63 protein-coding genes and 1 other annotated feature (2 of these 64 cut by a window edge) are annotated in these 54,171 nt (G+C 66.6%); of the genes, 38 read left to right on the forward strand and 25 right to left on the reverse strand.

The features are described from left to right. The 6 genes in view from GWK50_RS15155 to GWK50_RS15180 are tightly spaced (at most 58 nt apart) and all read left to right on the forward strand, a layout consistent with a single transcriptional unit that may run on beyond the window. Positions 1-680 carry the 3' portion of a lysophospholipid acyltransferase family protein gene (locus GWK50_RS15155; RefSeq protein WP_162017199.1) on the forward strand. Its footprint begins 49 nt before the window's first position, so the window shows 680 of its 729 coding nt (coding positions 50-729); the start codon falls outside the window, past its left edge; its stop codon occupies positions 678-680. A 4-nt stretch (positions 681-684) separates the two neighbouring features. Further along, the gene (locus GWK50_RS15160; RefSeq protein WP_162017200.1) at positions 685-1,680 is read left to right on the forward strand and encodes a phosphatidate cytidylyltransferase; all 996 of its coding nucleotides are present in this window, start codon (positions 685-687) and stop codon (positions 1,678-1,680) included. Between the two features lie 58 nt (positions 1,681-1,738). Then, a complete protein-coding gene (gene ruvC / locus GWK50_RS15165) occupies positions 1,739-2,287 on the forward strand; it encodes a crossover junction endodeoxyribonuclease RuvC (protein ID WP_162017201.1) in 549 nt (182 codons plus the stop codon). 18 nt (positions 2,288-2,305) lie between these two features. Further along, the gene (locus tag GWK50_RS15170; protein WP_162017202.1) at positions 2,306-2,764 is read left to right on the forward strand and encodes a hypothetical protein; all 459 of its coding nucleotides are present in this window, start codon (positions 2,306-2,308) and stop codon (positions 2,762-2,764) included. 2 nt (positions 2,765-2,766) lie between these two features. Further along, positions 2,767-4,590, forward strand: coding sequence for an SPASM domain-containing protein (locus tag GWK50_RS15175; RefSeq protein WP_197905023.1), 1,824 nt, complete (start codon positions 2,767-2,769; stop codon positions 4,588-4,590). Continuing rightward, complete coding sequence (locus tag GWK50_RS15180) at positions 4,587-5,006, forward strand: hypothetical protein (RefSeq protein WP_162017203.1); 420 nt, start codon at positions 4,587-4,589, stop codon at positions 5,004-5,006. Before GWK50_RS15175 ends, GWK50_RS15180 begins: the two co-directional genes overlap by 4 nt. Positions 5,007-5,185: 179 nt before the next feature. Here GWK50_RS15180 and GWK50_RS15185 read toward each other — a convergent pair whose 3' ends face one another. Then, positions 5,186-5,665 carry a hypothetical protein gene (locus GWK50_RS15185; RefSeq protein WP_162017204.1) on the reverse strand — a complete coding sequence of 160 codons (480 nt, stop codon included), beginning with the start codon at positions 5,663-5,665 and terminating at the stop codon, positions 5,186-5,188. A 143-nt stretch (positions 5,666-5,808) separates the two neighbouring features. On the opposite strand from GWK50_RS15185, the gene GWK50_RS15190 reads away from it, so the two are divergent. Beyond that, positions 5,809-7,043, forward strand: a protein-coding gene (locus GWK50_RS15190; protein WP_162014894.1) for an IS3 family transposase whose coding sequence is annotated in 2 segments (ribosomal slippage) — positions 5,809-6,097 and positions 6,097-7,043 — 1,236 coding nt in all. Because the reading frame shifts where the segments join, the coding sequence is not laid out codon by codon here. Continuing rightward, positions 6,087-6,203 (forward strand) — a sequence feature (AL1L pseudoknot). Its footprint overlaps the gene before it by 117 nt. On the opposite strand, the gene GWK50_RS15195 is transcribed toward GWK50_RS15190, so the two are convergent. From GWK50_RS15195 to GWK50_RS15205, 3 genes are all read right to left on the reverse strand, one after another. Then, a complete protein-coding gene (locus tag GWK50_RS15195) occupies positions 7,035-7,370 on the reverse strand; it encodes an RHS repeat-associated core domain-containing protein (protein WP_162017205.1) in 336 nt (111 codons plus the stop codon). The genes GWK50_RS15190 and GWK50_RS15195 overlap by 9 nt on opposite strands. A gap of 257 nt (positions 7,371-7,627) precedes the next feature. Further along, complete coding sequence (locus tag GWK50_RS15200; protein ID WP_162017206.1) at positions 7,628-8,761, reverse strand: acyltransferase; 1,134 nt, start codon at positions 8,759-8,761, stop codon at positions 7,628-7,630. An 80-nt stretch (positions 8,762-8,841) separates the two neighbouring features. Beyond that, on the reverse strand, positions 8,842-9,288 hold the full coding sequence (locus GWK50_RS15205; protein WP_162017207.1) for a type II secretion system protein N: 447 nt from the start codon (positions 9,286-9,288) through the stop codon (positions 8,842-8,844). A gap of 65 nt (positions 9,289-9,353) precedes the next feature. Between GWK50_RS15205 and gspG the strand changes: the two genes are divergently transcribed. The 14 genes from gspG to panD all read left to right on the forward strand — a co-directional run bounded on the left by gspG (position 9,354) and on the right by panD (position 22,224). Beyond that, on the forward strand, positions 9,354-9,794 hold the full coding sequence (gspG, locus tag GWK50_RS15210; RefSeq protein WP_162017208.1) for a type II secretion system major pseudopilin GspG: 441 nt from the start codon (positions 9,354-9,356) through the stop codon (positions 9,792-9,794). Further along, complete coding sequence (locus tag GWK50_RS15215; protein ID WP_162017209.1) at positions 9,769-10,230, forward strand: prepilin-type N-terminal cleavage/methylation domain-containing protein; 462 nt, start codon at positions 9,769-9,771, stop codon at positions 10,228-10,230. The genes gspG and GWK50_RS15215 overlap by 26 nt, the downstream gene beginning before the upstream one ends. Next, complete coding sequence (gene gspI, locus GWK50_RS15220; protein WP_162017210.1) at positions 10,227-10,604, forward strand: type II secretion system minor pseudopilin GspI; 378 nt, start codon at positions 10,227-10,229, stop codon at positions 10,602-10,604. Before GWK50_RS15215 ends, gspI begins: the two co-directional genes overlap by 4 nt. 181 nt (positions 10,605-10,785) lie before the next feature. Continuing rightward, positions 10,786-11,448, forward strand: a complete 663-nt coding sequence (locus GWK50_RS15225; RefSeq protein WP_242455395.1) for a prepilin-type N-terminal cleavage/methylation domain-containing protein — start codon at positions 10,786-10,788, stop codon at positions 11,446-11,448. After that, positions 11,445-12,404: a type II secretion system minor pseudopilin GspK gene (gene gspK / locus GWK50_RS15230; RefSeq protein ID WP_162017212.1), complete on the forward strand. Its 960-nt coding sequence runs from the start codon at positions 11,445-11,447 to the stop codon at positions 12,402-12,404. The genes GWK50_RS15225 and gspK overlap by 4 nt, the downstream gene beginning before the upstream one ends. A gap of 47 nt (positions 12,405-12,451) precedes the next feature. Next, positions 12,452-13,666, forward strand: coding sequence for a type II secretion system protein GspL (gene gspL, locus GWK50_RS15235; RefSeq protein WP_162017213.1), 1,215 nt, complete (start codon positions 12,452-12,454; stop codon positions 13,664-13,666). 8 nt (positions 13,667-13,674) lie between these two features. Then, entirely contained in the window at positions 13,675-14,202 is a 528-nt protein-coding gene (gspM, locus tag GWK50_RS15240; RefSeq protein WP_162017214.1) for a type II secretion system protein GspM, read from the forward strand. Between the two features lie 29 nt (positions 14,203-14,231). Then, positions 14,232-15,041, forward strand: coding sequence for a type II secretion system protein N (gene gspN, locus GWK50_RS15245; protein ID WP_162017215.1), 810 nt, complete (start codon positions 14,232-14,234; stop codon positions 15,039-15,041). Positions 15,042-15,392: 351 nt separating this feature from the next. After that, the gene (gene gspD / locus GWK50_RS15250) at positions 15,393-17,609 is read left to right on the forward strand and encodes a type II secretion system secretin GspD (protein ID WP_162017216.1); all 2,217 of its coding nucleotides are present in this window, start codon (positions 15,393-15,395) and stop codon (positions 17,607-17,609) included. 2 nt (positions 17,610-17,611) lie between these two features. Next, on the forward strand, positions 17,612-19,000 hold the full coding sequence (locus GWK50_RS15255) for an ATPase, T2SS/T4P/T4SS family (RefSeq protein WP_162017217.1): 1,389 nt from the start codon (positions 17,612-17,614) through the stop codon (positions 18,998-19,000). Positions 19,001-19,060: 60 nt separating this feature from the next. Next, positions 19,061-19,270: a DUF3460 family protein gene (locus GWK50_RS15260; protein ID WP_162017218.1), complete on the forward strand. Its 210-nt coding sequence runs from the start codon at positions 19,061-19,063 to the stop codon at positions 19,268-19,270. Positions 19,271-19,397: 127 nt separating this feature from the next. Then, positions 19,398-20,195: a ScpA family protein gene (locus tag GWK50_RS15265; RefSeq protein WP_242455488.1), complete on the forward strand. Its 798-nt coding sequence runs from the start codon at positions 19,398-19,400 to the stop codon at positions 20,193-20,195. A gap of 56 nt (positions 20,196-20,251) precedes the next feature. Next, entirely contained in the window at positions 20,252-21,832 is a 1,581-nt protein-coding gene (gene nadB, locus GWK50_RS15270) for an L-aspartate oxidase (protein ID WP_162017220.1), read from the forward strand. Positions 21,833-21,843: 11 nt separating this feature from the next. Further along, complete coding sequence (gene panD / locus GWK50_RS15275; protein ID WP_162017221.1) at positions 21,844-22,224, forward strand: aspartate 1-decarboxylase; 381 nt, start codon at positions 21,844-21,846, stop codon at positions 22,222-22,224. A 20-nt stretch (positions 22,225-22,244) separates the two neighbouring features. Here the strand turns inward: panD and GWK50_RS15280 are convergent, their stop codons facing one another. Then, a complete protein-coding gene (locus tag GWK50_RS15280; protein WP_162017222.1) occupies positions 22,245-22,751 on the reverse strand; it encodes a DUF3427 domain-containing protein in 507 nt (168 codons plus the stop codon). Positions 22,752-22,948: 197 nt separating this feature from the next. Here GWK50_RS15280 and GWK50_RS15285 point away from each other — a divergent pair, with 197 nt between their 5' ends. The 4 genes from GWK50_RS15285 to GWK50_RS15300 all read left to right on the forward strand — a co-directional run bounded on the left by GWK50_RS15285 (position 22,949) and on the right by GWK50_RS15300 (position 26,689). After that, positions 22,949-23,923 carry a DNA cytosine methyltransferase gene (locus GWK50_RS15285; protein ID WP_197905024.1) on the forward strand — a complete coding sequence of 325 codons (975 nt, stop codon included), beginning with the start codon at positions 22,949-22,951 and terminating at the stop codon, positions 23,921-23,923. 99 nt (positions 23,924-24,022) lie between these two features. Beyond that, a complete protein-coding gene (locus GWK50_RS15290; protein ID WP_162017224.1) occupies positions 24,023-25,066 on the forward strand; it encodes a restriction endonuclease in 1,044 nt (347 codons plus the stop codon). A 91-nt stretch (positions 25,067-25,157) separates the two neighbouring features. Then, entirely contained in the window at positions 25,158-26,264 is a 1,107-nt protein-coding gene (locus tag GWK50_RS15295; protein WP_162015180.1) for an IS5 family transposase, read from the forward strand. A gap of 116 nt (positions 26,265-26,380) precedes the next feature. After that, complete coding sequence (locus GWK50_RS15300; protein ID WP_162018141.1) at positions 26,381-26,689, forward strand: very short patch repair endonuclease; 309 nt, start codon at positions 26,381-26,383, stop codon at positions 26,687-26,689. 122 nt (positions 26,690-26,811) lie between these two features. Here GWK50_RS15300 and GWK50_RS15305 read toward each other — a convergent pair whose 3' ends face one another. The 4 genes from GWK50_RS15305 to nadC form a co-directional block, all read right to left on the reverse strand. Further along, a complete protein-coding gene (locus GWK50_RS15305; RefSeq protein WP_162017225.1) occupies positions 26,812-27,063 on the reverse strand; it encodes a hypothetical protein in 252 nt (83 codons plus the stop codon). A gap of 92 nt (positions 27,064-27,155) precedes the next feature. After that, positions 27,156-28,928, reverse strand: coding sequence for a chorismate-binding protein (locus GWK50_RS15310; RefSeq protein WP_162017226.1), 1,773 nt, complete (start codon positions 28,926-28,928; stop codon positions 27,156-27,158). 53 nt (positions 28,929-28,981) lie between these two features. After that, the gene (nadA, locus tag GWK50_RS15315; RefSeq protein WP_162017227.1) at positions 28,982-30,100 is read right to left on the reverse strand and encodes a quinolinate synthase NadA; all 1,119 of its coding nucleotides are present in this window, start codon (positions 30,098-30,100) and stop codon (positions 28,982-28,984) included. After that, positions 30,097-30,960 carry a carboxylating nicotinate-nucleotide diphosphorylase gene (gene nadC / locus GWK50_RS15320; protein ID WP_197905025.1) on the reverse strand — a complete coding sequence of 288 codons (864 nt, stop codon included), beginning with the start codon at positions 30,958-30,960 and terminating at the stop codon, positions 30,097-30,099. The genes nadA and nadC overlap by 4 nt, the downstream gene beginning before the upstream one ends. Positions 30,961-31,092: 132 nt before the next feature. Between nadC and panB the strand changes: the two genes are divergently transcribed. From panB to GWK50_RS15340, 4 genes are all read left to right on the forward strand, one after another. Then, the gene (gene panB / locus GWK50_RS15325) at positions 31,093-31,986 is read left to right on the forward strand and encodes a 3-methyl-2-oxobutanoate hydroxymethyltransferase (protein WP_162017229.1); all 894 of its coding nucleotides are present in this window, start codon (positions 31,093-31,095) and stop codon (positions 31,984-31,986) included. A gap of 18 nt (positions 31,987-32,004) precedes the next feature. Next, the gene (gene panC, locus GWK50_RS15330) at positions 32,005-32,853 is read left to right on the forward strand and encodes a pantoate--beta-alanine ligase (RefSeq protein ID WP_162017230.1); all 849 of its coding nucleotides are present in this window, start codon (positions 32,005-32,007) and stop codon (positions 32,851-32,853) included. Between the two features lie 19 nt (positions 32,854-32,872). Beyond that, positions 32,873-33,478: a hypothetical protein gene (locus tag GWK50_RS15335; protein ID WP_162017231.1), complete on the forward strand. Its 606-nt coding sequence runs from the start codon at positions 32,873-32,875 to the stop codon at positions 33,476-33,478. A gap of 86 nt (positions 33,479-33,564) precedes the next feature. Then, positions 33,565-34,122: a pseudouridine synthase gene (locus tag GWK50_RS15340; RefSeq protein ID WP_242455397.1), complete on the forward strand. Its 558-nt coding sequence runs from the start codon at positions 33,565-33,567 to the stop codon at positions 34,120-34,122. Between the two features lie 164 nt (positions 34,123-34,286). Here the strand turns inward: GWK50_RS15340 and GWK50_RS15345 are convergent, their stop codons facing one another. The 4 genes from GWK50_RS15345 to GWK50_RS15360 form a co-directional block, all read right to left on the reverse strand. After that, positions 34,287-35,294 (reverse strand): NAD(P)H-dependent glycerol-3-phosphate dehydrogenase, encoded by a 1,008-nt coding sequence (locus GWK50_RS15345; RefSeq protein WP_162017233.1) that lies wholly within the window; start codon positions 35,292-35,294, stop codon positions 34,287-34,289. A 50-nt stretch (positions 35,295-35,344) separates the two neighbouring features. Beyond that, complete coding sequence (gene secB, locus GWK50_RS15350) at positions 35,345-35,812, reverse strand: protein-export chaperone SecB (protein ID WP_162017234.1); 468 nt, start codon at positions 35,810-35,812, stop codon at positions 35,345-35,347. 95 nt (positions 35,813-35,907) lie between these two features. Next, positions 35,908-36,168, reverse strand: coding sequence for a glutaredoxin 3 (gene grxC, locus GWK50_RS15355; protein WP_162017235.1), 261 nt, complete (start codon positions 36,166-36,168; stop codon positions 35,908-35,910). A gap of 27 nt (positions 36,169-36,195) precedes the next feature. Beyond that, a complete protein-coding gene (locus GWK50_RS15360; protein ID WP_162017236.1) occupies positions 36,196-36,603 on the reverse strand; it encodes a rhodanese-like domain-containing protein in 408 nt (135 codons plus the stop codon). 71 nt (positions 36,604-36,674) lie between these two features. On the opposite strand from GWK50_RS15360, the gene gpmA reads away from it, so the two are divergent. The 5 genes from gpmA to GWK50_RS15385 all read left to right on the forward strand — a co-directional run bounded on the left by gpmA (position 36,675) and on the right by GWK50_RS15385 (position 41,717). Beyond that, positions 36,675-37,418, forward strand: a complete 744-nt coding sequence (gene gpmA, locus GWK50_RS15365) for a 2,3-diphosphoglycerate-dependent phosphoglycerate mutase (RefSeq protein ID WP_162017237.1) — start codon at positions 36,675-36,677, stop codon at positions 37,416-37,418. Between the two features lie 105 nt (positions 37,419-37,523). Further along, a complete protein-coding gene (locus GWK50_RS15370) occupies positions 37,524-38,960 on the forward strand; it encodes a S41 family peptidase (protein WP_162017238.1) in 1,437 nt (478 codons plus the stop codon). 65 nt (positions 38,961-39,025) lie between these two features. After that, a complete protein-coding gene (locus GWK50_RS15375; protein ID WP_162017239.1) occupies positions 39,026-39,793 on the forward strand; it encodes a HesA/MoeB/ThiF family protein in 768 nt (255 codons plus the stop codon). 90 nt (positions 39,794-39,883) lie between these two features. Further along, positions 39,884-40,270, forward strand: coding sequence for a response regulator (locus tag GWK50_RS15380; protein WP_162017240.1), 387 nt, complete (start codon positions 39,884-39,886; stop codon positions 40,268-40,270). A 223-nt stretch (positions 40,271-40,493) separates the two neighbouring features. After that, complete coding sequence (locus tag GWK50_RS15385) at positions 40,494-41,717, forward strand: IS110 family transposase (protein WP_162014914.1); 1,224 nt, start codon at positions 40,494-40,496, stop codon at positions 41,715-41,717. A gap of 192 nt (positions 41,718-41,909) precedes the next feature. Here the strand turns inward: GWK50_RS15385 and GWK50_RS15390 are convergent, their stop codons facing one another. Continuing rightward, positions 41,910-42,542 (reverse strand): response regulator transcription factor, encoded by a 633-nt coding sequence (locus GWK50_RS15390; protein ID WP_162017241.1) that lies wholly within the window; start codon positions 42,540-42,542, stop codon positions 41,910-41,912. A gap of 68 nt (positions 42,543-42,610) precedes the next feature. Between GWK50_RS15390 and GWK50_RS15395 the strand changes: the two genes are divergently transcribed. Further along, positions 42,611-43,975: a CHASE3 domain-containing protein gene (locus GWK50_RS15395; RefSeq protein ID WP_162017242.1), complete on the forward strand. Its 1,365-nt coding sequence runs from the start codon at positions 42,611-42,613 to the stop codon at positions 43,973-43,975. Positions 43,976-43,984: 9 nt separating this feature from the next. Further along, positions 43,985-45,064 carry a putative zinc-binding metallopeptidase gene (locus tag GWK50_RS15400; RefSeq protein ID WP_162017243.1) on the forward strand — a complete coding sequence of 360 codons (1,080 nt, stop codon included), beginning with the start codon at positions 43,985-43,987 and terminating at the stop codon, positions 45,062-45,064. A 1-nt stretch (position 45,065) separates the two neighbouring features. Here the strand turns inward: GWK50_RS15400 and coaD are convergent, their stop codons facing one another. Together coaD and GWK50_RS15410 are read right to left on the reverse strand one after the other, a co-directional pair. Further along, on the reverse strand, positions 45,066-45,566 hold the full coding sequence (gene coaD, locus GWK50_RS15405; protein ID WP_162017244.1) for a pantetheine-phosphate adenylyltransferase: 501 nt from the start codon (positions 45,564-45,566) through the stop codon (positions 45,066-45,068). 143 nt (positions 45,567-45,709) lie between these two features. After that, complete coding sequence (locus GWK50_RS15410) at positions 45,710-46,279, reverse strand: alpha/beta hydrolase (protein ID WP_242455398.1); 570 nt, start codon at positions 46,277-46,279, stop codon at positions 45,710-45,712. Between the two features lie 155 nt (positions 46,280-46,434). On the opposite strand from GWK50_RS15410, the gene GWK50_RS15415 reads away from it, so the two are divergent. Together GWK50_RS15415 and GWK50_RS15420 are read left to right on the forward strand one after the other, a co-directional pair. Further along, positions 46,435-46,599: a hypothetical protein gene (locus tag GWK50_RS15415; RefSeq protein WP_162017245.1), complete on the forward strand. Its 165-nt coding sequence runs from the start codon at positions 46,435-46,437 to the stop codon at positions 46,597-46,599. 67 nt (positions 46,600-46,666) lie between these two features. Further along, positions 46,667-47,029: a PepSY domain-containing protein gene (locus GWK50_RS15420; RefSeq protein ID WP_162017246.1), complete on the forward strand. Its 363-nt coding sequence runs from the start codon at positions 46,667-46,669 to the stop codon at positions 47,027-47,029. Between the two features lie 13 nt (positions 47,030-47,042). On the opposite strand, the gene GWK50_RS15425 is transcribed toward GWK50_RS15420, so the two are convergent. The 9 genes from GWK50_RS15425 to rsmD form a co-directional block, all read right to left on the reverse strand. Continuing rightward, the gene (locus GWK50_RS15425; RefSeq protein ID WP_162017247.1) at positions 47,043-48,416 is read right to left on the reverse strand and encodes an LLM class flavin-dependent oxidoreductase; all 1,374 of its coding nucleotides are present in this window, start codon (positions 48,414-48,416) and stop codon (positions 47,043-47,045) included. 36 nt (positions 48,417-48,452) lie between these two features. Then, a complete protein-coding gene (locus GWK50_RS15430) occupies positions 48,453-48,668 on the reverse strand; it encodes a molybdopterin-binding protein (protein ID WP_094437412.1) in 216 nt (71 codons plus the stop codon). Positions 48,669-48,716: 48 nt separating this feature from the next. Beyond that, the gene (locus tag GWK50_RS15435; protein ID WP_197905069.1) at positions 48,717-49,493 is read right to left on the reverse strand and encodes an ATP-binding cassette domain-containing protein; all 777 of its coding nucleotides are present in this window, start codon (positions 49,491-49,493) and stop codon (positions 48,717-48,719) included. A 112-nt stretch (positions 49,494-49,605) separates the two neighbouring features. Further along, positions 49,606-50,460 (reverse strand): aliphatic sulfonate ABC transporter permease SsuC, encoded by an 855-nt coding sequence (gene ssuC / locus GWK50_RS15440; protein ID WP_162017249.1) that lies wholly within the window; start codon positions 50,458-50,460, stop codon positions 49,606-49,608. Between the two features lie 14 nt (positions 50,461-50,474). Then, positions 50,475-50,615 carry a hypothetical protein gene (locus GWK50_RS19660; protein ID WP_197905026.1) on the reverse strand — a complete coding sequence of 47 codons (141 nt, stop codon included), beginning with the start codon at positions 50,613-50,615 and terminating at the stop codon, positions 50,475-50,477. A 21-nt stretch (positions 50,616-50,636) separates the two neighbouring features. Then, positions 50,637-51,602, reverse strand: coding sequence for a sulfonate ABC transporter substrate-binding protein (locus tag GWK50_RS15445; RefSeq protein WP_162017250.1), 966 nt, complete (start codon positions 51,600-51,602; stop codon positions 50,637-50,639). A 119-nt stretch (positions 51,603-51,721) separates the two neighbouring features. Next, positions 51,722-52,312, reverse strand: coding sequence for an NADPH-dependent FMN reductase (gene ssuE, locus GWK50_RS15450; RefSeq protein WP_162017251.1), 591 nt, complete (start codon positions 52,310-52,312; stop codon positions 51,722-51,724). Between the two features lie 70 nt (positions 52,313-52,382). Continuing rightward, a complete protein-coding gene (locus tag GWK50_RS15455) occupies positions 52,383-53,396 on the reverse strand; it encodes a sulfate ABC transporter substrate-binding protein (RefSeq protein WP_162017252.1) in 1,014 nt (337 codons plus the stop codon). A 183-nt stretch (positions 53,397-53,579) separates the two neighbouring features. Beyond that, positions 53,580-54,171, reverse strand: the 3' portion of a protein-coding gene (gene rsmD, locus GWK50_RS15460) for a 16S rRNA (guanine(966)-N(2))-methyltransferase RsmD (RefSeq protein WP_162017253.1). 83 nt of this gene lie beyond the right edge of the window; the window shows 592 of its 675 coding nt (coding positions 84-675); the start codon falls outside the window, past its right edge; it ends in the stop codon at positions 53,580-53,582.

The raw sequence follows: 54,171 nt of genomic DNA on the forward strand, positions 1-54,171 counted from the left end.
TCACCGGCTCGCAGGCACGCTGGTACGGTTGCCCGCCCAAGGCGGAGCAGCGCATCTACTTTGCCAACCACCAGAGCCATGCTGACCTGGTGATGATCTGGGCCGCACTGCCCGAGGAGCTGCGCAGCATCACCCGCCCCATCGCCGCGCGCGACTACTGGACGAAATCGCCTTTTCGGCAATGGATCACCACCGCCGTGTTCAACGCCATTTACGTGGAGCGCCAGGCGGCCACGCCGCCCACGGCCCCGGCCGCTGCGGTCGTTGCCGACAGCGCCCAGCCCGGCGGACTCGACCCGGCCAGCGAAGCACCACCCCCGCCCAGCCCCGAGGCCCTGCGCGCCGCGCTGCCCGAGGGCGACCCGCTCGCGCCGCTGGTGCGCGCGCTGGAAAGCGGCGACTCGATCATCATCTTCCCCGAGGGCACGCGCGGCCATGGCGATGACCCGCAGCCCTTCAAGTCGGGCCTGTTCCGGCTGGCGCAGATGTTCCCCCAGGTGGTGCTGGTGCCGGCCTGGATCAACAACGTACAGCGCGTCATCCCCAAGGGCGAAGTGGTGCCGGTGCCCATCCTGTGCTCGGTGACCTTCGGCGCGCCCATCCAGCTGGAGCCCGGCGAGGAACGCCGCCCGTTCCTCGATCGCGCGCGCCGCGCCGTCATGGCCTTGAGGGAGGTGTGACGCGATGAATTCCTTTCTGCGCAGCCTCTCCACCACGCAGCAGATCGGTGCGCTGTTCCTGGTGGTCTTTGGTGTGCTCTCGCTCGTCACCATCTGGGCTTTTGTGCGCGGCCTGCGCGAAACGCCTGCGGGGGATGCCGACGCCGCCGCCGCACGCAAGGCCAAGGGGCGGCGCCTGCGCGGGCTTTTGCAGACTTCCTGGGCCATGGCCACGGTGTTCTGGGTCGGCTGGGTGCTGGGCGACACGGCAGCCACGGTATTGTTCGCGCTGGTGGCGTTTTTTGCGCTGCGCGAGTTCATCACGCTCTCGCCCACGCGGCGCGGCGACCACCGCAGCCTGGTACTGGCCTTCTTCGCCGTGCTGCCGCTGCAGTTCGTGCTGGTGGGCACGCGCCAGTACGACCTGTTCACGGTGTTCATCCCCGTCTACGTCTTCCTGGCGCTACCGGTCGTGAGCGCGCTGGCCAACGATCCCGAGCGCTTCCTCGAGCGCAGCGCCAAGCTGCAGTGGGGCATCATGGTCTGCGTCTACGGCATGAGCCACGTGCCCGCGCTGCTGCTGCTGGATTTTCCGGGGCGCGAGGGCCGGGGCGCCTTCCTGGTCTTCTGGCTGGTGTTGAGCGTGCAGACCTGCATGGTGGTGCAGCACCTGCTGGGGCGGCGCTTCCCGCACACGCCCGTGGCGCCCGCCGTGAGCCAGAGCTTTCAGTGGGCCAGTTGGCTGGCGGGCATCGCGGTCGGCGCCCTGGTGGGCGGCCTGCTCTCGTTCATCACGCCCTTCAAGCCCGGCCAGGGCCTGGGCCTGGGCCTGCTCGCCTGCTCGGCGGGCAGCCTGGGGCACCTGGTGATGAAGGCCCTCAAGCGCGACCGCGGCGTCACGAGCTGGGGCATGCAGGGCCAGGCCGTCACGGGCGCGGGCGGCCTGCTCGACCGCGTGGACGCGCTGTGCTTTGCCGCGCCGGTGTTCTTCCATTCCGTGCGCTGGTATTTTGGTTTATGAACAAATTGGCCTCTAGCGCCCGCACTTCAAGCGCAAGCAGCTATCAAATTAATAGCGAATGAGAATCCTTGGCATTGACCCCGGCCTGCAGACCACCGGCTTCGGCGTGCTCGACGTGGAAGGCCACAAGCTGCGCTACGTGGCCAGTGGCACCATACGCACCACGCAACTGGCGCTGGGCGACCTGCCCGGGCGGCTCAAGCTGCTGTTCGACGGCATCGGCGAAGTCGTCGCGCGCTACGAGCCCGACGTGGCCACGGTGGAAATCGTGTTCGTCAACGTCAACCCCCAGTCCACGCTGCTGCTGGGCCAGGCGCGCGGCGCCTGCGTCACGGCGCTGGTGGCGCGCAACCTGCCCGTGGCCGAGTACACCGCCCTGCAGATGAAGAAGGCCGTGGTCGGCCACGGCCGCGCGGCCAAGAGCCAGGTGCAGGAGATGGTGCGCCGCCTGCTTGACCTGCCCGGCCTGCCCGGCACCGACGCCGCCGACGCGCTGGGCCTGGCCATCACCCATGCGCACGCGGGCGCAGCCATGGCCAGGGTGGCGCAGGTCACCGACTTGCAGCGGCGCCAGCATGCGATGTACAAGGGCGGGCGAAGCTACTGACTCTTGCCCTGCATCCACATGCCTACGTCGTTTGCGCTCTTCAAATACCCCCACGGGGGCCGCCCGCTGATCGGCCCGGTGCGGCGCGGGGTGATGTATGGCGGTGCGGTGCTGGCACTGCTGGCCACGGTGCTGGCCTTCCCTGTGGGTGCGGTGCTTTGGCTGGTTCCGGTGGTGGCGCGGCTGTCGGCGGCGCGCTACCTGCAGATCGGGCCGCGCTACCTGCTGTGTGGCGACACGATTGTTTATTTTGGCAACGTGCAGCGCATGGTGCTCGCCAGAAGCGAGGGGCGCCTGTCCCTGTACGGCGCCGACAAGGGCAAGCCGCTGGTCATCGAGCGCAGCAAGTTTCCCACCAACGCGCGCAAGCCCGACAAGATCGCCAAGAACAAGGACACCAAGTTCGAGAAGGTCTCGGCACGCATCATCGAGGGCGTGCTCAAGGCCGCGCCCGGCACGCCGCTGGAGGAGGCCTGAGCATGGACGCAGCCGCTCACACGCGCACCTTCGAGCGCTCCATCCACCTGCTCTATGTGCCCACGCTGTGCTGCAACCTGAGCTGCAGCTACTGCTACCTGGGCAAGCAGACCAGTGAGGCCGCGCTCAAGCGCGACGCCGAACGCGCCGTGCATACGCTGCGCCATACGCTCGATGCGTTGCGCGCGGCCGGCGTGCTGGCGTTCAACGTGTCGCTGCACGGCGGCGAGGTGACCACGCTGCCGCCCGAGGTGCTCGACACCTTGTTCAGCACCATCCGCGCGCACTACCGCGAGCATTTCGACGCACTGAACGCCTTGGGGCACCGCAAGTCGGCGCCGCATATCAAGACCAACCTGTTCAAGTTTGCGCCGCTCTACGCACTGTTCGACCGGCACAAGGTGTCCATCAGCGCCAGCATCGACCTGCCGCTGGCCCTGCACGAGCGCCACCGCACCACGCGCGGCGGCACCGGCTGGCTGCCGCGCACGCTGGAGAACATCCGCCTGCTGGCACGCTACCCGCACGCCAAGAAGATCTCCGCCACGCTCAGCAGCGAGCATTTGCAGGACATGCAGGCGCTGGTGGACGACATCTGGTTCATCCACCGCGAGCTGGGCTTCGACATGAACCAGTTCAACCTGATGTTCGCCTTCGGCTCCGAGCTCAACCGCGCTGCCAAGGGCGAGGCCGTGCTCACCCCGACCACGCCCGAGCAGCAGCAGCGGCTGTACGACACGCTGCACGCTGCCTTCCTGGGCACCGAATTGGAGGAAGGCCTGCGCCGCCATTGGTTCGACGAGTTCACGCCCGGCTACTGCACCAACGCCGCCAACTGCGGCGAGCGCTTCTACCTGCTGCAGAGCGACGGCTCGGTGTACTCCTGCGTGCGCGGCCAGGGCATTCCGGAATTCCGCTACGGCAACGTGTTCGAGCAGCCCATCCTCGACATCCTGGACAACGGTGCGCGCAAAATCCGCGCGGTGCACCAGGCGCACGGCTTTGACAGCGCCTGCCAGGGCTGCGGCCACCTGTCCACCTGCCACACCGGCTGCCCGGTAGTGAAGCACCAGAACCACAGCGGCCGCTCCTACACCTGCGGCCTGCAAAAGCGCATCTACGCCGACGCCCCGCTCACCTACCCCGCCGACCCGCCCGACGTACAGCAGGATTACGCGCAGCAGTACCAGCTCGCCACGCACCCCGGCCTGGCCTTCGCGCAGCCCGCAGCCCGCCCCACCACGCGCCGCCTGGTGCTGCCCAACGACCTGGGCGATGAGAAAAACACCCTGCCCGCCCTCATCGAGGCCGACCCGGTGCTGCAGGCGCTGTTCGATGGCAGCGCCTTCGTGCTTGAAGTCAATGGCGAGGCCATCGCGCTGGAATCGCAGTTGCTCAAAACCCAGCGCAGCCTGCACACCCTGGTGCCCGGCGACCGCGTGCGGCTGCACCTGCGCCGCGACCTGCTGGCGCAGAACTGCCCCGAGGCCGTGCGCAACACCATTTACCTGCAAATGCTGCGCGACACGCCCGTGGTCTATGGCGACGAACAGCGCACCAAGCAGGCGCATGTGTTCACCTACCAACTCTACGCCGACTTCCTGCAGCCCAGCCTGCTACGGGGCGAGGAGTTTGCGCAAGTGGACCTGTCGGGCCTCATCGAACTGCACCGCGCGCACTACCAGCGCGGCGTGCTCAACAACCTGTTCGTGACGACCTTCTTTTTGCGCGAATACCACTACCAGAAGCAGAAGGCCAACGCCTTCTACCATGTGCAGACGGCCAACCTGCCGTTCCAGAACTTTGAATTCCATTTCCTGCCATGAACACCAACGACCTGCAGCGCACCGCCTACACCGTGGAATGCTTTCTGAACGCCCTGCGGCTGGAAGACGGCCCCGCGCGCACCCAGGTCGAAGAACCCCTGGTGCGCTGGTTGGCCGACAGCGCACGCGGCAAGCAAGACCACCTGATCTACCAGGAGGGCCGCATCACGTGCCACGCGGGGGGGAAGGTGGTGCAAAGCTACGACGTGCCGCAGGCACGCCAGATCCAGACCCTGTGGTGCAACAGCGCCAAGCTCTCGGCCATCGACAGCGGCGCCTACAGCCGCAATGCGCAGTTGGTCATGCTGGGAACCGCCGGGTTGTTCCTCACCCTGCCCGGCCAGCTACCGGCCAAGGAACGGGACAAGGGACGCAGCAGCAATAACAACAATAACAATAACAATAACAACGGGTGATGGGGTAGCTGGCACGGCAAGGCCAGTACTTCGCCAACTCCTCCAGCATGCAACGCTGGCGCTGATCAGTCGTCCGGGTTAAATTGACCTCGAAAGCGGCTCGGATTCAAGACACCCCACGAGGTGTTTCACGCCTCGTTAAACCGTGTTGCACTTCGTACTTGAATCCGCCAAAAACGCTATCGCCAGTTGGCAATGATTTCATCGTATTCAAGGAAGTCAGTCACGCCGACCACAGCGGCTTCCACAGCGCGCCGAGAGAACAGGCCTTCAATCCGTTCGCACAGATCATCCAATCGGCTGGCATTGACCCGCCAACCTTTTGGATCCTCGAAGAATTTCAGCAGATGTAGTGACCCATCCCCCAGCGTTTCAACAGTCATGGCCTCCGCTGACAAGTCCTCAAGACTGACACCATGCCGTGCAAGCAGGCCATCGGAAAGCAATGCGTACCAGTACACGCCTGGAATATATTTATCCAGCTTGCGACCTATCCAGTCTTCGATGTGGTTCTTGCCAAGGGTTATGTAATACCGGTTACGGTGCTTGTACTCATCGTATTCGCACGCATAGCCGAATACTGGCTTGTGGTCGGACAGACAGCGGAACAACGCCAAGACCAAGTCGCTTGACAGCTCCTCGGGCAAGTACAAGGTCACTGAGGCATATCCCACTGTCGGTATCGAGACATCAATGCATGTCTTGTTCTCGGCATATAGGAAAAAACCAATAGCATTTCTTTTCAGGAAGGTTGAACCGCCCCGGGTTTTGAGGAGGCTCCAACACTTGAGAAGATGGAGCTATGAACAAGTCACCGAAGTTCTCCCCGGAAGTGCGCGAGCGCGCCGTGCGCATGGTGCAGGAGCACCGAGCCGACTACCCGTCGCTGTGGGCAGCGATTGAATCGATTGCCCCCAAGATTGGCTGCGTGCCACAGACCTTGAACGACTGGGTCAAGAAGGCCGAGGTCGACAGCGGCCAGCGCCCCGGCACCACCACCTCGGATGCGCAGCGCATCAAGGAACTGGAGCGTGAGGTCAAAGAATTGCGCCGGGCCAACGACATCCTGAAGACGGCCAGCGCGTTTTTCGCGCAGGCGGAGCTCGACCGCCGACTCAAGTCGTGAAGGCCTACATCGACCGCCACCGTGATGACTACGGGGTCGAGCCCATCTGCCGGGCGCTGCAGATGGCCCCGTCGTGTTACTGGCGCCACGCAGCCCGGCAACGCAACGCGCAACTGCGCAGTGCACGCGCCCAGCGTGACGAGGGTTTGAAGGCCGACATTCAGCGCGTGTGGCACGCCAACTGGCAGGTCTACGGAGCCGACAAGGTCTGGCTGCAGATGAACCGCGAGGGCATCGTGGTGGCGCGCTGCACGGTCGAGCGTCTGATGCGTGCCATGGGCTTGCAAGGGGCACGCCGTGGCAGGGCGGTGCGCACCACCACGCCGGATACCTCGGCCCCGTGCCCGCTGGACCACGTCAACCGGCACTTCCATGCCAGCCGTCCCAACGAGCTATGGGTGTCGGACTTCACCTATGTCTCCACCTGGCAAGGCTGGTTGTATGTGGCCTTTGTGGTGGATGTGTACGCTCGGCGCATCGTGGGCTGGCGCGTCAGTCGCAGCATGCAGACGGACTTCGTGCTCGATGCCCTGGAGCAGGCTCTGTACGAACGCCAGCCAGCGGCCCATGTCTTGACGCACCATTCCGACAGGGGCAGTCAGTACGTCAGCATCCGCTACACCGAACGCTTGGACCAGGCGGGCATACAACCTTCGGTGGGCAGCAGGGGAGACAGCTATGACAACGCGCTGGCCGAGACCATCAACGGTCTGTACAAGGCCGAGTTGATTCACCGCCGGGGACCTTGGAAGACCAGGGAATCCGTGGAACTGGCCACCCTGCAATGGGTGCACTGGTTCAACCACGTCCGACTGCTCACGCCGATTGGGGGCATCCCTCCGGCAGAAGCTGAGGCAAACTACTGGAGGCAACTCGCCGCCAGCGACACCTCGACAAAGGTGTCAACTTAAACCAACCGGCCTCCTCGATACCCGGGGCGGTTCAGGCTGCTCGGGCACGATGTCCACCGGGTCCATGCCCGTAAAGCGCCCCACCAGCGGCATGTAGTACCGCGCACCCATGTAGGTCAGCCCTGTGTCTTCTTCGTGCGGCTTGCCCGTGTACCACAGCCGGCTGCCTGCGCTGGCGGGTGCCTGTGCCTGGCGCTGGCCGTAGGGCAGGTAGTTTTCCTTCCACACTACCGCCCCGCTGGCGTTGGTGGCCAGTTGCGCTGTGCCTGCAATGTCGTTGTGGAAGTAGGTGACCGTTTCTGCCGCAGGCGCCGCCACCGTGGTCATGGTTTCCGTGACTGTGGTGCTGCCTCCTGCTCCGGTGGCCCTCTAGGTGCAGGTGGAGGGCGCTAGAAAAGCACCCTGGCGGGTATCCAAACCTACAGCCACCTTACCCGGTGAACGATGCTGGGAGCGACTGGCCTACTGCTCGCGCGTCCCAACCCATGACCAAGGAAAGTAAGAGCGCAGCAGCAAGGCAATAACGAGGGTAAGGTGGCTGGCCGATTACAACCCCATCATGCGCGTTGATGGCGCTTACGGACTCACTCCTTTGAACGGGCAAGCAACCAGCGATGAATGGGGCGCTCTGCCATTGAGTAGGCAGCCCAGGCAAGCATCGCAGATGCAACGAAATACATTCCCATTGCAAATACAGGCCACTCAATGATCCATGCATTCAATTGAGGGGACTGCCCCAATTGGGCGTTCATACCGTTGAGCACCAGGGGATGCCACAAATACCATTGGTAGCTGATAGCCGAAACAAATCCCACCACGGATGCCGCTGCCTTGTTGTTGAACCACCCGCTGCGCAGGATCCAGAACGCCAAACAAACCGACGCCAAAGGTGGGGCTGCAATCAGCATGAGCAAAGCCATCAAACTCAGTGGATGACTTAAATTCGCCTGATCGATGCGCAAGCTAGGAACAAAAACTGCACAGATCAGCGGCATGGCAACCGTTGCGGCCAACCCAATCATAGGAGCCCACCGCCATGAACGGTTTTCAATATGCGCGCGAAAAAGCAACCCTCCCAAACAAAGCGCCAAGAAATTGAACGAGCTTGACTGATAGACATTCAAAGCCGACAGGAGTCGCTCTGCATGCGTTGGGACCGTGTGCAAAAGATACGCAAGATGCCCAAAAAAACTGAGCACTCCAACGAGCGCAAGGCCCAACGGGCTAAGCCACCGAAAGCCAAAGGCAAACAGAACCGGCGCCAAGAGATAGAACTGAATTTCGACAGCGAGACTCCAAAGATGCCCCGACATACGCGACGACAAGACCACTGAAGTATTGTGAAACGCCAATATATGCTGAAGCCACACATCCGCTTCATCCACTCTAGCCAACAGACCAAACACCAGCACCGCCAGTAGATAAGTGGGATATATCTTGGCGAACCGATGCCAATAGAACGTGCGAATAGGCATTCCTCCGGCAAGTTGCCGCGTGATCAGGAAGCCACTCAAAACAAAGAACAATGGCACGCCAAAGTTTGTCGCAATCATCAGCCACTTGATTTTTCCAAGAGGCCCTTGCATGTCTGGAGCCAAGTCCATCGCACCGTGGGAAAACACCACATGGAGGATGGCCACGGCTCGCAACGCATCCAACCCTGCCAGGCGGGAGGCTGAAACCATTCGTGCGGACGGAACAGAAAAAGTAGTGACCATCGCAGTATGACAAACTGACGCAAGCTATTCAGGTATTCAAGAGCAACGGTTTCCCGATGGGCCCTGGCCCTATCTAACGCTCACTTGCGCACCGGCATCTCCAGCGTCACCGTTGTGACACCCTCCTGCCCAGCCCCCAATCGGGCCTGGCGCGGGCCCAGCGACTGCAGCACCAGCCCGGCATCCACCGTGGCGCCCACGCGGTAGGGTTTGGCGGGTTTGCCGTCCACGGCGATGAGGGCGGCGCCGCTGCCGCCCTGTTGGCCCGCCAGCACGCCCACCAGCGCAAAGCGGCTGGAGACAGGCGCTGCAGCGGCCTGGGGCGTCTGCGCGGTCACCGCGCCCAGCAGCCGGGCCATGGCCTGCATGTCAGCAGCCACGGGGGCGGGGGCGGCAGTGGGCGCAGGCATGCCGGGGGGGCGTGCCGTCAGGCGCAGGCCCCAGTAGGCCACGCTGGCGGCGGCCAGTGCCCAGATGGCCAGGGTGCCCAGGCGCACGCCCCAGGGTTGGTGTGATCGGGTCTGCATCGCGCGATTATGATTCAGCCGATGCACGGGATGGCCCGTGGCCCTTCTTCAACCGCCTGCCGACCATGAACCTTTCCGACTCTTGCGCACGCCGCACGCTGGCCCGTGGCTTCACACTGATCGAGCTGATGGTGGTGCTGGTCATCATCGGCGTGCTGGGTGCGCTGATCGTGCCCAACGTGCTGGACCGTGCCGATGACGCCCGCGTGACTGCTGCGCGCACCGATGTGACCAATCTGATGCAGGCGCTCAAGCTCTACCGGCTGGACAACCAGCGCTACCCCACGGCCGATCAGGGCCTGCAGGCGCTGATTGCCAAGCCCACCTCGGGCCCACAGCCACTCAACTGGAAGCCCTACCTGGAAAAGCTCCCCAGCGACCCCTGGGGGCGCCCCTACCAGTACCTCAGCCCCGGCATCAAGGGCGAGGTGGACGTGATGTCCTTTGGTGCCGACGGCCAGTCCGGCGGCGAAGGCAAGAATGCCGACATTGGCAGCTGGCAGTAAGCCGCTGTGGCGCCCGCAGCGGCTGCGGGGCTTCACATTGCTGGAACTGCTGGTGGTGCTGGCCATTGTGGGCCTGGCGATGGCCGGCGTGGCCCTGGCGCTGCGCGACAACGGCGGCGCCCTGCTGGAGCGCGAAGGCGAGCGCCTGGCCGCGCTGCTGGAGGCGGGCCGCGCACAGTCACGCGCCAGCGGTGTGGCGGTGCGCTGGCGTGCCGATGGGCAGGGGTTCCACTTCGACGGCCTGCCCGAGAAGACGCTGCCCACGCAATGGCTGGACGCACAGACCCAGGTGCGCGGCACGGGGCAGTTGTGGCTGGGCCCCGAGCCGCTGATCGGGCCGCAGCAAGTCACCCTGGCCCACCCTTCCTGGCCCGAGCGCAGCGTGCGCGTGGCCACCGATGGGCTGCGCCCCTTCACTCTGGAGTCGGCACCTTGAGCGCCCGCTCGCGTCCGGCGAAGGCACAGCGCGGCTTCACGCTGGTGGAGGTGCTCACGGCCCTGGCCATCGTGGCAATTGCCTTGCTGGCGGGCTCCCAGGCCAGCAGCGCGCTGGTGCGCAACGCCCAGCGCCAGTCCGATGTGCTGCTGGCCCAGATCTGCGCCGAGAACGCGCTGATCGCCACGCGCCTGTCGCGCCAGATGCCGCCGATTGGCGACACCACGCAGCCCTGCGACCAGGCGGGCCGGGGCTTGCTGGTCAACCTGGTGGTGCGCCCCACGCCCAACCCGTCGTTCCGCCGGGTGGATGCGCAGGTGTTCGACGACTCCCAGCCCGTGCTTCGTCTCTCCACCATCGTGGGTCGCCGCTGATATGGCACACCCCCCTGTGGCGCTACGCGCCTTCCCCTCGCTCTCGCAGCGCTGCGCGCTGCGGGCAGGGGGCCGCTCCCAGCGCCCGCACGTGGGAATACTGGCGGCCCTTGCGCGGGAGCCCTGGCCTAGGCCCTGCCGGTGTCATGCGTTGCGGGCAACACCTACGCGGAATGGAAGTTTGTTGAGCGCACGCGGGTTCACGCTGATCGAGCTGCTGGTGGCCATTGCCATCCTGGGGCTGGTGGCCATTTTGAGCTGGCGTGGGCTGGACAGCATGGTGCGCACGCAGACGCACACGCGCGAGCGCAGCGAGCAACTGTTGACGCTGCAGGCCGCCCTGGGGCAATGGAGTGCTGACCTGGACGCACTGCTGCCCCTGGCGCACACGGTGCCCATCGACTGGGACGGCCAGGTGCTGCGCCTGACGCGCCGCAGCCCGGTCGATGCGGGCGAAGGCGCGTTGGTGGTGGCCTGGGCGCGGCGCAATGTGCAGGGACAGGACCAGTGGCTGCGCTGGCAGTCTGCCCCCCTGCGCACGCGAGGAGCCTGGTCACAGGCCTGGCTGCAGGCCGCCCAATGGGCGCGCAACCCGGCCGATGTTGACCGGCGCAACGAAGTGGCCATCCTGCCCCTGAGCGACTGGCGCGTGTTCTATTACCGGGGCGACGCCTGGAGCAACCCGCTGTCCAGCCCCGGCACACCGCCAGCCGACCTGAGCGCCGTCGGCGCGCTCATCCCCGACGGCGTGCGCCTGCAACTGGATTTGCCCGGCGGCGCTGCCCTGGGCGGCACGCTGGTACGCGACTGGGCCAACCCCCTGCGCGGCGGAGGCAAGTCATGAGCCCACGCGCCCGCTGCCGACAAGGCGGCGCCGCACTGCTGGCGGCCATGCTGACCGTGACCCTGGTGGCCACCTTCGCTGCCACGGCGCTGTGGCAGCAATGGCGCAGCGTGGAGGTCGAGGCGGCCGAGCGCACGCGCATCCAGTCCGCCTGGATCCTGATCGGCGCGCTCGACTGGTCGCGCCTGATCCTCATCGAAGACAGCCGCGCGGGCGGCGCCGACCACCTGGCCGAGCCCTGGGCCGTGCCACTGGAAGAGGCGCGCCTGTCCACCTTTCTGGCGGCAGACCGCAACGTGACGCAGATCGACGATGCAGGCGGCGGCGAAGAGGCCTTCCTCTCGGGCCAGATCATCGACCTGCAATCGCGCCTGAACTTGGCCAACCTGGTGAGCGGCGACACCGTCAACGAAGCAGCGTTGGCCCAGTTCGAGCGCCTGTTTGCCCAATTGGGCCTGCCACCGGCCGAACTCACGGCCCTGGTGCAGGCCCTGCGCCAGGCCCAGGCACCGGGCAGCGAAAACACCGACGCCCCGCTGATGCCGCAGTCCCCCAGCCAACTGGCCTGGCTGGGCCTGGCGCCGCGCACGCTGGCATTGCTGGCACCACACATCACGCTGCTGCCCGAGCGCAAGCCGGTCAACCTCAACACCGCCGGGGCCGAGGTGTTGATGGCCACCCTGCGTGGCCTGGACCGCGCGGGCGCCGACCGGATCATGGCGGTGCGCCAGATGCAGCCCTTCCGCTCGGTGGACGATGTCAAAAAGCTGCTGGGCGAGCAGATCGAGGTCAGCGGCAGCGAGCATGGCGTGGCGTCCAGCTATTTTGAAGTGCACGGCCGCCTGCGCATGGGGCCCACGGTGGTGCAGGAGCGCTCGCTGGTGCGCCGCATGGGCCTGGAGGCCACCACCGTCTGGCGCGAACGCACGGGGGCGCGGGTACCGGGCATGTCCTGAGCAGGCCGGACATACACGCCCCCTACAATGGCCCGCGAACTTTTTCCATGAGCACCCTCGTCCTTCACCTCCCCCTGGCGCGCAATGGTGGCGCCACCGAATACCGCTACACGCTCAGCGCAGACGGCCACCAGGCCACGCGCCACGGCACTGCGGCCGCCAGCACGCTGCCCGCCGTGGGGCGCGCCAGCGAGATCGTGGCCCTGGTGCCGGTGCGCGCGCTGTCCTGGCAGCGCGTGACCTTGCCCCCCGGCGTGGGGCCGAACAGCCCGCGCCTGCGCAACGTGCTGGAAGGCCTGCTCGAAGACCGCCTGCTGGACGACCCCGCACAACTGCATTTCGCGCTGGAGCCCGGCGCACGCCCCGGCGCCAGCGCCTGGGTGGCCGTTTGCGACCGCGCCTGGCTGCGCGACGCACTGCAGGCCCTGGAGGCCGCGGGCCGCCCCGTGGCCCGCGTGGTGCCCGAGCTCGCCCCCGGCGCCACCGACGCCGTGCTGGTGCTGGGCACCTGCCCCGAAGACGCCCTGCTGGCCGCCACCCCCGGCCCCGACCAGGGCGTGGTGCTGCTGCCCCTGGCTGCGGCCAGCATGGCCCTCACCGGGCTGGACGCCGACCCACCCCCGCCCCTGGTCGCCGAACCCGCCGTGGCCGCGCTGGCCGAACAGGCCCTGGGCCGCAGCGCCCAACTGCAAACCGAACACGAACGCGCCCTGCTCGCAGCGCGCAGCCCCTGGGACCTGGCCCAGATGGACCTGGCCAGCAGCGGCCGCACCCGCACCCTGCGCAAAGCCGGGAGCCTGGCAGGCCAACTGCTGCGCGCGCCCCAATGGCGTGCGGCCCGTTGGGGCGCCGCCGTGCTGCTGCTGGCGCACCTGGCCGGGCTCAACGCCTGGGCCTGGCAGGAACGCCAGATGCTGGCCGCCAAGAAAGCGGCTGCACACAACGCCCTCACGCAGACTTTCCCGCAGGTCAAGGTAGTGGTCGATGCCCCCCTGCAGATGGAGCGCGAACTGGCCCAGTTGCGCCAGGCCGCAGGAGGTCTGGCGCCGCGCGACCTGGAGGTTTTGCTCGCCGCCGCCGCCCAGGCCCTGCCCGCACAGGCACAGCCCAGCGCCATCGACTTTGGTGCAGGCGAACTGCGCCTCAAGGGCCTGAACCTGACCGAGACCGACCTGGCCGACGCCCAGGCCCGTGCCCGCGCCACCAGCCACCAGCTGCGCCTGGAAGACGGCACCCTGATCGTGCGCGAACAAGCCCAATAAGCCCCCCCATGACCCGCACCGCATCCTCCGCCTCCGCCCTGCAAGCCGCCTGGAACAAGCTGGCCCCGCGCGAGCAAACCCTGGTGAGCGCCGCCGCTGCCGTGGTCGGCCTGGCGCTGCTGTGGTGGCTGCTGCTGGCCCCTGCGCTGCACACGCTGCGCAGCGCCCACACCCAGCACGCCAAGCTGGACGCCCAGTTGCAGCACATGCAGGCGCTGGCGTCCGAAGCCCAGCAACTGCAGGCCCAGCCCCGCACCAGCCCGGAAGACGCGGCGCGCGCACTGCAGGCATCGGTCACCGCCACCCTGGGTGCAGGCGCCAAACTGGCCCTGTCGGGCGACCGCGCCACGCTCACGCTGCAAGGCGTGCAGGCCGACGCCCTGGCCAACTGGCTGGCCCAGGCCCGCAACAACGCCCGCGCCGTACCGCAAGAGGCCCACCTGACCCGCAGCGCCAACCCGCGCCAGGGCAATGGCGCGCCCACGCCCACCGTGCGCTGGGACGGCACCCTGGTGCTGAGCCTGCCCACCCGTTGAGCCGCACCGTGCCCAGCCGTCCATCCCCCATGCACCGCCCGCCGCGCACCGCACGCACGGCCGACACCGCCGCACAAACGCCCTGGGGCTGGGCGCTGGCCGGTGCCCTGGCCGGGGTGCTGCCCGCCCTGCTGGCCTTTGCACCGGCCCACTGGCTGGCAACTGCGGTGGGCCGGGCCAGCGGCCAACAGATCCAGTTGCAAGCACCCAGCGGCACGGTATGGACGGGCTCGGCCCAACTGGTGCTGACCGGCGGCCCCGGCAGCCAGGACCGCGCCGCGCTGCCCGCGCGCCTGCACTGGCGCCTGCGCCCCACCTGGGGTGGCCTGCGCGCCGAGTTGCGCGCCGACTGCTGCACCCCCACCCCGCTGCTGTTGCGCCTGGGCCTGCGCTGGGGCGGCGCCCGCGTGGCGCTGGCCGATGGCCAGAGCCAGTGGCCCGCCGCCGTGCTGACCGGCCTGGGCACCCCCTGGAACACCTTGCAGCCGCAAGGCCAGCTCCTGCTGCAAACCACGGGCCTGCAGGCCGAATGGGCGGCGGGCCGCCTGGCAGTGGCAGGCAGCGCGCAGCTCGACGCGCTGGCCATGTCCTCGCGCCTGTCCACACTCAAGCCCATGGGCAGCTACCGCATCACCCTGCAAGGGGGCGAGGCGGTGGCGTTGCAACTGCAAACGCTACAGGGCGACCTGCAACTCACTGGCAGCGGCCAGTGGGTGGGCCAGCGCCTGCGCTTTGCCGGAGAGGCCAGCGCCACGCCCGAGCGCGAGGGCGCCCTGTCCAATCTGCTCAACATCATCGGGCGGCGCAACGGCGCGCGCTCGCTCATCACGCTGGGTTGAACCTGAAATGAGACACCCCCCTGCGTCGCTTCGCTCCTTCCCCCCGCTCTCGCAGCGCTGCGCGCTGCGGGCAGGGGGACGCTCCCGGCGCGGCGGGGCGGCCCTTGCGCGGGAGCCCTGGCTTGGGCCGCGCCCGTTTCATGCGATGCGGGTGACGCGCAGCGCTATGGATAGCTGGAATGAAACACCCCCTGTGTCGCTTCGCTCCTTCCCCCCGCTCTCTCAGCGCTGCGCACTGCGGGCAGGGGGACGCCACCGGTACGGCGGGGCGGCCCTTGCGCGGGAGCCCTGGCCTGGGGCGCGCCGGTTTCATGCGTCGCGGGTGCCGCGTTCGCACAATGGATAACTGATATGACCTGCTTGAACATGCCAACACGTTCTTTTGCTATTAAAACAATAGCTGCCGCCGCTTTATTCATGGGCGCTACAGGCCAAATTCATGCTCAAAACGTGCTGCAACCCGGCACCGCCAGCGTGCGCCCCGGCGAGCCGGTGACGCTGAACTTTGCCAATGCCGAGATCGAGGCCGTGGCGCGCACCATGGCCACCATCACCGGGCGCAACGTGGTGGTGGACCCGCGCGTGCGCGGGCAGATCAACCTCGTCACCGAACACGCCGTGCCGCCCGCCCAGGCGTTTGACCAGTTCCTGGCGGCGCTGCGCCTGCAAGGCTTCACGGTGGTGGAGGCCAGCGGCCTGTACAAGGTGGTGCCCGAGGCCGACGCCAAGCTGCAGGGCGGCAGCGTGAGCGTGGCCCAGAGCGGCGCCAGCGGCCCGGCGGGCGGGCAGATCGTGACGCAGATCTACCGCCTCAACCACGAAAGCGCCGCCAACCTGGTGCCCGTGCTGCGCCCGCTCATCAGCCCGAACAACACCATCAACGTGAGCCCTGGGACCAACGCGCTGGTCATCACCGACTACGCCGACAACCTGCAGCGCCTGGGCAAGATCATTGCGGCCATGGATGTGTCCACCGCCAGCGATGTGGAAATCATCCCGCTCAAGCACGCCATTGCCACCGACCTCGCTCCGCTGGTGGCGCGGCTGGTGGAAACGGGCAGCAGCGCCGGCGCGCCCGGAGCCGCCGCCGGTCAGAGCGATACCGGCGCCAAGACCACCCTGCTGGCCGAGCCCCGCAGCAACGCCCTGGTGCTGCGCGCCGCCAACCCCGCCCGCGTGGCCCAGGTGCGTGCCCTGGTCGAAAGGCTCGACCAGCCGCCCGCGCCCGGCAGCAGCGCTGCCAGCGGCAACATCCATGTGGTGTACCTGAAGAATGCCGACGCTACCAAGCTCGCCGCCACGCTGCGCGCCGCCATGGCGGCGGGCAGCGCCAATGCCGGGGGCGCCAGCACCAGCACGCCATCCACCGCCAGCACCAGCGCACCGGCGCTGGGCAGCGGGCTGAGCAGCACCGGCAGCAGCACATCCACGTCCTCTGCCAACAGCGGCCTGGGTGCGGGCGCCAGCAACAGCGCCGCGCCCGCCAACCAGCCCTCCACCGGCGGGCAGATCCAGGCCGACCCGACGACCAACTCGCTCATCATCACCGCGCCCGAGCCGCAGTACCGCCAGTTGCGCGCCGTGATCGACAAGCTCGACGGGCGCCGCGCGCAGGTGCTGGTCGAGAGCCTGATCGTCGAGGTCAACGCCAACAAGCTGGCCGAGTTCGGCATCCAGTGGCAAGGCGTGATGGGCAAGCAGGGCGACGGCACCATCGGCGTGATCGGCACCAACTCGGGCGCTGCGGGCGCCAACATCCTGGGCATCACGTCCGCGCTGGCCTCGGGCAACGCCGGCACCATCGGCACGGCAGTGGGCACCCTGGGCGGCGGGCTGAACCTCGCGCTGGCCCCCCGCGTGGGCGGCCAGTACTACCTGGGCGCGCTGGCCAACTTTCTGCAGAACAGCGGCGACGCCAACGTGCTCTCCACCCCCAACCTGATGACGCTGGACAACGAAGAGGCCAAGATCGTCATCGGCAACAACGTGCCCTTTGTCACCGGGTCGTATGCCAACACCGGCGGCAACAGTGGCGCGGTGAACCCCTTCACCACCGTGGAGCGCAAGGACGTGGGCCTGATGCTGCGCGTGCGCCCGCAGATCAACGAGAACGGCACGGTCAAGATGGCGATCTACCAGGAGGTCTCCAAGATCGACGACGCCACGCTCAAGAACGCCAACGGCCCCACCACCAGCAAGCGCTCCATCGAGTCCAACGTGCTGGTGGAGGACGGCAGCATCATCGTGCTGGGGGGGCTGCTGGAAGACAGCTACGCACAGGCCGAGGACAAGGTGCCCCTGCTGGGCGACGTGCCCATTGTGGGCAACCTGTTCCGCAGCGAAAACCGCTCGCGCAAGAAGACCAACCTGATGGTCTTTCTGCGCCCCGTGGTGGTGCGCGACGCGGCTGCCAGCGACGCGCTCATGATCGACCGCTACGAATCCATCCGCGCGCTGCAGCAGCAGGTGCAGCCCTCCTCCGGCGGCGTGCTGGGCAATGTGCAGGGTGCGCCCGTGCTGCCCTCGCTGCGCATGGAGCGCAGCACCGCGCCACACAACGCCCAGTGACCATGCGCCACCCCCTGCCCTACGCCTTTGCCCGCACCGCCCAGTTGCTGCTGGAGGACGACGGCCAGCAGCCCGTGCTCTGGCACGGCCCGGCGCCCGACATGGCGCTGCTGGGCGAAGTGCTGCGCAAGCATGCCGTGCGCCACCTGCAGGTGCTGGACGCCGCGGCCCTGGCCCAGCGCATCAGCGCCGCCTACGCCCAGGGCGAATCGAGCGCCGCCACGGTGGTCAGCGAGGTCGAGTCGGACACCGACCTCTCGCGCATGATGCAGGACCTGCCCGCCGTGGAAGACCTGCTGGAAGCCGCCGACGACGCGCCCATCATCCGCATGCTCAACGCCCTGCTCACGCAGGCCGCGCGCGACGGCGCGAGCGACATCCACATCGAGCCCTACGAGCGCCACAGCAGCGTGCGCTTCCGCGTGGACGGCACGCTGCGCGAGGTGGTGCAACCCAACCGCGCGCTGCACGCCGCGCTGATCTCGCGCCTGAAGATCATGGCCGAGCTGGACATCTCCGAAAAACGCCTGCCGCAGGACGGCCGCATCAGCCTGCGCCTGGGCACCCGCGCCATCGACGTGCGCGTCTCCACCCTGCCCAGCGCCCATGGCGAGCGCGCGGTGCTGCGCCTCTTGGACAAGAGCGAGAGCAAGCTGAGCCTGGAGGCCGTGGGCATGCAGGGCGACACGCTGCGCCGCTTCACCGGCCTGATCGCGCAGCCGCACGGCATCGTGCTCGTCACCGGCCCCACGGGCTCGGGCAAGACGACCACGCTGTACGCCGCCCTGAGCCGCCTGGACGCCACGCGCAGCAACATCATGACGGTGGAAGACCCGATCGAATACGAGCTGCCCGGCGTGGGCCAGACGCAGGTCAACCCCAAGATCGACCTGACGTTTGCCAAGGCCCTGCGCGCCATCCTGCGCCAGGACCCGGACATCATCATGATCGGCGAGATCCGCGACTTCGAGACCGCGCAGATCGCCATCCAGGCCTCGCTCACCGGCCACCTGGTGCTGGCCACGCTGCACACCAACGACGCCGCCAGCGCCGTCACGCGCCTGACCGACATGGGCGTGGAGCCGTTTTTGCTCAGCTCCTCCCTGCTGGGCGTGCTGGCCCAACGCCTGGTGCGCAAGGTGTGCCACGCCTGCGCCGGCAAGGGGTGCGAGGCCTGCGGCCACACCGGCTACGCGGGGCGCACCGGCCTGTTCGAACTGCTGGCGGTGGACGACGCCCTGCGCGCCCTGGTGCACAACCGCGCCAGCGAGGCCGACATCCGCGCCGCCGCACTGGCTGCGGGCATGCAGCTCATGCGCGAGGATGGCGAGCGCCTGATCGCCGCAGGGGTGACCACGCGCGAAGAGGTGGTACGGGTGACGCGGGATTGATGCCCAGGCCCCAGACCCCAGACCCCGCTAAAATCGACCACCCTTTTCCAGCCACACACCATGTCCCTCTTTGCCCGCCCCCACTACACCTCGGTTGCCACCCAGTTTCTGGACGAACTCAAGCAGCAAAAGCCCCAGCTCGAAGCAGGCCAACAGGTGGGCCGCGCGCTGCTGTGGGACAAGAAGGTGGACCGCAGCCTGTGGCAGGACTACCGCGCAGGCCGCGTCAACCAGAAGCCGTACGCGTTCTACTCGTACGACGGTTACTGACAAAAACAGGCTCTAGCGCAATAAATACGGGCGCTAGTAGCTATTATTTTTATAGCAAATGGGTTCTGTGACGGACACTGCCGCGCCCGTGCCTGCGGGTGATGCCGACGCGGCTGCGCCGTCCGCCATGCCCGAGGTGGTGGACCAGGTCGCGCTGGCGCGCCTGTACGGCGAGCCGCTGTTTGCGCTGCCCACCGACCTGTACATCCCGCCCGACGCGCTGGAGGTGTTTCTGGAGGCCTTCGAGGGGCCGCTCGATCTGCTGCTGTACCTGATCCGCAAGCAGAACTTCAACATCCTCGACATCCCCATGCTCAGCGTCACGCGCCAGTACCTGGCGTATGTGGACGAAATCCGCAGCCGCAATCTGGAGCTGGCGGCCGAGTACCTGCTGATGGCGGCCATGCTCATCGAGATCAAGTCGCGCATGCTGCTGCCCCCGCGCAAGCAGGAGGGCACCGACGAAGCACAGGACCCGCGCGCCGAGCTGGTGCGCCGCCTGCTCGAATACGAGCAAATGAAGCTGGCCGCGCAGCAGCTGGGCTACCTGCCACAGTACGGGCGCGACTTCCTCAAGGCCCAGGTCTTCATCGAGCAAAGCCTGCAACCGCGCTTCCCCGATGTGCACGTGGTCGATCTGCAGGAGGCCTGGCGCGACATCCTCAAACGCGCCAAGCTGGTGCAGCACCACAAGATCACGCGCGAGGAGCTGAGCGTGCGCGAATACATGAGCCAGGTGCTCAAGACGCTGCAGGGCCGCCGCTTTGTGGAGTTTGAGGAATTGTTCGACCCCGGCAAGGGCGGCACCGTGCTGGTGGTAACCTTTATTGCGCTGCTGGAGCTGGCCAAGGAAACCCTCATCGAGATCACCCAGGCCGAGGCCTACGCGCCCATCTACGTCCGGCTGGCCTACACGCCGGTCTGACAAGCGCCCTGCCCGGCCCACGGCCACACAGGGCGCTCAACCCGAGAGTTTCATCCATGGCATCGCACGACTTTGACGTATTGATTGTGGGCAGCGGCCTGGCGGGCCTCTCCACCGCACTGCATCTGGCGGCCACGCACCGCGTGGCGGTCATCACCAAGCGCGAGTTGCAGGACGGCTCCAGCGGCTGGGCGCAGGGCGGCATTGCCGCCGTGCTGGCCGACGACGACAGCTTTGCCGCCCACATCCAGGACACGCTGGTGGCGGGCGCGGGCCTGTGCGACCTGGCGACCACGCGCTTTGTGGTGGAGAACGCACCCCAGTCCATCGGCTGGCTGCGCAGCCTGGGCGTGCCATTCACGCTGGAAGGCGACGACCTGCACCTCACGCGCGAAGGCGGCCACAGCGCGCGGCGCATCGTGCACGCCACCGACGCCACCGGCGCCGCCGTGCAAAAGACGCTGATCGACGTGGTGCGCAGCACCCCCGGCATCACCGTGTTCGAGCACCACACCCTGGTGGACCTGATCACCGCCCGCAAGCTGGGCCTGTCGGGCCAGCGCTGCCTGGGCCTGTACGCGCTGGACGAAGCCAGCGACACGGTGGTGACCTTCCGCGCCCCGCAAACCATCCTGGCCACGGGCGGCGCGGGCAAGGTGTACCTCTACACCACCAACCCCGACACCGCCACCGGCGACGGCATTGCCGCCGCCTGGCGTGCCGGTTGCCGCGTGGGCAACATGGAGTTTGTGCAGTTCCACCCCACGGGGCTGTACCACCCGCGCGCCAAGTCCTTCCTCATCAGCGAAGCCGTGCGCGGCGAAGGCGGCAAACTGCTGCTGCCCGACGGCACGCGCTTCATGCCGCAGCACGACGAACGTGCCGAACTCGCCCCGCGCGACGTGGTGGCGCGCGCCATCGACTTCGAGATGAAGAAACACGGCCTGGACTGCGTGCACCTGGACATCTCGCACCAGAGCCCCGAGTTCCTGCGCGAGCACTTCCCCAACATCCTGGGCTATTGCGCATCGCTGGGCATCGACATCACCCGGGAGCCCATCCCCGTGGTTCCCACGGCCCACTTCACCTGCGGCGGCGTGCTCACCGACCTGTCGGGCCGCACCGACCTGCCCGGCCTGTACGCCGTGGGAGAGGTGGCCTGCACCGGCCTGCACGGCGCAAACCGCCTGGCCAGCAACTCGCTGCTCGAATGCATGGTGTTTGCGCGCGCCGCCGCGCAGCACATCGCCCAGGCGCCGCGCCAGCAAATCCCCGCGCTGCCGCGCTGGGACGACAGCCGCGTGCAGGACGCCGACGAATCGGTCGTCATCTCGCACAACTGGGACGAACTGCGCCGCTTCATGTGGGACTACGTGGGCATCGTGCGCACCAACAAGCGCCTGGAGCGCGCCGCGCACCGCATCGCCCTGCTCACCGGCGAAATCCACGAGTTCTATTCCCACTTCCACATCACGCGCGACCTGCTGGAGCTGCGCAACCTGGTGCAGGTGGCCGACCTCATCGTGCGCTCGGCCCAAATGCGCCGCGAAAGCCGCGGCCTGCACTACAGCCGCGACTACCCCGACCTGGCCGCACCGGCTGCGCCCACCATCCTCGTGCCCCCCGTCAACCATTGAAAAGCACCACCATGTACCGCACCCTGCTCAAGTCCAAGATCCACCGCGTGGCCGCCACGCAATGCGAACTGCACTACGAAGGCTCCTGCGCCATCGACGAAGACCTGCTCGACGCCGCCAACATCTGCGAAAACGAGCAGGTTCACATCTGGAACATCAACAACGGCGAACGCTTCATCACCTACGCCATCAAGGGCCAACGCGGCAGCGGCATGATTTCGGTGAACGGCTCGGCCGCACGCCGCGCCAGCGTGGGCGACCTGCTCATCATCGCCGCCTTCGCCCAGGTGCCCGAGGCCGACGTGGCCACGCACAAGCCGCAACTGGTGTTTGTGGATGAAAAGAACCGCCAGGTGGAACTGCGGCACAAGGTGCCTGTGCAGACGCTCTGACGCGGCTCCCACCGTTCGTTTCAGCCGCGCAGCACCGAGAAACGACGGAACATCGCCATAGGAACGTGGCGCTCCAGCTTCCAGACCATCGACATGGGCTTGGCGCCCGTCGGCTCGCCGTCGAGCGTGACAGGCCCCAGCGCGACAAACGGATGGTCTGGCGTTTCCCGAACGAACAACTGGAAACGCCACCCATTGGTAGCACTTTGCGTGTAGATGCGCCCCGATGCTGTGTCTGGCCCCGCGTTGTTCTGGCTTTGCCAGTGAAACAGCTCTGGACTGACGGCGTAGTCGTGATACGCGATGCGTTCGTGAAACCCCTCCTTTTTGTCCAGGGTCACAAACAAGAGTTGCAACTTGAGCGCCTTGAAATTCAGCAAACCCTCGAACATTGGCGGGCGTGCTTGCGGACTCCAAAACCCGGTGGCACTCAGGATTTCTGTCCGACTGTAGGTTCCATGCAGCAACAAGGGCCAGTCTTGCGGCACACCGGGCAAGGGCTCCAGTTCCAAATGCTTGGGAGCCACCAGCGTGAATCTCTACCCATATGTATGCAAGTCAATTAGGGAAAGCGCGCCCCTACGTGTAGTGCGCAATGGGTCAGAAATTAAGGGCGATACTGTATACTTTCACAGGAATTCCTGTGCATAACCCGATGACGTGAAGCGTTACAAAGCCATCAAACAGAGCCAAGGCCCATATGTTCGACTCCGAATCCACTCCCATGACCAGTATTCCTGCGACAAGCAAGACATGTTCGAGCGGCTCGAAGACTAAGCAAAAAATTAGGGTCATCTCGCTGTTCTCTGGCTGCGGGGGCATGGACCTCGGATTCGTTGGTGGATTTGAGTTTCTCGGGAAAAAATACGCGAAGACCCCATACCAAATCGTATGGGCAAATGACTTCAACGAGGCTGCTTGCCGCACATACGTGCGCAATATTGGCAAACATGTTCATCACGGTGATATTTGGAAGCTGATCGACGACATGCCGTCAGAGGCTGATGTCGTCATCGGCGGCTTCCCCTGTCAGGACATATCCGTCAACGGAAAAGGGGCGGGTGTTGATGGCAAGCGAAGCGGTCTGTATCGAGCCATGGTCGAAGTGGTTTCGCGAACAAAACCCAAGGTTTTCGTAGCTGAAAACGTGAAGGGTCTGCTGATGAAGCACAACGCGAAGTCCCTCGAACGCGTATTGACTGACTTCAAGGCCCTTGGCTATGAAGTGACTTTTCAGCTCTATCACGCTGCGGACTATGGCGTACCTCAAACGAGAGAGCGAGTCATCATCGTCGGGACACGTCCAGGCGTGCCGAAGTTTGTTCCGCCGAAGCCAACACACACGAAAGACACATACATCACTGCTAGGGCGGCAATTGACGATCTTTCAGACGTCCCCGAGAACGAGGACTTCAATCATGTTTGGAGTCGTGCCAACAAGAGTGCGGAGCAGGGCAATCGGAAATTGATTGCGGAGCGGCCGGGCTACACCATTCGCGCCGAATGCCACGGGAATATTCAATTTCACTACGAGTTGCCTCGACGCATTTCCATGCGGGAGGCGGCGCGCTTCCAGTCCTTCCCCGATAACTTCATCTTCGACGCAAAGTTGCGGGAAACCGAGAGGCAGGTTGGCAACGCTGTTCCACCCGTCCTCGCGTGGCATGTTGCCCAGGCTGTGAAAGGCTGCTTCAAGTAAGAACTTCGCTCTCCGCACACTTCCGGCGCACTTCTTGCTTCGTGCGTCGCTTGCGCATGCTACCCTTACAAACTGTATTCATGCAGTGCGAGGGATGCGATGACAGATGAGAAGTTCCAGGCGATCCTGGCGGACATATGTGAGCGGCTTACTACCGAAGCGCGCACTGCTGGCTTTGTATCGGCGAAGGCTTTCGAGAATCGCGTGCGCACACTCGCCCGCGAACTGATCACCGATCCGGCAATACACATTGACCTGGACCCTCCCGCACAGGGCTTCCCCGACATAGCCGCTGGCCGCTTCGGCATCGAGGTCAAGTTCACGACCAACGACACATGGCTGAGCATTGCGAACAGTGTCTTAGAGACAAACCGTGTCGCTGAGGTCGAGAATATTTTTGTCGTTTTCGGCAAGATGGGCGGAACCCCTGATGTTCGTTGGAGCAGTTACGAGGATTGCGTGGTTCACGTGCGAACTTCGCATGTACCTCGCTTCGAGGTCGAGCTCCCACCAGCGGGCGGAACAGTGCCGCTGTTCCAGCAAATGGGTATCTCGTATGACCAATTTCGTCAGTTACCCATGGATGAAAAGATGAGGCATATCCGCGAATACGCGCGCGGACGATTGAAGAAGGGCGAGCGACTGTGGTGGCTCGAAGACTCAGCAGAGCCTGAACACACACTTCCGATCCAAGCTCGCCTTTATACGAAGCTAAGCATGGAGGAGAAGACCCGACTGAGAGCCGAAGCGGTGTTGCTCTGTCCTCGAGTCGTTGAGTCTGGCAGAACGAGAGACAAATACGACGATGTGGTTCTCTACCTTCTGACCTATCACGGCGTGCTCTGCCATCAGGCAAGAGACTTGTTCTCGGCTGGAAGTGTCGCTAATCCTGATAATGACGACAACGGCGGTGTCTACATTCAACGCGCGTTGAAGTTGATCGAAGCAGACATCGTTGCTGCTACTGCCCGCCTGGATGATGCCGTTTTTGTGGAGTATTGGGGTGAGTCCGTCAAACCAAGCGACCGCATTGCGAGATGGCTCGAAAAGGCAGATGGATTCGCGCGCGATTGGCTGCCATCCGCAAGCTTATTCCTAGAATATCAGGATGAGCGCGCTCGTCAGTCAAGCCCAAAGGCCTAACAGGCTGCTGAAATACCCCTTTCGTCGCTCCCCGTGAGGCGCCTTTGCAGGACAATCGAGGCACCCCAGCGACCAGACAGACGAGCCAGACATGCGCGGAGCCGACACCTTCACCGAGAGCCTGTTCACCATGCGCCACCTCGATGACTTCGTGCCCTCAGATCACCCCTTGCGCGTGATCCGTGTGATGGTCAACAAGGCCCTGTCGAACATGGATGAGCTGTTTGCCCAGATGTACGCAGCCGACATCAAAGGCGGGCGTCCCAGCATTGCCCCCGAGAAACTGCTGCGCGCCATGCTCATTCAGGTGCTCTACAGCGTGCGCTCGGAGCGCCAACTCATGGAGCAAACCCAGTACAACCTGCTGTTTCGCTGGTTCATTGGCCTGGCCATGGACGATGCCGTGTGGGTGCCCACCGTCTTCAGCAAGAACCGCGAACGCCTTATCGAGCACGATGCCGTCATCGAGTTCTTCAACCAGATCGTGCAGCAAGCCCAAGAGCAGGAACTGCTCAGTGGTGAACACTTCAGCGTGGACGGCACCCTGATCCAGGCCTGGGCGGGCCACAAGAGCTTTGTGCGCAAAGACGGCGGTGATGGCAATGACGCTGGCAACTTCAAAGGCCAAGCCCGCAGCAACGACACCCACCAGTCAAGCACGGATGCCGATGCCAGGCTCTATCGCAAAGGCAACACCGCCAGCGAACTGCGCTACATGGGCCACACCTTGAGCGACAACCGCAACGGCCTGATCGTCAGTGCCGTAGTTACCCAGGCCGACGGGTATGCAGAGCGCGAAGCGGCCAAGGCCATGATCAACGATGCCCGTCAGGCACTGCCCGATGACGCATCCGTCACCATCACATTGGGCGCAGACAAGGGCTACGACGCCAAAGAGTTCATCCAAGCCCTGCAAGAGATGAACGTACTGCCCCATGTGGCGCAGAACAAGTCAGGACGCCAGTCGGCGGTACCTGAGCCAATAGCAAACAGCGAAGGGTATGCCATGTCTCAGCAAAAGAGAAAGCTCATTGAACAGGGCTTTGGCTGGGCCAAGTGGATCGGCAACATCCGGCAAGTCATGGTGCGCGGACTGCAAAAAGTCGATCAGCTGTTTGTGCTGAACATGGCTGCGTACAACCTCACGCGCATGCGCACCTTGGGACAGGTGCGTCTGCAGGGTGCCAAAGGGGTGTAGAAGGCAGGGGAAATGCCTCGGAAACGAGCAAAAAAGGGCCGAACTGCTCAAAAAACAGGCAAACTCACCAAAAATGGAGAGATGGGGCGGGCTGCAGTGGGGAGTATTTCAGCAGCCTGCTAGGCTATCGCTACAGATTGCATTACGCAAAGCTCCCAGGAAAGCCGGACTTGGCATTCCCCTCTCGGCGAAAAGCGATTTTCATTCATGGCTGCTTCTGGCATCGTCATGCAGGCTGCAAGAAAACACGCCTGCCGAAGAGGCGCTTGGAATATTGGGAAGCCAAATTCGCAGCGAATGTTACACGCGATTCAAAGAACCAGGCCGCACTTCTGGCACTAGGCTGGCGGTTTATGGTGGTTTGGGAGTGCGAACTGCACGACCTGGAACGCCTAACCCGACGTATCGTGAGATTTCTCGACTAGAGTTCGTGCAGCGCACGTTCCAGCGCACTGTTGAGCAGACGGTCGTAAAGACCGTCAGGCAGCCTCGTCATGGATCAAATCCCTCCGGTGGAAAACAGCAAGCTGGCGCAGCACCGCGCCCCTCAGCGCAACGGCAGCGGCGTGCTCACGCCCAGCAGCAGGCCCAGGGCGAATACGGCCATCACCAGGCCTGCGGTGGCGTACATGGCCCAGGCCAGCCAGAACAGGCCTGGCTGCTCATCGCGGCGCCATTCCAGGCGGCCCTTGAAGCCGTTGGAGCCAAAAGGCAGCCAGCCCCGCGCCAGGCTTTGGTAGGCCACGCCCAGCAGCCCCAGGCCCAGGATCAAAAAGAAGATGCCTTGAAACAGCGCCATGCTGCCGTCCTCCGTGGGTTCACACCGATCCATACCGATGGCGAACCACTGTACCAGCACCGCTGGCGCGGGCGGCGTGCAGGCGGTGGCTATCAGCCCAGGTGCGCCTGCAGCCAGCCGCGCAGGCTGTTGATGAAGGCCCAGCCCTGCACGCGCGGCAGATCCTGAAGCCGCACCACGGCCTCGATCACCCGGCCATCGCGCAGCGCCACGGCGCGGCCCACGCCGGGCAGCAGGCCGCAGGCCAGCGGCGGCGTGACCCAGCGGCCATCGAGCAGCATGGCGATGTTGCCGAAGGTGCTTTCGGTGATCTCGCCTTCCTCGTTCCACAGCACGGTGTCGAACACGCCCGGCTCCTGGGGCGCAAACGCGGCGTAGTGCGCGCGGCGCGTGGTCTTGTGGCGCACGAATTCGCTGTGCGCCTGGGCCAGCGGGCGCTGCGCCAGGCGCAGCAGCACGGGTTCGGGCGTGGGGGCCAGGGCAAAGGCCTCGGCTCGTGGCGAGCCTGCGGCGCCCAGCAGCAGGCGCGTGCGCCAGGCCCCCTGCGGGTGGCTGCCCGCCAGCGCCTGCAGGCACTGGTGCACGGCGGTGGTGTCCCAAGGCACGCCGAAATGCGCCGCCGCCTGCTCCATGCGCGCCAGGTGCTCGGGCAGGTGGTGGTAGGCACCGTCCTCCAGCCGCAGGGTTTCCAGCAGGTCGAAGGGCTCACTGGCGCGTTCGACAAAGGCGCGCTTGGCGGCCCATTCGCGCCATTCGGCGTTGGCGTCGGCGCCCCAGACAATGCCGCTGCCAATGCCGCAGCGGGCCTCGCTGCCCAGCAGTTCGACGGTGCGGATGGGTACGTTGAAGGTGGCGTGCAGGCCGCCGCCGGCAGCGGGCCGCAGCAGGCCCACGGCGCCGCAGTACACGCCGCGCGGCCCGTCTTCGAGCTGGGCGATGGTGCGCATGGCCTGCACCTTGGGCGCACCGGTGACGGAGCCGCAGGGGAACAGCGCCGCAAACACGTCCTGCAGCCGCGTGCCCGTGCGCGTGGTGGCGGCCACGTCCGAGGTCATCTGCCACACGGTGGGCAGCGCCTCGGTATGGAACAGCCGGGGCACGCGCACGCTGTGGGGCTGAGCGATGCGCGAGAGGTCGTTGCGCAGCAGGTCCACGATCATCACGTTTTCCGCGCGCTCCTTGGGCGAGTTGCGCAGGTGCGCGGCCTGCGCGGCGTCGTCCTGCGGCGTGGCGCCGCGTGCGGCCGTGCCTTTCATGGGGCGGGTGAGGATGGGGCCGCTGCCCTGCGGCCCGGCCTGCCAGTCGAAGAACAGCTCGGGCGAGACGGACAGCACCTGCCCGGCGGCAGCGCCGTCGATCCACGCCGCGTAGCCGCCGCCCTGGGCGCGCTGCAAGGCGGCAAACAAGGCCTGCGCCGTGCCCGACCAGCGCCCGCGCAGCCGTGCGGTGTGGTTGACCTGGTAGTAGGTGCCGCGGGCAATGCCGTCCTGGATGTGCGCCAGCGCGGCGTCAAACGCGGCGCGCTCGGGCTGGGTGTGCCAGTCGATGCGCGCATCGTCTGCGGCTGTCGCTGCGGTGGGCCAGGGCAGCGGCGCATCGTGCGCCGCAAACCAGGCCAGGGGCAGCGCGGGGTCGCCCGCCTGCACGGCGAGCGCGGGGTCGAACGCGGGCGCGGCCTCGTAGCGCAGCCAGCCCAGCACCCAGGCGCCGCTGCGCGCTGCGGCCTCGGCAGCGTCGAGCACGGCACGCACCTCGTGCAGCGCATGGGCCGCCCACACGGTGCGTGGCGCGCCAAACGCATGGCACAGGCGGGCACCGGCCGCATCATGCGGGTCGGCAAAGTCGATCAGTGAACCAATGGTCAAAATGGCCTCCAGCGCTTATTGGATAAGCGCCAGCAGCTACTATTTTGATAGCATCATGCCGCGCCGATATGGGGCACCAGGCCACTGACTGGCTGACCGCTGCGCAGGGCGGCGGTGAAGGCCAGCATGCGGTCTATGGGCATGCGCGCGCGTGGGATCAGCGCCGGGTCCACATGCACGGCGTTGGCGCCGGTCTCCAGCACGCGGGCCACGTCGGCCAGGCCGTTCATGGCCATCCAGGGGCAATGGGCGCAGCTCTTGCAGGTGGCGCTGTTGCCGGCGGTGGGGGCTTCGATGAAGCGCTTGCCGGGGTTGAGCGTGCGCAGCTTGTGCATCATGCCGTTGTCGGTGGCGACGATGAACTCCTGGGCGTCCATGGTCTGCGCGGCCTTGAGGATGGCGGAGGTGGAGCCCACGGCGTCGGCCAGGGCGATGACCTCGGCCGGGCTTTCGGGGTGCACCAGCACCTTGGCGTGGGGGTGCTCCTTCTTCAGCGCTTCGAGCTCGAAGGCCTTGAACTCGTCGTGCACGATGCAGGCGCCGTTCCAGAACACCATGTCGGCGCCGGTTTCGCGGCGGATGTAGTCGCCCAGGTGGCGGTCGGGCGCCCACAGGATTTTGTGGCCCTGGTCCTTGAGCGCACGCACGATGTCCAGCGCGCAGCTCGATGTGACGAGCCAATCGGCGCGCGCCTTCACGGCGGCGCTGGTGTTGGCATAGACGACCACGGTGCGGTCAGGGTGCTGGTCGCAGAAGGCGCTGAACTCCTCAATGGGGCAGCCCAGGTCGAGCGAGCAATTGGCATCCAGGTCGGGCATGAGCACGGTCTTCTCGGGCGAGAGGATCTTGGCCGTCTCGCCCATGAAGCGCACGCCGCTGACCACCAGCGTTTGCGCGGCATGGTCGCGGCCAAAGCGCGCCATCTCCAGCGAATCGCTGACGATGCCACCGGTCTCCTCGGCCAGGTCCTGCAGGTCGGGGTGCACGTAGTAGTGCGACACCATGACCGCGTTCTTTTCCTTCAGCAAACGGCGGATCTTGTCCTTGAGCGCGGCACGCTCGTCCTGCGACAGCTCGGCGGGCACACGCGCCCAGGCGTGTTTGGTGGAGCAGACCGCGCCGCCTTCGGGCTGTTCGTAATCGACTTCTTTGAGGGTGATCGTGGTGTTCATGGCAGCTCCTGGAGGCGCATCGAGAAGTCGGTGGCCTTGACGTCCTTGGTCAGCGTACCGATGGAAATGCGGTCCACGCCGGTTTCTGCAAGGGCGCGCAGGCCCTCCAGCGTCACGCCGCCCGAGATTTCGAGGATGGCGCGACCGGCGTTGATGCGCACGGCCTCGTGCAGCATGGGCAGGGGCATGTTGTCCAGCAGCACCATTCTCGCGCCCGCGTCCAGCGCCTCGCGCAGTTGCTCCAGCGTTTCCACCTCGATCTCGATGAACTGCGCGCGCGCGGCCCCCTGCTGCGCGGCCTGCAGCACGGCGCTGACGCCGCCCGCAGCGGCAATGTGGTTTTCCTTGATGAGGACGGCGTCGTGCAGACCGATGCGGTGGTTGGTGCCGCCGCCCACGCGCACTGCGTACTTCTGCGCGAGGCGCAGGCCGGGGATGGTCTTGCGCGTGTCCACAATGTGGGCACGGGTGCCGCGCACGGCCTCCACGTAGGTGGCCGTCTTGGTCGCCACGGCAGACAGCAGTTGCAGGAAGTTGAGCGCCGTACGCTCGGCGCTCAGCAGCGCGCGGGCGTCGCCCTCGGCCTCCAGCACCACCTGGTCGGGGGTGCTGCGCTGTCCCTCGGCCACATGCCAGGTGATGCGCACGGTGGGGTCCAGCGCGCGCAGCGCCGCTTCGGCCCAGGGTGCGCCGCAGATGACGGCGGCTTCGCGCGCCAGCACGCGGGCGCGGGCACGGCGCCCGGCGGGCACCAGGGCAGCGGTCAGGTCACCGCTGCCGACGTCTTCCTGCAGCGCGCGGGCCACATCCAGCAGCACCTGGGTGCCAAGCGGTTCCATCGTGGGGTCTTTGGGGTTCATGTCCATGTTCTTCAATGCGCAGCGCCCTGGCCGGGCGGGGCCAGGGCCAGCAGCGCTGGGGTGATTCAACCCCAAAGCATAGCGGCTTCGACTAGACTGCCGGGCTCCACGGCTTTTTGCGATTGAGGCACCATGACCGATCCCACCACGCCCCCTTCCACTCCCAGCGGCACGCCCTACGGCACGCTGCCCCCCGCGTCCCCACTGCCCCAGCGCCGCCCGGTGAGCCTGCCGCGTCTGCAGCAAATGCGCGAAGCGGGCGAAAAAATCACCATGCTGACGGCCTACGACGCCACCTTTGCCGCCGTGGCCGACGCTGCGGGCGTGGAATGCCTGCTGGTGGGCGATTCGCTGGGCATGGTCTGCCAGGGCCTGCACAGCACGGTGGGCGTGACGCTGGAAACCATGGTCTATCACACCGAAAGCGTGGCGCGCGGCCTGCGCCGCGTGCAGGGCACGGCCTGGCTGATCGCCGACCTGCCCTATGGCAGCTACGCCGAAAGCCGCGAACAGGCGCTGCGCAGCGCCTGCGAGCTGATGCGCGCCGGGGCCCACATGGTCAAGCTCGAAGGCGGCGGCTGGACAGCACCCACGGTGCAGTTCCTCGTCGAGCGCGGCGTGCCCGTGTGCGCCCACCTGGGCCTCACGCCGCAAACGGTGCACGCCCTGGGCGGCTACCGGGTGCAGGGCAAGACCGAGCAGGCCGCGCAAACCCTGCGCCGCCACGCCCACGAGCTGCAGGACGCCGGCGCCACCATGCTGGTGCTGGAAATGGTGCCCGCGCTGCTCTCGGCCGAACTGACCCAGGAACTGCAGCACTGCCACACCATCGGCATTGGCGCGGGCAACGGCACGGCAGGCCAGGTGCTGGTGCTGCACGACATGCTGGGGCTGAACCTGGGCAAGATGGCCAAGTTCGTGCACAACTTCATGCAGGACGCAGACAGCGTGCGCGGCGCCATGGAGGCCTACGTCCAGGCCGTCAAGCAAGGCCGCTTCCCCGACAACACCCTGCACGCCTGGTAAGGCGTACTCCCTTTCCCCATGCAGATCATCCACACCATTCCCGAGCTGCGCGCCGCCCTGGCGCAAAGCCGCAACCCTGCTTTCGTGCCCACCATGGGCAACCTGCACGACGGCCATCTGGCCCTGGTGCGCCAGGCCAAGCCGCTGGGCGACACGCTGGTGGCCAGCATCTTCGTCAACCGCCTGCAGTTTCTGCCGCACGAAGATTTCGACAGCTACCCCCGCACCCTGCAGGTGGACGCCGACAAGCTGCGCGCCGCAGGCTGCGATGTGCTGTTTGCCCCCAGCGAGCAGGACCTGTACCCCGAGCCGCAGACCTTCAAGGTGCAACCCGATCCGCAACTGGCCGACATTCTGGAAGGGCAGTTCCGCCCCGGCTTCTTCACCGGCGTGTGCACGGTGGTGATGAAGCTGTTTTCCGCCGTGTTTGCGGGCAAGGCCCAGGGTACGGCGCTGTTTGGGCAAAAGGACTACCAGCAGCTCATGGTGCTGCGCCGCATGGTGCAGCAGTTTGCGCTGCCCCTGGACATCGTGGCCGGAACCACGCAGCGCGCCGACGATGGCCTGGCACTGAGTTCACGCAACGGCTACCTGAGCGAGGCCGAGCGCCAGGAGGCGGTGCAACTGTCGCTGGCCCTGCGCGCCCTGGCACGCGACGCTGTGGCCGCAGCCCACGCCCTGCCCGCGCAGCGCGAAGCGCTTGAGGCGCGCGCCCTGCAGGCCCTGACCGCACGCGGCTGGCAGCCCGACTACCTGACCGTGCGCCGCCGCAGCGACCTGCAGCCCCCCCAGGCCGGTGATGCGCTGGTGGTGCTGGGCGCCGCCCGCCTGGGCCGCACGCGCCTGATCGACAACCTGGAAGTCTGACGCGCCAGACCACGGCCCCATGGACATCCTGCTCCTTGCCCTGCTCCTGTCCATTGGCATCTTCGTGCTCAATGGCAAGCAGCAGCGCCAGCGCATCGGCCTGCTGGCCAGCCACCTGGCGCAGTACCAGATCGAGAAGCTGCTGGAAAACCTCATCGAGGGCTACATGCGTGCCCTGGGCGAAACCGACCCCGCCCGGCGCCAGCAGATCTGGGACCTGCTGCGCACCACCGAGCTGCAACTGAGCGAGCAGTTCGGCCAACTGGCGACCGAAATGGCGCGCGTGGACGCTGCCCTCACCCGCGTGAGCACCCTGCCGCTGGCCCTGCCGTTTGCCGACCAGTGGTGGCCCAGCGCCAGCTTCGACCTGCGCCAGGCATTCAAGATCCACGCCGAAGGCATTGAGCGCGCGGTGCGCAACGACGCCCAGCGCGCCCCCAAGGACAAGGCCTTCACGCTGATGGCCGAGCTGTTTTTGATGCAGCACACCTGCCACTGGTACTGCAAGTCCAAGCCCGTGGCCTCGGCGCGCCTGATGGCGCGGCACCAGACGGCGTATGCACAGGTGATCGACGCTGTGGACCCTGCCACGCGCCGTGCCTACCTCGCCTTGGTCAAAGGCTGAGGGGTATGGCCCCGCCTCCCCGCAACGCTCGCGGGACGCGCAACCCATCAGCGGCGCCGCGCCGCACCGCGCAACCACGACCGGCCGTGCCCCGGCTGCTACTGCTGAACAAGCCCTTCGACGTGCTCACCCAGTTCAGCCCCGACGGCAGCGGGCGCCGCACCCTCAAGGACTTTGTGGACGTGCCCGGTGTGTACCCTGCCGGACGCCTGGACCGCGACAGCGAAGGCCTGCTGCTGCTGACCAACGACGGCCCGCTGCAGGCCCGCATTGCCGACCCACGCCACAAGCTGCCCAAAACCTATTGGGTGCAGGTGGAAGGCACGCCGACCGAAGATCAACTGCGCCAACTGCGCGAGGGCGTGCTGTTGAACGACGGCCCCACCCTGCCCGCCCAGGCGCAGTGCCTGGCCGAAGCGCCTGCGCTGTGGGAGCGCCAGCCGCCCATCCGGGTGCGCCAGAGCATTCCCACGGCCTGGCTGGAACTGACCATCCGCGAGGGCCGCAACCGCCAGGTGCGCCGCATGACCGCCGCCGTGGGCCTGCCCACGCTGCGCCTGGTGCGCGTGCGCATCGGCCCTTGGGGATTGGAGGGATTGGCGCCGGGAGAGTGGCGCGAGGTGCAGACCCCAACCCTGACCTGAATCAGGAGGTGCGCACCACCCATGCCGCATGAAACGAGCGCGCCCCACATCGGCAGCCACCGCGCAAGGGCCGCCCCGCCGCGCTGGTGGCGTCCCCCTTCCGCATCGCTCAGCGATGCCAGAGAAGGGGGAAGGAGCGAAGCGACACAGGGGGTTGTCTTGCTTCAGGCACCTTCGCCCTTGGGCTCTCGCTCCATGAGGGCGGCCACGGCCTCGGCGGGGCGCAGGCGGCCGTCGAGCAAGGCCACCACGGCTTCGCTGATGGGCATTTCCACGCCCAGTTGGCGTGCACGTTGCACCACAGTGCGGGCGCAGTACACACCCTCGGCCACGTGGCCGAGCGAGTCCACGGCCTGCGCCAGCGTCTGCCCCTGCGCCAGCAGCAGACCCACACGCCGATTGCGCGAGAGGTCGCCAGTGGCGGTCAGCACCAGGTCGCCCAGGCCCGACAGGCCCATGAAGGTTTCGGCGCGCGCACCCAGGGCCAAGCCCAGGCGGGTGATTTCTGCCAGGCCACGCGTGATGAGCGCGGCCCGCGCATTGAGCCCCAGTTGCAGGCCGTCGCACAGGCCGGTGGCAATGGCCAGCACGTTCTTGACGGCGCCGCCCACTTCCACACCCACGATATCGTCGTTGGCATAGACACGCAGGCTGGGGCTGTGGAAGGCGCGCACCAGGGTGTCGCGCACGTCGGCGTGTTCGCTGGCGGCCACCAGCGCGGTGGGTTGGGCCAGGGCCACTTCCTGGGCGAAGCTGGGGCCGCTGAGCACGCCTGCCCGCAGGCCGGGCGCTACCTGGGCGTGCACTTCGTGGGCCAGCAGGCCCGGAGCGCCTTCGGCCAGCGCGGCCTCAAAGCCCTTGCACAGCCAGGCCACCGGGGCGGTGCAGCCGTGCAAGGCCCCCAGCATGCCGCGCAGTGCGGCCATGGGGGTGGCGACGACCACCAGCCCAGCCCCGGCCACCGCATCGGGCACCGTGCCGCTGCGCACCTCCAGCCCCTGGGGCAGGCCCACACCAGGCAGGTAGCGCGCATTGCTGCGTGCCGCCTGCATCTGCACTGCATGCTCGGCGCTGCGCGCCCACAGGGTCACGGCGTGACTGTCGGGGTGGCGCGCGGCGCTGATCGCCATGGCCGTACCCCAGGCACCCGCACCAAGAACTATGATTTTCATAGCAGCTCGCGCTTATTGCATAAGCGCCAGAGGCCAAAAAGACCCAAAAATTACTGCGGCAGAGGCGACGAGGGCGCTGCAGCAGCCTGTGCCCGTTGCTGCTCGTACATGGCCTGGAAGTTGATTTCCGCCAGGTGCACGGGCGGGAAGCCGGCGCGGTTGACCACATCGGCCACGTTGCCACGCAGGTAGGGGTACACGATCTGCGGGCAGGCCACGCCGATGACCATGCTCATCTGGTCTTCAGGCACGTTGCGGATTTCGAAGATGCCGGCCTGCTTGGCCTCGATCAGGAACACGGTCTTGTCCTGGATCTTGGTCTGCACGGTGGCGGTCACACAGACCTCGTAAATACCCTCGACCACCGGGGTGGCTTCCACGCCCAGCTGGATGTCCACGTTGGGTTGTTGCTGTTCCAGCAGGATGGCGGGGGAGTTGGGCTGCTCCAGCGACAGATCCTTGAGGTACACACGCTGGATCTGGAACACGGGGGCGGAGGAGGTTTCTTGATCGGCCATGGGATGCTTTCAGCTCAAACCAGGCCCGGCACAGCGCCGGGCCACAAAAAGACCCGCTGCAGGAAACCTTCCCGCTGCGGGCGCGAAACACGGGATTATGCAGCGCCCAGCAGGGGCAGCAGACCGCCGCGGGCGTCCAGGGCCATCAGGTCGTCGCAACCACCGACATGGGTGTCGCCGATGAAGATCTGCGGCACGGTGCGTCGGCCAGTGGTTTCCATCATGCGCTCGCGCTCCTGCGGGTTGGTGTCGATGCGGATCTCTTCGATGTGCTCGACCCCGCGCGCCTTGAGCAGTTGCTTGGCACGCACGCAGTAGGGGCAAACGGCGGTGGTGTACATCTTGACGGCTAGCATGGCGTTTTCCTCGGCGGCAGTGGGCAATCAGGCTTTCTTCTCGATGGGCAGGCCCGCTTCACGCCAGGCCTTGGTGCCACCGGCGAGCACCTGCACGTTCTCGTAGCCCAGGCGTCGGGCCATGATGGCCGCGCGTGTGGCACGCGCACCACTGGAGCACACCATGACCAGCGGCAGTGCCTTGTTCTTGACCACCGTGGGCAGGCGCTCATCGATTTCATTCACCGGCACGTTCTTGGCGCCGCCCACGTGGCCTTCGGCGTATTCGTCGGCACCACACACGTCGATGAGCACCGCCTTCTCGCGATTGACCAGCAGCACGGCGGCCGAGGGAGTCAGCCCGTTCGCGCCCGACTTGAGCATGGGCAGGAACAGCATCCCTCCCGAAACGAAGGCCAGCACGAACAGATACCAGTTCTCGACAATGAAATTCACGATATTCCTTGGGGTGTCAGATGCCGCAATTCTAAAATGCCGGGTTTCGACCTGCTTGCCCAAGGGACACCATGCACAAACTCGTTCTGATCCGCCACGGCGAATCCACCTGGAACCTGGAAAACCGCTTCACCGGCTGGACCGATGTGGACCTGACCCCCACCGGGGTGTCCCAGGCCATGTCGGCAGGCAAGCTGCTCAAGGCCGAAGGCTATGACTTTGACCTGTGCTACACCAGCGTGCTCAAGCGCGCCATCCACACCCTGTGGTACTGCCTGGACGAGATGGACCGCACCTGGCTGCCCGTGCAGAAAAGCTGGCGCCTGAACGAGCGCCACTACGGTGCGCTGCAGGGCCTGAACAAGACCGACATGGCCAAACAGTACGGCGACGAGCAGGTGCTGGTCTGGCGCCGCAGTTACGACACCCCCCCACCCGCGCTGGAGCCGCAGGACCCGCGCAGCGAGCGCAACGACCGCCGCTACGCCAACCTGGACGCCTCCCAGGTGCCGCTGACCGAGTGCCTCCAGGACACCGTGGCCCGCGTCCTGCCGTTCTGGAACGAGACCATGGCCCCCAGCATTCGCTCCGGTCAGCGCGTGCTGGTGGCGGCGCACGGCAACTCCATCCGCGCACTGGTCAAGTACCTGGACGGCATCTCCGACCAGGACATCGTCGGCCTGAACATACCCAACGGAATTCCTCTGGTGTACGAACTGGACGCGGACCTGCGCCCCATCCGCCACTACTATCTTGGCGATGCAGAGGCCGCCGCCAAGGCTGCGGCAGCGGTTGCCACCCAAGGCAAGGCCTGAGTCCACCGAAAAAAGACAAGCGCTGCAAAATGTGAGCACCCGCGCGGGAACCGGCGCGGGTTGGGCCCTTCCAAGGTGTATATTGACCCGGTCAGAGGTAAACGTATGGGCCAGAAACTGAAAATCGCAGGGTGGGTATCGGTCGGCGCGCTCGCGGGCGCGCTGACCACGGTGTCGCTGCAAACCATGGCACGCGGCAGCATGGCACCCTTGCCGCTGGAGGAAATCCAGCAACTTGCCGCCGTGTTCGGCCTCGTCAAGACCGACTATGTGGAGCCGGTGGACGACAAGAAGCTCATCACCGATGCCATTTCGGGCATGGTCGCCAGCCTCGATCCGCACTCGCAGTATTTCGACAAGAAGTCCTTCTCCGAATTCCGTGAAGGCACCACGGGCAAGTTCGTCGGCGTGGGCATCGAGATCACGCAGGAAGACGGATTGATCAAGGTGGTCTCGCCCATCGAGGGCTCGCCAGCCTTCCGCGCCGGGCTCAAGACCAACGACCTGATCACCAAGATCGACGAAACCGCCGTCCGCGGGCTGAGTCTGAACGAGGCCGTCAAGCGCATGCGTGGCCAGCCCGACACCAAGGTCACGCTCACCATCTTCCGCAGGGAAGAGAACCGTACCTTTGCCGTCACGATCACGCGCGAAGAGATCAAGACACAGTCCGTCAAGGGCAAGATGGTCGAGCCCGGCTACGGCTGGATCCGCCTGTCGCAGTTCCAGGAACGCACGGTGGACGACTTCGTGCGCAAGGTCGAGGAACTGTACAAGCAGGACCCGCAGCTCAAGGGCCTGGTGCTGGACCTGCGCAACGACCCCGGCGGCCTGCTGGACGCCGCCGTGGCCATTTCTGCGGCCTTCCTGCCTGCGGACGTGGTGGTGGTCACCACCAACGGGCAGCTTGCGGAGAGCAAGGCCACGTTCAAGGCATCGCCCGACTTCTACGCCCGCCGTGGCAGCAGCGACCCGCTCAAACGCCTGCCTGCGGCCATCAAGAAGGTGCCGCTGGTGGTGTTGGTCAACGAAGGCTCTGCCTCGGCCAGCGAGATCGTGGCCGGTGCCCTGCAGGACCACAAGCGCGCCACCATCATGGGCAGCCAGACCTTTGGCAAGGGTTCGGTGCAGACCGTACGCCCCCTGGGGCCGGACACCGGAATCAAGCTGACCACGGCGCGCTACTACACACCCAGCGGCAAATCCATCCAGGCGCGCGGCATCGTCCCCGACGTGATGGTGGACGAGACCGCCGAGGGCAGCCCCTTTGCCGCCCTGCGCATGCGCGAGGCCGACCTCGAAAAACACCTGGGCAACGGCCAGGGCGAGGAAAAGCCCGACCCCGAGCGCGAAAAGGCCCGCGAGGAAGCCCGCAAACGCCTGGAAGAGGAGGCAAAGAAACCCGTGTCCGAGCGCAAGCTCCCCGAGTTCGGCACCGACAAGGACTTCCAGCTCGCCCAGGCCCTGAACCAGTTGCGCGGCAAGCCCGTGCTGGTGAGCAAGACCCAGACCGAGCGCAAGGAAGAAAAGAAGGAGCAGTAAGCCGCTGCCGCCTTCGCCCACCGGGGCCGGTTGCACACCGGCCCTTTTTACTGCCCCGCCCACCCATGACCGACGACCAGCTCCTGCGCTATTCCCGCCACATCCTGCTCGATGAGGTCGGCATCGAGGGGCAGGAGCGCATTCTGGCGGCGCACGCACTGGTCATTGGCGCTGGCGGCCTGGGTTCCCCAGTAGCGCTGTACCTGGGCTCGGCGGGCGTGGGCCGGATCACGCTGGTGGACCACGACGTGGTGGACCTGACCAACCTGCAGCGCCAGATCGCCCACACCACACAGCGCGTGGGCCAGCCCAAGGTGGCATCGGCTGCACAGGCGGTGCAGGCCATCAACCCCGACGTGCAGGTGACCGCGCTGCAGGAGCGCGTGGACGCCCTGCGCCTGCACACGCTGGTGCAGGAGGCCACGGTGGTGCTCGACTGCTCGGACAACTACGCCACGCGCCAGGCGGTCAATGCCGCCTGCGTGCGCCTGGGCAAGCCGCTGGTGGCGGGAGCGGTCATCCGCTTCGATGCGCAGATCACCGTCATCGACCCGCGCGAGCCCGGCACCCCCTGCTACGCCTGCCTGTTCGACCCGGCGGCGCAGTTCGAGGAAGTGGCCTGCTCCACCATGGGCGTGTTTGCTCCGCTGGTGGGCGTGGTGGGGGCCCTGCAGGCCACCGAGGCGCTCAAGCTCGTGGCGGGCGTGGGCACCTCTCTGGCCGGGCGATTGCTGATGCTGGACGGCCGGAGCATGGAATGGAGCAGCCTGCGCACTGCCCGCAATCCGGCCTGCCCGGTGTGCGGTACGGCCCACATCCCGCCAGCCCAGTAGGAATGCGCCTACGCGCAGCGCTTGCCTGCGCTGGCAGCCCGCGGCCGCCCGTCACGATAGAGTGGGCTCGCCACATCCCGAAAGGCCGCTGTGAAGCTCCGCACCTTCTTCGTCGAAGACAACCCCACCATCCGCGAGAACCTGATCGGCACGCTGCAAGAGCTGGCCGCCGTGGAGCCCGTGGGCATGGCCGACAGCGAAGCCACCGCCTGCCAATGGCTGGACGCCCACACGCAGAACTGGGACCTGGTCATCGTGGATGTGTTCCTGCGCCAGGGCACCGGCCTGGGCGTGCTGGCGGCCTGCCGACGCCGCCAACCAGGGCAGCGCGCGGTGGTGCTCAGCAACTACGCCACGCCCGACGTGCGCCGGCGCTGTGCCCAACTGGGCGTGGACGCGGTGTTCGACAAGTCGGGCGATATCGAGGCGCTGGTGGACTACTGCCGCGAACTGGCGGCGCATCTCAGTTATCCATAGCGCTGTGCGCCACCCGCATCGCATGAAACGGGTGTCCAATGTTGGACGCGGTGGCTGGCACAGAGGTCGGTTTGTACTTGGTGCTTCGAACCCGAATCTCAGTTGGACCCGCAGTCCCACGAGCACCCCATACTGTGGCCCTGGGTTCTTGACCCTCGAGCACGCATTTCAGACTCCGACGACGTGGACTGCACGCCGATGCCACCGTGAACAGGAGGCTGTCATGGACGTGATTCATCCGCGCTGCGCGGGACTGGACGTGCACAAGCAGACGGTGGTGGCCTGTGCCCGCATTGCCGGTGATGGACCGGCGAGTCAGGGAGTGCGAACGTTTGAGACCACCACTTCGGGCCTGCTGGCCCTGGCCGACTGGCTGGAGTCGCTGGGTATCGAGCACGTGGCGATGGAGGCCACCGGCGTGTACTGGAAGCCGGTGTGGCACATCCTGGAGGGCCACTTCGAGCTGATGCTGGCCAACGCCGCTCATGTCAAGAACGTGCCAGGGCGCAAGACCGATGTGAACGACGCCATGTGGCTGGCCGACCTGCTGGCCCACGGCCTGATCCGCGCCAGCTTCGTGCCGCCCACTGCGGTGCAGGAACTGCGCACGCTCACCCGCACGCGCAAGCAGTTCGTGCGCGAGCGCGCCTCGCACGTGCAGCGCATCGAGAAGGTGCTGGAGGACGCCAACCTGAAGCTGTCGGTGGTGCTCAGCGACATCCTGGGCAAGGCCGGGCGCGCCGTGCTGCAGGCCATCATCGATGGACACAGCAAGCCCGAGGAATTGGCCGCTTGCGTGACCACCCGCGTGAAGGCCAGCCCCGAGGAACTGCTCGAAGCCTTGCGTGGGCGCATCCGAAGGCACCACCGCTTCATGCTCAAGCTGCACCTGGGCCACATCGACGCGCTGGACAAGGCCATTGGCGACATCGAGAAGGAGGTGGGCCAAGGGCTCGAGCCCTTTCGCGCAGCGGCCAAGCTGCTGACCACGATGCCGGGCATCAGTACCGTGGCCGCCGACGCACTGATCGCCGAGGTCGGCATCGACATGGGCCGCTTTGCCACGCCTGGCCACCTGCTGTCCTGGGCCTGCCTGTGCCCGCGCAACGACGAGAGCGCCGGCAAGCGCCGCAGCACCCGGTTGCGCCGCGGCGGCAAGTGGCTCAAGGCCACGCTGGTGCAGGCCGCCTGGGCGGCCGTACGAGTCAAGGGAGGCTACCTGCAAGCGCAGTTCCATCGCATCCGAGCGAGACGAGGTGCCAAGAAGGCCATCATCGCCGTGGCCGCCTCCATGCTCACAGCCGCATGGCACATGCTCAAGGACGGCACCGAATGGCACGATCTGGGCGCGGCCCACTTCGACCGCCAAGACGCCTCCAAGACCGCCAACCGCCTCATCCGACGCTTGCAACAGATCGGCTACCAGGTCAGCGCCGTGCCGGCTTGAATGGGGGCGTTTCATTTCAGTGATCCATTGCACGAACGCGGCACCCACAGCGGATGAAACCGGCGCGCCCCAAGCCAGGGCTCCCGCGCAAGGGCCGCCCCGCCGCGCTGGGAGCGTCCCCCCTCCCGAATCGCGCAGCGATACGAGAGAGGGGGGAAGGTGCGCAGCACCTCAGGGGGGTGTTACATCACTTCAATCGATCAGTCGGTTCTTGAGCGCGTAGTACGTCAGGTCGCTGTTGGTGGACAGGCCCATTTTTTCGAGCAGGCGCGTGCGGTAGGTGCTCACCGTCTTGACGCTCAGCGACAGCGCCTGGGCGATGTCCCCGGCCGTTTCGCCGCGTGCGAGCTTCAGGAACACCTGGAATTCACGCTCGGACAACTGCTCGTGCACCGGCGCGTCCTCCTTGCGGTTCAACTGCTGGGCCAGCAGGTCAGCCACCGCGGGCGTCACGTAGCGGCGCCCCTGGGCAATGGTGCGGATGGCCTCGACAATGGTTTCGGGCTCGCATTCCTTGTTGAGATAGCCGCTGGCACCCTGGCGGATCAGGCTGATGGCGTAATGCTCCTCGGGGTACCCGCTGAGCACCAGAATGCCCATGTGCGGCGCCTTGGCGCGCAACTGCGCCAGCACGTCGATGCCGCTGCGCCCCGGCATGGCCAGGTCCATGACCAGCACCTGAATGTCCTGCTGGTGCACCAGGTCGATGGCCTCGCGTCCGTTGGCGGCCTCGCCCACCACGCGCAGGTCCACATGCTCGGACAGAAACTGGCGCAGCCCCGAGCGCACAATCGCATGGTCGTCCACGATACCTACATTGATCATCGAATCGGCTCTCCCTGCGCGCCGCCAGCCACGGCGACGGCGGCGTTCGACCCATTATCCTGATTTGCATGCTTCGTCCACACCGCCCCCTGCGATGGCCCCATGCCCTGCAACGCCTTGCCGTGGTGCTGCCCCTGGCGGTGCTCGCGGCACTGGCACTGGTGGGCATCAACGAGGCGGGCTACCAGCGCTCACACCAGGCTTTGCAGCAACTGGCGCACAGCCAGGCCACACACTCCAGCGTCAACCGGCTGTTGCAGGACATGCTCGACGCCGAAACCGGCCTGCGCGGCTACCTGCTCACGGGCGATGAGCGCTATCTCGACCCCTACAAGGCCGGGATCGCCACGCTGCAGGACGACCTGGAACAACTGCGAAGCCTGGTGGCCGACACCCCCGAGGACAGACAGCACTACGAGGCACTCGCCCGCACCATCACCACCAAGCTTTCGGAAATGGCGCTGAGCCTGGACCTGCGCCGCAAGGAGCGGCAGGACGCCTGGCAGTTCGTGCTCTCCACCGACGTGGGCAAACAGCACATGGATGCGATCCGCCTGCATGCACGCGCCCTGATTGACAGCAGCAACGCACAGGTGGCACGTGGGCAGGCGGAGATCGAACGCGCATTGTGGGGCTCGCGCCTGGGCATCGCGCTGGCCACTGCTGTAGGCCTGCTGGCGTTCTACCGCTACCTGCGCCAGACCCAGGCCCTGCAACAGGCCACGGCCCGCGAACAACAAGCCCTGGAGAGCGAGCGCGAACGCCTGGAGGCCCTGGTGCGCGCGCGCACCGCATCGCTCAGCGCGCTGGCCAACCACCTGCAGCAGGTGCGCGAGGACGAACGCGGCCACCTGGCACGCGAGCTGCACGACGAACTCGGCGCCCTGCTCACCGCCGCCAAGCTGGATCTGGCGCGCCTCAAATCCCGCATCGGCACCAGCGGCCCTGAGGTGCAGGAGCGCCTGCAACACCTGGGCGCCACGCTCAACCAGGTGATTGCGCTCAAGCGCCGCATCATTGAAGACCTGCGGCCCTCGGCGCTGGCCAACCTGGGGCTGGCCACAGCGCTGGAGATTCTGGCGCGCGAGTTTTCGGAACGCGCGGGCCTGTCCGTACAGGCCCAGGTGGACGAGGTGCGCCTGAACGACGCCGCACAACTGGCCGTGTACCGCCTGGTGCAGGAGTCGCTCACCAACATCGGCAAATACGCCCAGGCGCACCAGGTCCACGTGCGCGTGCAGCCCCAGGGGGCGCAGGTCGTGGTCACGGTGCACGACGATGGCATCGGCTTTGAGCCCGCCACCCTGGGCCACGGCGGCCATGGCCTGGCCGGCATGCGCCAGCGCATAGAGGCCCTGGGCGGCCAGTGGCAGGTGCAGTCCACGGCAGGTCAGGGCACGACCGTGCACGCCTGGCTGCCGACATCGGGGTAAGCTCACGCCATGCAGGTCTATCCATGCAGTCATTGCGGCCACCTGGTATTTTTTGACAGCATGCACTGCGTGCGCTGCGGCAGCACGCTGGCCTTTGTGCCGGAAGCCATGGCCCTGCGCGCGCTCGAACCCGCACCAGGGAATGCCCCAGCGCTGTGGCAGGAGCGCAGCCCTGCACCCGGAGCGGCACGCTACCGCCTGTGCACGCACCGCGACGACGGGGGCGGCTGCAACTTCGCCCTGCCCGCCCACAGCCCGCACCACCTGTGCCTGGCCTGCCGCCAGACGCACATGCTGCCCGCGCTGACCGACCCCTTGCTGCGCCAGCACTGGGCACGCATCGAGGCAGCCAAGCGCCAACTGTTCTACACCCTGGCGCGCCTGGGCCTGCAAGGCACAGCCGACAACGCCGACGCGCAGGCCAGCCCCCGCTACGCCCTGCTGGCCGACCAACCGGGCGAGCCCACCATCCTCACCGGGCACCAGGGCGGCACCATCACGCTGAACGTGGCCGAGGCCGACGATGTGGAGCGCGCGCGCCGCCGCCTGGCCCTGCACGAACCCTACCGCACGCTGCTGGGCCACCTGCGGCATGAATCAGGCCACTTCTACTGGGAACGGCTGGTGCAGCAAGGCGGCCGGCTGGACGCCTTTCGCGCCCTGTTTGGCGACGAGCGCCGGGACTACGCCGCCGCGCTGTCTGCCCACTATGCAGACGGCCCACCACCCGACTGGCAAGAACAGCATGTCAGCGCCTACGCCACCGCTCACCCCTGGGAAGACTGGGCCGAGACCTGGGCGCATTACCTGCACATGGTCGATCTGCTGGAGACCGCTTCCGCATACGACACCGCCCTGCGGGTGCCCGGCGCCGACGGCATCGTGCGCGAGCATGTCGCCAACCCGTTCGCCCACCCCGCGCCACCGTTCGACACCCTGGTGCGCCAATGGGTGCCGCTGACGCTGCTGCTCAACAGCCTGAACCGCAGCCTGGGTCAGCCCGACGCCTACCCCTTTGCCCTGTCGGCTGGGGCATGGTGCAAGCTGCGCTTTGTGCATGACACGGTGCAGCAGGCCAGCAGCAGTTGAATCACGCCCGCGCTGCGCGGCCCAGCTTCTGCATCAGCCGCTCGTGGACCACGGGCGAGACGAACTGCGCCACATCACCCCCCAGCGTAGCAATCTCGCGCACCAGCGTGCTGCTGATGGACTGGTAGCGGCTGTCAGGGGTGAGGAACACCGTCTCCACCTGCGGCATGAGGGCGCGGTTCATGCCTGCAAGCTGGAACTCGTAATCAAAGTCGGTGCCCGAGCGCAAGCCGCGCACCATGGCACAGGCCCCACGCGCGGCGGCAAAGGCCGTCACCAGCCCCTCGAAGGGCTCGACCTGTACCTGGGGGCAGTCGCGCAGCGCCTCGCGCGCCATGTCCATGCGCTCGTCCAGGCTGAACAGCGTTTTCTTGTGGTGTGCAATGGCCACGGCGACGATCACGCCGTCAAACAGGCGGGCCGTGCGGCGCAGCAGGTCTTCATGCCCCAGGGTGATGGGATCAAAGGTTCCAGGGTAAACAGCGAGTAGTTTGCGTGACATGTCTTTGGGGCTCCCAGGCACCACACCACGTTGACGAGCGGTGCAGCCGTTTCTATTCACGCGTCACGGTAGCAGATTCGGCGAACCCCTACGACGCCAGCACACACCGGCAGTGGCACACATCGCAACTGCCAGGTGCCGCGCTACACCTGGGATGCCATCTCGGTTTCTGGCATCCCCTGGCGGGCATCACCCACCAGCGACTGCAAGAGCGCGAAGCCCAACGGCCATTCACCATGGCCAGATTCCACGTTGATATGCCCCGCTTTTTGAAGTCGCACGAACTCACTCCCCCACGCCCTGGCATAGGCGTTGGCCAGACGAATGGTGCAATAAGGATCATTGCCACTGGCAACCACAATGCTTCGATAGGGCAACGCCGCGTGGGGCACGGGTGCGAAATCACTCAGAACGGCGCGCCGCTCTGGATCGGCAGGCGCCACCAACAAGGCGCCTTGCACACGCTCCGCCGCCTCAGAGCGCATGTGGGTGGTGGCGATACACCCCAGGCTGTGCGCGACGATCACCACCGGATACGGTGCCTCCATCACGGTCTGCTCCAAACGACCCACCCACGCCGATCGCGTGGGGGTGATCCAGTCATCCTGAACGACACGAACGGCCTGCGGCATGCGCTGGGCCCACAGGCTTTGCCAATGGCCGGGACCTGAGTCGCGCCAGCCTGGAACGATGATGATGGAGGTGGGGTTCACGAAATGCGTCCAGCAGCTGCGTGGTGTTGTGCCGGCCATCCATGGGGTGGTCGCTCCGCATCTGCGCATTGGTTGAGATGCATGGAATTCTGGGCTCCATACCTTAAAACTCAAAAGAATAAATTTTGGTTTCTTAATTTCCAATTGAGCTATAAATGACCGTCGTACCCGCCCCATGCCTGCAACCCATCGGCGTGGCCACCATCGTTCCGCATGGCGACACCCAGCCCTCCAGCGTCATCGAGGCCGTGGACCAGCCGCGGTATGCCGCCAAGAAGAAGGGCTGGAACCGGATCGAGGCCCTGCGCGCGCATGCCTGAGTGCGCCATGGAGGAGACTGGGTCTCGTTCAGCCGTGGTTCATGCGAGGGTTTTACAGTCGGCGGCCATGACACACTCCCACCGCTCCCACCGCTCCCGCCGCCCATCCATCGCCGCATCGCTGGCCCTGCCTGCCCTGCTTGGACTCCTGGGCCCCTGCGCACCGGCTCACGCCAGCGCGCCCACAGAGAAAGTGGTCTGCACCGACGCGCCGCGCTCGCAGTGGATGAGCGAAGCCCGGGCGCGCGAGATCTTCGGCGCCTCGCGCTTCGTGGTCGTGAAGTTCAAGGTCTCCAAGGGCAACTGCCACGAGTTCTATGCCGTGGACGCCCAGGGCGGCGTGGTCGAGGCCTACCTGCACCCGGTCACGGGCCAGGAAGTCCGCGCCACGCGCATCCCGGCGCAGGAAAAAGCCCCACCGAAGCCCTGACCTGCGCGCGATGTCACGCCGCGGCGGCCACCAGACGCTCGGCCTGCTGGCGGCGCGCCTGCGCCGGGTGCAGCGGCCGGGGCAGGCCCAGGTGCTCGCGCAGGGTGCGGCCGGTGTAGGCCGTGCGGAACAGCCCGCGCCGCTGCAGCTCGGGGATGACCAGCGCCACGAAGTCCTGCAGGTCGTACGGCAGCGTGGGCGCCATCACGTTGAAGCCGTCGGCCGCGCCGGTGGTGAACCAGTGCTCCAGCTCATCGGCGATGGACTGCGGCGTGCCTACCACCGTCCAGTGGCCGCGCGCCGTGGCCACGCGCTGGTAGAGCTGGCGCAGCGTGAGGTTCTCGCGCCGCGCCAGGCTCAGGAACAGTTCCTGGCGGCTCTGCCAGCCTTCGGTGGGCGGCAGGTCGGGCACGGGGCCGTCGAGCGGGTAGGCCGAGAAGTCGAAGCCGCCGACGAAGCTAGAGAGCAGGCCCAGGCCCACCGAAGGTTCGATGAGCGACTGCAGGCGCTCGTACTTCTCCTGCGCCTCGGCCTGCGTGCGCCCGACCACGGGCGAGACACCGGGCAGGATCTTGAGCGCGTCGGGCGCGCGGCCATGCGCCGGCAGGCGGTTCTTGAGGCTGGAATAGAACGCGCGCGCCGTCTCCACCGACTGGTGCGCGGTAAACACCAGCTCGGCCGTGGCGGCGGCCAGTTCCTGCCCATCCTCGGAGGACCCCGCCTGCACCATCACCGGGTAGCCCTGCACCGGGCGCTGGCTCTGCAGCGCGCCCTGCACCTGGTAGTGCTTGCCCTGGTGGTCAATGCGGTGCAGCTTGGCCGGATCGAAGTAGCGGCCGCCCGCCTTGTCGAACAGCGGCGCATCGTCCTCGAAGCTGTCCCACAGGCCCTTGACCACGTCCACGTATTCACGCGCCCGCTCGTAACGGCTGGCGTGGCTGATCTGCTGGTCCAGGCCGAAGATGCGCGCCTCGTGGTCCGAGCCCGACGTGACGAGGTTCCAGCCCGCGCGGCCGCCGCTCAGGTGGTCCAGCGTGGCCACCTTGCGCGCCAGGTGGTAGGGCGGCAGGTAGGTGGTGGAGACCGTGCCCACCAGGCCGATGCGCTCGGTCACCCCGGCCAGCGCGGTCAGCAGTTCCAGCGGCTCGAACTGGTGCGGCGGCACGTTGCGCGCGAGCGCCTCGGCGGGGGCGCCGGGCAGGCCCATGGTGTCGGCGCTGAAGATGGCGTCGAACAAGCCGGCCTCGGCGATGCGCGCCAGGTTCTTGTAGTGCTGCGGGCGCAGCGCGGCGGCGGGGTCCACGTCCGGGTGGCGCCAGGCCGCGATGTGGTGGCCGACGCCGAACAGGAAGGCGCCGAGGTGGAGTTGACGGGGTGCGGTGCTCATGGAGTTGGCCTTTCGTCTGGGCAAGGGATCGGGCGCCTACAGCTTGGCGATGGAGACTTCGGTGGACTTGACGAGGGCGACCACGTCCGAGCCCACGGCGAGGCCCAGGTCGTCCACGGAGCGGGTGGTGATGACCGAGGTGACGATGCCCCAGGGGGTCTCGACATCAACCTCGGAAACAACATCGCCGCGGATGATTTCGCGCACCTTGCCCTTGAACTGGTTGCGCACGTTGATGGCTTGGATGGACATGGTTTTCTCCTTGAAAAGTCCGTTGAAAAAACGAGGAAAAGAAAGAATTCAGATCGCCCAGCGCAGCCCGTGGGCCGGCACGCCGGGCCAGGGGTCGGCGGGGGTCAGGGGCTCGGTGGCGGGCTTTTGCAGCACGCGGTCGAGGATGCGTTGCTCCAGCGCGGCGAAGGCGGCGTCATGCACGCGGGGGCGTGGCAGGGCTATGCGCTGGTCCAGCGCGATGCGGCCGTCCTCGATCAGCACTACGCGATCGGCCAGGGCCACGGCCTCCTGCACGTCGTGCGTGACGAGCAGCGCGGTGAAACCATGGGCACGCCACAGGCTTTCGATAAGCCGGTGCATCTCGATGCGCGTGAGCGCGTCGAGCGCGCCCAGGGGCTCGTCGAGCAGCAGCAGGCGCGGCTGGTGCACCAGCGCCCGGGCCAGGGCCACGCGCTGGCGCTGGCCGCCCGAGAGGCGCGCGGGCCATTCGCCCTGGCGCTCGCCCAGGCCCACCTGCTCCAGCACCGCAGCGGCGGCCGCAAGCTGGTCGCGCGGCAAGCCCAGCGCCACGTTGTCCAGCACACGCTTCCAGGGCAGCAGACGCGCCTCCTGGAACATGATGCGCGTGGCCTCCGACAGGCCGGCCAGCGGCGCGCCGTCGAGCCGGATCTCGCCACTGCTGGCGGATTCGAGCCCCGCCACCAGGCGCAGCAGCGTGCTCTTGCCGCAGCCGCTGCGGCCGACGATGGCGACGAACTCGCCCGGCGCGATGTGCAGTTGCGTCTGGCGCAGCACCTCGCGCTGGCCGTAGCGTTTTCCCAGGCCGGTGATGTCCAGGCGCACGCCACCGGTGGGGGATTTTTGGTTTTCTGAAGTCAAAGGGGCCTCCCGCGCCCGATTGACGGGCGCTAGCAGCTATGAAAAGAGGAGTGGATGAGTGGTGCGGTACGCCGACCTAGCCTTGGTAACCGGGATGCCAGCGCAGCCACCAGCGTTCAAGACCCTTGGCGAAAAGGTCGGCCAGCTTGCCCAGCAGCGCGTAGAGCAGGATGCCCACGAGCACGATGTCGGTCTGCAGGAATTCGCGTGCGTTCATCGTCAGGTAGCCGATGCCGGCCTGCGCCGAGATGGTCTCGGCCACGATCAAGATCACCCACATCAGCCCGAGCGAGAAGCGCAGCCCCACCAGGATGGACGACAGCGCGCCGGGCAGCACGATCTGTCGGTAGAGCTGCCAGCGGTTCAGGCCGTAGGTGCGCCCCATCTCGATCAGGCCCGGGTCCACGCCGCGGATGCCGTGGAAGGTGTTGAGGTAGATGGGGAAGAACACCGACACGGCGATGAGGAACAGCTTGGCCGCCTCGTCGATGCCGAACCACAGGATCACCAGCGGAATCAGCGCCAGCGCCGGGATGTTGCGCACCATCTGGATGCTGGTGTCGAGCAGCGCCTCGGCCCAGCGCGCCGAGCCCGTGAGCAGGCCCAGCACCAACCCCAGCCCACCGCCGATGGCCAGCCCGGTGAGCGCGCGGCCGGCGCTGACCTGCACATGGGTCCACAGCTCGCCCGAGGCAGCGAGTGCGCTGGCGGCGCGCACCACGTCCAGCGGCGCGGGCAGCACGCGGCTGGAGAGCCAGCCCCATTGCGATGCGGCCTGCCACAAGGCCACCAGCGCCACGGGCACGAGCCAGGGCAGAAGCCGGCGGGCCACCCCCCAGGCATGACGCCAGGCGTGGCGCCGGGCGGCGAGCGCCCAGGCAGGGGAAAGGGCGGCCGAGGGTGGCGGTCCGGCAAGGGTCTTGGTGGTCATGCGGTTCTCCAGCCTCAGTACGAGATGGCAAAGCCTGCCCTGGGGGCGCGGCGCAGCACGCGGCGCTGCCGGGGGTGCAGGCCCCAGGCATTGGCCGTGGTTTCCAGCAGGCGCTGCAGGCGCTCATGCAGGGGAAAGGACACAGGGGTGTTCATGGCATGTGCTCCTTGGTGCGATCAACCCAGATCCACCGGCGCGGCGTGCCGCAGGTTGAGCTTTTTCGGGATCAACTTGAGTTCAAAAAAGGTGTCGGCAATCTGCTGCTGCTCGGCCAGGATCTCGGGCGTGACCGGCCCGACGCCAAAGCGCGCGCGCCCCAGGTACAGATCGGTGATGGCCTTGTCCAGCCCCAGCACCGCCGACAGCTCAGTGGCCGCAGCCTCCTTGTTCTTCGAGGCCCAGGTGTCGATGCCGTTGACCTCCTCGATGGCGATGCGCAGTACGTCGGTGTTCTTCGTGGCGAAGTCGCGCGAGGTGAAGTAGTAGGCGCGGTTGTTCACCACGCCGGTGGCATCGACGAGCAGGCGCGCGTCCAGCGTCTTCTGGGCGGCGGCGAGGAAAGGGTCCCAGATGATCCAGGCGTCCACGGCGCCACGCTCGAAGGCGGCGCGCGCATCGGCCGGGGCCAGGAACACCGACTGCACATCGCCGTACTTCAGGCCGTGCTTTTCCAGCAGCTTAACCAGGAAGTACTGCACGTTCGAGCCCTTGTTGTAGGCCACGCGCTTGCCCTTGAGGTCGGCCACGGAGCGGATGCTGGAACCCTGGGGCACGATCACCGCCTCCAGCGCGGGGCGCGGCACCGTGGCGCCCGCGTAGACCAGCGGCGCGCCAGCGGCCTGGGCGAAGATGGGCGGTGCCTCGCCCACGTCGCCAAAGTCGATGGAGCCGACGTTCAGTGCTTCGAGCTGCACCGGACCGGCGGTGAACTCCGTCCAGGTGACCTTCACGCCCAGCGGCGCCAGGCGCTTTTCCAGCGTGCCGCGCCCCTTGAGGATGGACAGCCAGCCCTTCTGGTGGCCGATGCGCAGCACGCGGCCGCCCTGCTGGGCCAGGACGCCGCTGCTGGCCCCCAGCGCGGTAGCGGCCAGGCCGGTGGCAAGGATCTGGCGGCGGGTGAACGATGGCTTGAAAGAGGTCATGGAAATACTCCGAGGGGTCGTTGCGCGGGCAAGGCTCCGCCCTTGCCGCGTGCGCGGGTTCAAAAAATGGGGACAGGGGAAGGATTCAGGCCGGGCCGGTGCGCCCGGGCTTCAGGGCGTCACACGCTACATCGCACCTGCGAGAAGGGCACCGGCGCGAACCGGGTGGCCTGCGCGGGCGAGGGGCGCAGCGTCTCGGTCACGAGCAGGTTCACTGCGTCGTCCAGGCGGGTGGCGATGTCGCGCCCCACGGTGTAGGCCCCTTCCGGGGTCACCGTGACCTGGGCATCGGTGGCATAGACGCCCGGCAGGATGTGCTTGGCCCCAAGCGACTGCAGCACGGGCCGCAGCGCATAGTCCAGCGCCAGCATGTGGTGCGGGCTGCCGCCCGTGGCCAGCGGCAGCACGGTCTTGCCCTGCAGCGCGGTCTGCGGCAGCAGGTCGAGAAAGACCTTGAGCACGCCGCTGTAGGCGGCCTTGTACACCGGCGTGGATACCACCAGCACGCGCGCCTGCGCCACCTGGGCCACGGCCTGGCTGATGCTGCGGTGGTGCGTGTCGGCCAGCAGCAGCGCCTGGGGCGAGAGGTCACGGACATGGATGCGGTCCACGAGCGCGCCGCGTACCGTCAGGCGCTGGGCCACGGCATCCAGCAAGGCGGCGGAACGTGAACGCTCCGACGGGCTGCCAGCGATCAACAAGGTGGACATGGCGTTCCTTTGCTTCTATTTTTATAGCTACTGGCGCTTTATTCATAAGCGGCAGGGGCTGATTTGGCTCTTATTTCCGGGTGTAGATCTGGTCAAACGCAGCACCATCGGCGAAGTGGTCCTTGGCGGCCTTTTCCCAACCACCAAAGGCGGCATCGATGGTGAACAGTTGCAGCGCAGGGAACTGCTTGGCGTACTTGGCCTTGGCTTTCTCGGAGATGGCCGGGCGGTAGAAATGCCGGCCCACGATGTCCTGGCCCTCTTCGGTGTAGAGGTGCTTCAGGTAGGCCTCGGCCACGGCGCGCGTGCCCTTCTTGTCCACGTTCTTGTCCACCACGGTGACGGCGGGCTCGGCCAGGATGGAGAGCGAGGGATAGACCACATCGACCTTGCTGCCAAACTCCTTCTCCAGCAGATAGGCCTCGTTCTCCCAGCTGATGAACACATCGCCCTGGTTGCGCTGCGCGAAGGTCACCGAAGAGCCACGCGCACCGGTATCGAGCACCGGCACATTGGCGTACAGCCTGGTCACGAAGTCTTTGGCCTTGGCATCGCCACCGTACTTGCGCTTGGCGAACTCCCACGCCGCCAGGTAGTTCCAGCGCGCGCCGCCCGAGGTCTTGGGGTTGGGCGTGATGACGCTGATGCCGGGCCTGACGAGGTCGTCCCAGTCCTTGATGCCCTTGGGGTTGCCCTGGCGCACCACCAGCACGATGGTGGAGGTGTAGGGCGCGCTGTTGTGCGGCAGGCGCTTCTGCCAGTCCTTGGCGATCCAGCCGCCGTTGGCGTGCAGCGCGTCGGTGTCGCCGGCCAGGGCCAGGGTGGCCACGTCGGCCTCCAGCCCGTCGATGATGGAGCGCGCCTGCTTGCCCGAGCCGCCATGGCTTTGCTTGATGGTCAGGTCCTGGCCGGTCTGGGCCTTCCAGTGCTTGGCAAAGGCCTGGTTGAACTCCACATACAGCTCACGCGTCGGGTCGTAGGACACGTTGAGCAGGGTCACGCCCTGGGCCCAGGCGGATGCGGCGCCCAGGGTCAGTACAGCGGCGGCCAGGGGTAGCTGGATGAAACGACGGCGAAAATTCATGGTGTAGTTCCTGTGGTTTTGTGGTGTGGTGAAAGGATTGTGGAATCCACACTTCAAAACTGGAACTACTGTGTTTTTGGTTTTTTATTACCAAAACATCTAAAAACCCGGTAAACCGGCGCCCCCCAGGCCTGAGCTCCCGCGCAAGGGCCGCCCCGCAGGCGCCACAGGGGGGTGTTTATCTCACGCCCGTCGCAGCAGGTGCGCATGCACCGCACCGGCGCGCAGGTGGCGGTGCAGCGCCAGGCCCAGGGAGGCCAGGGCGGCTTCGTCCCAGGCTTGTGGAGCCTCCAGATAGACCCAGCCCTGGGGGCCCACGGCCTGGGCTGCGGCCTGCAGGGCGGGCTGGAACAGCGCGCTGTCGAACGGCGGATCGAGCAGCACCAGGTCCAGGCTGGCGGCAGCGCACTGGCGCAGGGCGGCCACGCCGTCGCCCCGGCGCACCTGCACGCTGCGGGCCTGCAGGCGCTGCACATGCTGCTGCAGGCGCGCCAGCAGTTCACCGTCCTGCTCTACCAGCACCACCGACGCTGCGCCACGCGAAGCGGCCTCCAGCCCCAGGGCGCCGGTGCCGGCAAAGGCGTCCAGGCAGCGCCAGCCGGTCAAATCCTGGCCCAGCCAGTTGAACAGGGTTTCACGCACGCGGTCGGGCGTGGGGCGCAGGCCGGGGCGCTGGGGCACAGGCAGGCGGGTGCGCTTCCATTGCCCGCCGATGATGCGGATTTCGCCCGCGCCCTGGGCGCCTCGGGCGCGCACTGGCGCTGCGGGGGAGGCT

It is taken from the genome of Acidovorax sp. 210-6 (assembly GCF_010020825.1).
In the GTDB taxonomy this organism is placed as follows: Bacteria; Pseudomonadota; Gammaproteobacteria; order Burkholderiales; family Burkholderiaceae_C; genus Simplicispira; species Simplicispira sedimenti.

Excerpts from the sequence above, each read along its gene's own strand:
- GWK50_RS15215 (WP_162017209.1), top strand. The coding sequence starts at position 9,769 with ATGCCGACATTGGCAGCTGGCAGTAAGCCGCTGTGGCGCCCGCAGCGG.
- GWK50_RS15305 (WP_162017225.1), bottom strand. The coding sequence starts at position 27,063 with ATGGCGCTGTTTCAAGGCATCTTCTTTTTGATCCTGGGCCTGGGGCTG.
- GWK50_RS15255 (WP_162017217.1), top strand. The coding sequence starts at position 17,612 with ATGCGCCACCCCCTGCCCTACGCCTTTGCCCGCACCGCCCAGTTGCTG.
- GWK50_RS15445 (WP_162017250.1), bottom strand. The coding sequence starts at position 51,602 with ATGACCTCTTTCAAGCCATCGTTCACCCGCCGCCAGATCCTTGCCACC.
- panB (WP_162017229.1), top strand. The coding sequence starts at position 31,093 with ATGACCGATCCCACCACGCCCCCTTCCACTCCCAGCGGCACGCCCTAC.
- GWK50_RS15415 (WP_162017245.1), top strand. The coding sequence starts at position 46,435 with ATGACCGTCGTACCCGCCCCATGCCTGCAACCCATCGGCGTGGCCACC.
- gspG (WP_162017208.1), top strand. The coding sequence starts at position 9,354 with ATGAACCTTTCCGACTCTTGCGCACGCCGCACGCTGGCCCGTGGCTTC.
- coaD (WP_162017244.1), bottom strand. The coding sequence starts at position 45,566 with ATGTCACGCAAACTACTCGCTGTTTACCCTGGAACCTTTGATCCCATC.
- GWK50_RS15425 (WP_162017247.1), bottom strand. The coding sequence starts at position 48,416 with ATGAGCACCGCACCCCGTCAACTCCACCTCGGCGCCTTCCTGTTCGGC.
- GWK50_RS15290 (WP_162017224.1), top strand. The coding sequence starts at position 24,023 with ATGACAGATGAGAAGTTCCAGGCGATCCTGGCGGACATATGTGAGCGG.
- GWK50_RS19660 (WP_197905026.1), bottom strand. The coding sequence starts at position 50,615 with ATGAACACCCCTGTGTCCTTTCCCCTGCATGAGCGCCTGCAGCGCCTG.
- GWK50_RS15420 (WP_162017246.1), top strand. The coding sequence starts at position 46,667 with ATGACACACTCCCACCGCTCCCACCGCTCCCGCCGCCCATCCATCGCC.
- panC (WP_162017230.1), top strand. The coding sequence starts at position 32,005 with ATGCAGATCATCCACACCATTCCCGAGCTGCGCGCCGCCCTGGCGCAA.
- GWK50_RS15205 (WP_162017207.1), bottom strand. The coding sequence starts at position 9,288 with ATGCAGACCCGATCACACCAACCCTGGGGCGTGCGCCTGGGCACCCTG.
- GWK50_RS15455 (WP_162017252.1), bottom strand. The coding sequence starts at position 53,396 with ATGAATTTTCGCCGTCGTTTCATCCAGCTACCCCTGGCCGCCGCTGTA.
- GWK50_RS15390 (WP_162017241.1), bottom strand. The coding sequence starts at position 42,542 with ATGATCAATGTAGGTATCGTGGACGACCATGCGATTGTGCGCTCGGGG.
- GWK50_RS15395 (WP_162017242.1), top strand. The coding sequence starts at position 42,611 with ATGCTTCGTCCACACCGCCCCCTGCGATGGCCCCATGCCCTGCAACGC.
- gpmA (WP_162017237.1), top strand. The coding sequence starts at position 36,675 with ATGCACAAACTCGTTCTGATCCGCCACGGCGAATCCACCTGGAACCTG.
- gspK (WP_162017212.1), top strand. The coding sequence starts at position 11,445 with ATGAGCCCACGCGCCCGCTGCCGACAAGGCGGCGCCGCACTGCTGGCG.
- GWK50_RS15200 (WP_162017206.1), bottom strand. The coding sequence starts at position 8,761 with ATGGTCACTACTTTTTCTGTTCCGTCCGCACGAATGGTTTCAGCCTCC.
- GWK50_RS15295 (WP_162015180.1), top strand. The coding sequence starts at position 25,158 with ATGCGCGGAGCCGACACCTTCACCGAGAGCCTGTTCACCATGCGCCAC.
- GWK50_RS15375 (WP_162017239.1), top strand. The coding sequence starts at position 39,026 with ATGACCGACGACCAGCTCCTGCGCTATTCCCGCCACATCCTGCTCGAT.
- panD (WP_162017221.1), top strand. The coding sequence starts at position 21,844 with ATGTACCGCACCCTGCTCAAGTCCAAGATCCACCGCGTGGCCGCCACG.
- secB (WP_162017234.1), bottom strand. The coding sequence starts at position 35,812 with ATGGCCGATCAAGAAACCTCCTCCGCCCCCGTGTTCCAGATCCAGCGT.
- gspN (WP_162017215.1), top strand. The coding sequence starts at position 14,232 with ATGCACCGCCCGCCGCGCACCGCACGCACGGCCGACACCGCCGCACAA.
- GWK50_RS15370 (WP_162017238.1), top strand. The coding sequence starts at position 37,524 with ATGGGCCAGAAACTGAAAATCGCAGGGTGGGTATCGGTCGGCGCGCTC.
- ssuC (WP_162017249.1), bottom strand. The coding sequence starts at position 50,460 with ATGACCACCAAGACCCTTGCCGGACCGCCACCCTCGGCCGCCCTTTCC.
- GWK50_RS15285 (WP_197905024.1), top strand. The coding sequence starts at position 22,949 with ATGACCAGTATTCCTGCGACAAGCAAGACATGTTCGAGCGGCTCGAAG.
- GWK50_RS15265 (WP_242455488.1), top strand. The coding sequence starts at position 19,398 with ATGCCCGAGGTGGTGGACCAGGTCGCGCTGGCGCGCCTGTACGGCGAG.
- nadC (WP_197905025.1), bottom strand. The coding sequence starts at position 30,960 with ATGAACCCCAAAGACCCCACGATGGAACCGCTTGGCACCCAGGTGCTG.
- GWK50_RS15180 (WP_162017203.1), top strand. The coding sequence starts at position 4,587 with ATGAACACCAACGACCTGCAGCGCACCGCCTACACCGTGGAATGCTTT.
- nadA (WP_162017227.1), bottom strand. The coding sequence starts at position 30,100 with ATGAACACCACGATCACCCTCAAAGAAGTCGATTACGAACAGCCCGAA.
- GWK50_RS15335 (WP_162017231.1), top strand. The coding sequence starts at position 32,873 with ATGGACATCCTGCTCCTTGCCCTGCTCCTGTCCATTGGCATCTTCGTG.
- ruvC (WP_162017201.1), top strand. The coding sequence starts at position 1,739 with ATGAGAATCCTTGGCATTGACCCCGGCCTGCAGACCACCGGCTTCGGC.
- GWK50_RS15175 (WP_197905023.1), top strand. The coding sequence starts at position 2,767 with ATGGACGCAGCCGCTCACACGCGCACCTTCGAGCGCTCCATCCACCTG.
- GWK50_RS15160 (WP_162017200.1), top strand. The coding sequence starts at position 685 with ATGAATTCCTTTCTGCGCAGCCTCTCCACCACGCAGCAGATCGGTGCG.
- GWK50_RS15385 (WP_162014914.1), top strand. The coding sequence starts at position 40,494 with ATGGACGTGATTCATCCGCGCTGCGCGGGACTGGACGTGCACAAGCAG.
- ssuE (WP_162017251.1), bottom strand. The coding sequence starts at position 52,312 with ATGTCCACCTTGTTGATCGCTGGCAGCCCGTCGGAGCGTTCACGTTCC.
- gspM (WP_162017214.1), top strand. The coding sequence starts at position 13,675 with ATGACCCGCACCGCATCCTCCGCCTCCGCCCTGCAAGCCGCCTGGAAC.
- gspL (WP_162017213.1), top strand. The coding sequence starts at position 12,452 with ATGAGCACCCTCGTCCTTCACCTCCCCCTGGCGCGCAATGGTGGCGCC.
- GWK50_RS15430 (WP_094437412.1), bottom strand. The coding sequence starts at position 48,668 with ATGTCCATCCAAGCCATCAACGTGCGCAACCAGTTCAAGGGCAAGGTG.
- GWK50_RS15260 (WP_162017218.1), top strand. The coding sequence starts at position 19,061 with ATGTCCCTCTTTGCCCGCCCCCACTACACCTCGGTTGCCACCCAGTTT.
- gspD (WP_162017216.1), top strand. The coding sequence starts at position 15,393 with ATGACCTGCTTGAACATGCCAACACGTTCTTTTGCTATTAAAACAATA.
- GWK50_RS15400 (WP_162017243.1), top strand. The coding sequence starts at position 43,985 with ATGCAGGTCTATCCATGCAGTCATTGCGGCCACCTGGTATTTTTTGAC.
- GWK50_RS15170 (WP_162017202.1), top strand. The coding sequence starts at position 2,306 with ATGCCTACGTCGTTTGCGCTCTTCAAATACCCCCACGGGGGCCGCCCG.
- grxC (WP_162017235.1), bottom strand. The coding sequence starts at position 36,168 with ATGCTAGCCGTCAAGATGTACACCACCGCCGTTTGCCCCTACTGCGTG.
- nadB (WP_162017220.1), top strand. The coding sequence starts at position 20,252 with ATGGCATCGCACGACTTTGACGTATTGATTGTGGGCAGCGGCCTGGCG.
- GWK50_RS15345 (WP_162017233.1), bottom strand. The coding sequence starts at position 35,294 with ATGAAAATCATAGTTCTTGGTGCGGGTGCCTGGGGTACGGCCATGGCG.
- GWK50_RS15195 (WP_162017205.1), bottom strand. The coding sequence starts at position 7,370 with ATGACCACGGTGGCGGCGCCTGCGGCAGAAACGGTCACCTACTTCCAC.